Source organism: Adlercreutzia sp. CNCM I-6207 (assembly GCF_977072305.1).
The window spans coordinates 57,672-115,342 of sequence record NZ_CDRVLZ010000002.1; the positions used below are offsets into that span (position 1 = coordinate 57,672).

Genomic DNA, 57,671 nt, shown 5'->3' on the forward strand with positions numbered 1-57,671 from the left:
GATTTCGCTGAGCATCCACAGCAGAAACATGGCGTACACCTGGGGCGATGCCATGAGTTTCGCAGCGTTCAGAATGTTCACGGTGCCCTGACCCGCATCGTCGGTCACGAGCCAATCAGTGATATCCAGCGCCGGTTCGCCGAAGAAGATGTCGCCGCCCGCATCTTCCAGGGTGAGCAGCGCGCGTTGAATGGCGCCGACCGACTGCGACGACACGCGGCCGTACAAGGCTTCCACCTCACTGGCGTGTTCGGAGAGATACCCGAGCATGGCGCGCAGGTCCTTCAGATCGATGAGCAGCATGCCGTTATCGTCGGCCATGCGGAAGGCGATGGCCAGCACGCCGCGCTGCACGTCGGTCAGCCCCAGCAGCCGCGCCAACAAGTCGGGCCCCATGTCGGAAATGGTGATGCGCACGGGCACGCCGTCGCCGCCGAGCATATCCCACAGGCGCACGTCGCAACCCCGAGGCTCCCAGCCTGCGGCGCCCAGAGCGGCCGCGCGCTCGCGCACCTTCTCGGTGTCGTCGCCGGGTTGGGCCATACCAGTGACGTCGCCCTTCACGTCAGCCATGAACACAGGCACGCCGGCCTGGGCGAACCCTTCGGCCAGCACCTTCATGGTGACCGTCTTGCCCGTGCCCGAGGCTCCTGCAATGAGCCCGTGGCGGTTCGCCTGGTTCAGCAGCAGATAGCAGGGATTCTCGCCCTGCGCCACCTTGATCTTATCGCCTTCGAGCATGGGAGCCTCCTAACCGGTCGGGGCAAACGTCGCCTCCATGGTACGGGAACGCCCCGGCCGCCCGGCCGCCTCGCACCAACCCGTTGGCATACCGTAGGCTTGCCAGCTAGGCGGTCTCGCCCGGAAGGTCACGTCCGCTGCCAGGCTAGTTGGTCTCGCCCGTGAGGCCGCGCCGCCAGGCTAGGCCGCCCCGCCGGCATCGTCGCGCAGGGCCGGCGACAAGTAGTAGCCTTCGACGGAGAAGCGCTTCTTGTAAGCGAGAAAGCAGATGATCACAACGGAGAGCGTCGTGGCCGCCGAAATCATGAGCAGCACGACGATCTGGTACTTCGCCGCGATAACAGGATCGGCACCCGTCAGAATCTGGCCGGACATCATGCCGGGAATCTGCACGATGCCCGCCGCCGACAGCTGGGCCAAAAGCGGCGTCATGCCGGCGCCCACCGCCGCCTTGATGGAAGGAAACGCCGCCTCACGCGGAGTGGCGCCCAAAGCAACCATCATGTATATCTCGTTCGCACGGGAATCCATGCTAGCAAACAGGCGGTCGGTGGCCACCGCTGCCGCGGCCAGCGTGTTGCCGAGAATCATGCCCGAGATGGGCACGAGCTGCATGGCGTTGTACCACGGATCGGCGTGGATGATGCCTTCCACCACGATGAACGCGATGACCATGGACGACACGGTAATAGAAAGGAAGATGTCGGCCCAAAGCCCCCGCACGACCTTGTTCGTGCGGCCCGTGGCGATCTGCGTCGCCGCGATGCACATGCCCAGCAGCACCAGACACACGAGCCACCACGTCTGGTACTTGAAAAGGTAGCCCAGAAGCAAGCCCATGGCGAGCAGCTGCAGAAACGCCCGCACGGTAGAGACGGCGATGCGGCGGGTCTGCCCGAGTCCCATGCGCCACGACACGATGCCCGCCACCAACATGAGCAGACTCGCGCCCACCAGTTCCACATATCCGATGTTCACCACGCCGCCGGTCATCGGGAGCCCCCCTTCGCAGAGGGCTCGACCGGCTTTCGGTCGGCCGGCGCAGGTCGCAAAGACGGCGAGTCGCTCCTTGGCGATGCGACTGGGTCGAATGCGGAACCAACAAGAGGGGAAACACCGGAAGGCGCACTGGGCACCGCCTTCAGCTTCGCAAGCACTTCATCGGCTCGCGAGTCGCATCCTTTCCCCGCGCTTGTAGCGGGTGCGTTGTCGGCCGTGATCTCGTTTTGATGGTAGGTCATCTTCCCATCGGCCAGCGTGAACACCCCGTACGCGTAGCCATCCTCGGCCCGATGGCGGATGCGCAAGCAGGCGGCCCCGCCCGCGAGCATCGCCCGCGTAAGCCGACTGACGGCCACGGCCGACTCCTCATCAAGCGCCGCTTCCACCTCATCGAGCAGCAGCACGGTCGGTCGTGTGGCGAAGGCCCGCAGCAACGCCACCCGAGCAAGCTGGCCGCCCGAGAGCTGAGCCGCCGCGTGATCGAGCGTCACGCCATCGAGCATCGCCAGGGAAAGCATCTCGTTCAGCACGTCGTCATCGGGCTTCGGCGAGCCGGCATTCACCTTCAGCGTCCAGGGAAACAGCAGGTTGTCCCGCACCGTGCCGGGCACCAACGACGCAGCCTGAGGCACCAGGCACACGCGCCGGCGCCATTCCATCGGCTTGAACCGATCAACGGGAACACCCTCGAGCGTCAGCGTGCCGCCCGAGCGCGGCAGCATGAGCGCGCACGCGTTCAACAGAGTGGACTTTCCCGATCCGGAAGGCCCCGTGAGGTTGTACAAGCAGCCCGCCTCCAGCGAGAAACCCACATCCGCAAAGGGCGCGAACGGCTGCCCGTCGCGACGAAACTGCACCCCGATATGTCCTGCCTCGAATAACGCCATGCGAGCATGATACCCGACCCCGCGATCTCCGCAACAAGTGCCCACCGTTTGTGATCCAGTCGCTATGCGAGCGCCTGCACGCGCTCGACCATACGAGGCGATTGCCGTAGTAAGATGGAACCAGAAACGCACGACAAGCGCGAAAGCGACGAAAGCGAGGCGGCATGGTTTACGACGAGAGGGACATTCGAAAGGCGCAGGCGCTGGACATCGCGCAGAAGATGGTGGTGGCAGCGCGGACGGCGCCCAAGGGCAAAGGCGTCGATGTCGTGGAATGCGCCGTGGTGGACGGCGACGATTTGGAAGCGCTCGCCTGCACCATGGAGGCCGTCGGCGAGGATCGCGGGTTCGCATTCTTCCTGCGCGACGCCAACTGTGTGCGCAAAAGCCTCTGCGTGGCGCTCGTGGGCACGCGCGAAAAAGCCCAGGGGCTCAACTGCGGCCACTGCGGTTTCGCCACCTGCGGCGAGCGCACGCCAGGCGTTCCCTGCGAGGTGAACTCCGTAGACGTGGGCATCGCCCTCGGCGCCGCCGTGTCGCGCGCCCAGGCCTTCGGCGTCGACACCCGCATCATGTTCTCCGCCGGCCTAGCCGCCCAACAGCTGAGCCTGCTCGGCGAAGGCGTGGGGCAGGTGTACGCTATCCCGGTAAGCATCAGCTCCAAAAGCCCGTTCTTCGACCGCGGGTAGGTCAGCTGCGGTCGCATCCGCTCCAGCATGTTCCAGAAATCGCGCCATAATCGCGCCAATCGCGCCATAATCGCGCCAATCGCGCCATAATCGCGCCATAATCGCGCCAATCGCGCCATAATCGCGCCATGGCACGATTCCGAAGGGGTGGTCACCGTGAACGCGCATCAACTGCGAGACATTATCGAAGAGGGCGAGAACGACCGCATCGAATTCAAGCGTTGCGGCAACCAGCCTGAAAAGGATCTCTTCGAAACCATCTGCGCGTTCGCCAACACGTTCGGCGGCACTATCCTGCTCGGCGTAGAGGACGACGGCTCTCTCACGGGCATCGATCCAGCCCAGGTGCTTCCCATCACGAGAAACGTCCTCAATGTCGTCAACAACCCCAACGCCTTCGACGTGCCCGTCTCCATGGAATTCGAGCATATCGAGATCGGTGACCGCCAAATCATCAAGATCGACGTTCCCAACAGCCCGCAGATGCACAGCTACAAGGGCAAAGTATACGAACGGCGCGGGGATGCCGATGTCGTTGTGCGCGGAAGCGCTCCTCTCGCCGAGCTCTGCATTCGCAAGCAGGGAATCTATACCGAACAGCGCATTTTCGAGCATGTATCCCTGAGCGACCTGAGAGAAGACCTCATTGACGAGGCCCGGCGACTCGCTCTCGCGAAGAGAAAAGACCATCCGTGGGGAGCCATGACGAACGCGCAGCTCGTCGAATCGGCCGGGCTCTTCGGCAAAGACTACTCAACGGGAAAGCAGGGCTATAACTTGGCAGCCGTCGTTCTTCTCGGCAAGGACGAGGTTATTCGATCGCTGTGCCCCACCTACAAAACCGATGCACTTGTGCGCCAGCACGACACGAACCGCCACGACGATCGGCTCGTGGCTACCACCAACCTCATAGACGCCTATGCCCAGATCGCCGGGTTCTGCAGGAAACATCTTCCAGACCGCTTTCTTATGGAAGGAGACTTCGCCCTCAGCCCCCGCGATACCATCGTGCGCGAGCTGGTCGTCAACTGTCTCATTCATCGCGAGTTCACCAGCCCCTTCCCGGCAAAAGTCATCATTGACAATGAGGGCATTCGAACCGAGAACGCCAGCCGGGCTTCTTTCGAAGGGCCCTTGGAGCCTGACACCTTCAGCCCCCTCCCGAAGAACCCTCTCATCGCTTCGTTCTTCGTGCACATCGGTCTGGCCGAAGAGCTGGGCAGCGGCACGCGCGAGCTGTTCAAGAATTCTCGTCTCTACACGGGCCGCGACCCCGAGTTGGAGGAGGGTCTGATTTTCAGAGCATTCGTACCGACCATTCCCGCAATCCAGGCGGTGAGCAATTCGCCCGACAAACAGAGCGCCCAAAAGGACGGCATTGACGAGGTTGCCTCTCTCGCCTTAAAGCTGGCCGAGAGCAATGGCGGGGTGCGAACTGCTGACCTGGTTGATGCGGGAATTTCCCGCCGTACAGCCCAGCGCACCCTAAGCGAGCTTGTCGAACGGGATCGGCTCACTCCGCAGGGCAACGGCCCGAGTCGCATTTATCGCCCGAATCGCAGATAAAACGATCCGGGGAGCCGAAACGTCACGACCGCAACAGCCGATTTAACTACGCAAGCACGAGAAACCAGGAGAGCCACCATGACAGACCACGCACTCGCGAGCTTTGAAGCGAAGGACGGCACGGGCCGGTGGGAGGTTTTCACCTGGGGCATTATCGCCAACGGCCAGCGCTACCACTTCACGAAGCAGTCCCATATCGTGTGCGCCGGCCTGCCGGGGCGCACCGAGAAGCACGTCTACCAGACCGAGGAAGATGACGGCTTCGGGCTGTGGGCGGCGCTTGCCGTCTACCAAGAGACCGGCAGCCTTACCGACGCGGGGCTCGCTGCCTGGGCTTTGGGCGGTCCGAGCATTGAAACACACATCGACACGCGGGAGATCCCCGGCAACGTGACGCTCTCCATCGGACACTTGCGCCGCGGCCGCGACGCCAACCTCTCCCTGCGCTACCGCGAGGACGGCCGCTGGGTTCAAGTCGGTGCCATCCAACACTTCGCCGACATCACCCTTGCCGCCATCAACGCCTACCGCGCAGGCGCGCTATAGGAGCGCTGCTGTCCAAGGCCTTCGGATCTTTACAAAAATGCAGGGCGAAGAATCGAAGAAGTGTAGAAATCGGCGATGTGAAGATGTCAAAAAGTGCAACGGAGTGTTTGAACTGCAAGCCACAGCATCCTACCAGTCAATCTCCTCGTACACGAGACCATGAGCGTCCTTGAGGCGGGCGAAGAACTCGGCGCAGTCGTAGACGGGAATGGTCGAGCGCTCGAAGTCGGCTTGGTTGCGCGTGATGATGGCCTCGACGCGCAGCCTCTTGGCACACTGGTAGAGACAGGCGTCTTCGAAATCGGACCACGGCGATTCCAGAGTGTTCTCGATGTCGTACTCCCCCAGCGTGCAGATGCGCGCCAGCCGCTTCACTTTCAGCAAGCGAAACTTCACCGCCTCCGCAAGGCACGGCTTGCCACCCTCCGTCAGCAAGTAGAACGCGTCCGCGAACTGCGATGGGCTCATCCACAGATCGACCTCGCCGAGCGCGCCCAAGATGAGCAGCTTGCGGACATCGGCAGCGAAAGGTTGCCGGTCCATCATGCAATCCAGCAAGATGTTGGTATCGAGCAGCAGCTTCATCGGCGACCCTCCCCTGCGGCACCAGAAACGCCCAGCCGAGCCAGCCGCGCATCTTTCGTCGACATGCTCCGATAGGGCTCGGCCACCGGGGCCACCAAGCTGTCCACCAAGCCCACCGCGGCTTCAACCTCGGCCCGACTGTGCGGCCGCCTCTCTTCCGCCCGAGCATCGAAGGGAAGAGCACCCCTCTCGATCACGTAATCGTAAAGCTGGTTGACCGCCTTCGACGCATTGGTCCCCAAAGAGGCCAAAACGCGATTGCCCTCCTCCTTCTTCCCAACCCCCATCCGAGCCGTAACCATAGCCTCCGCATTGCCCATAACCCGCTCCTAGCTTTTCAATGTTGTACGTTGTACATTATAACATGGGAACAGGGCAACGGGACGTACAGCCATCTCTCCGAACGCAATTAATATGCTGCGATCTCAGAAACGACGGGGAGCACGTAACCATTCCGAAGAACTAACCTACAGAACCGGCTACGATAGAAAGGAATGTGAAAATCCCCATCACTATAAACAGACCAATTACCAACGATGAAGCTTTATCGTCCTCGGTTTTCCTGGCATATCGCGTCTTGCCGCCACAATGTGGGCACACCTTGGCAGTCGCAGAAATTTCACGGCCGCAATCGGGACAATTATCGAGAGCCATAACAAATTCCTTTCATCTAAAGGCACTCTCCACACCAGCAGAGAGCATCTGCTTTATGCAAAGCAAAGCGAGAAGAGCAAACTGACTCTACTCATAAAACAAATGCGTCTTTTGCCTACAAGACATCCTGCATTTTCCGAGCTAAACTTGCCGCTCCAAATATCTGTCTGGTCACAAAGGACGCCTTTATATGAGCCATCAAATGAGTTTCACTTACGTCATAAGGCAAAGGTCCAACCTCGCCCCGCACCAACGGGTTGGAGATAAACTGATATTTATAGAACGCCATGCCATCACCCGCACCCCTTAGTTCCCATACTACGTCATTCGAAGTTAAGCCCCATATGTAGTTGGGGACTGGCACAAAATCCGTCCCGTCTTTTCGAGCCGCGAGACAATCCGACAGCAGCCCAACCTCAAGCTCGTCGCGCTCCGAAGAAAGTGCCCATTGCTTGAGAATGCTTATGGCCTGCGCCTCGCTTTCAAATGCCTCTTCGCTGGTATGCATACCCTTGCATCCTTTCTTCGCATCGTGCATACGCTACTGAATTGCACCGTGCGATTGAAGATAATTCGCCACGTGAAGGTGTCCGCTTTTAATTGCGCTCCCCAATGCTGTTGTGCCTAATTTGTTCCTTCGATTTACATCTGCGCCCGCTTCGACAAGAGCCTGAACAGCCCCCAGCATTCCTTCTTCAGATGCATTAATTAATGGCGTCGCCTGATATCCTCGTGTAGTGAAATTAACATCTGCGCCCGCTCTTATGAGAGCACGCATGCATTTACTATTGCCCTGCTGCGCAGCTACATAAAGAGGACTTAGCCCCTCATGTGTGAGCCCATTAGGCCTTGCGCCCCCATTTAGAAGAACCTGTACAACTTCTGCATGATCTCCTGGCATTGTTGCCGCGACATAAAGCATAGAGAACCCTGTGGAGGGAAGCGGTTTGTTGGGATCAACGCCTCCACTCAACACAGCCTCAATGGCCTTCACGTCATCCTGTTCTATTGACTTGAGAATCATTTCACAAATCATGGCCTCAGCAATATCAATTCGCATTACTGCCCTCTCTTCTTACTGTGCGATCTAACATAATTTACGAAGCTGGTATTTAATTCGATCGCCATTTAGTTTCATGCGTAGTTGATCTCTGTAAGACAGCCTACACTGTCCCCAATTACTCCATTGCCCAATGACGTTACTCACTTCCAACAGCAACATGTCCCTTATAATTCCCCTCATGCGAAACGCGGCAACACATACTTCATCCCCCGGTTATGCAGCCTTTATTAGCTATCGGCATTTGCCTCGGGACGCGGAGGTGGCTTGTGAGGTGCAGCGGGCGATTGAGGAATACCGGCTACCACGGCATGTTGCGCAGGCGCACCAAGCCTTTCGTCCCCCTAAACTCGGCAAATGCTTTCGCGACGAGGACGAGCTTGCGGCTTCGCACTCGCTGCCCGACAGCATTCGGGAGGCATTGGCGGCTTCGCGCGCACTAATTGTCATTTGCTCGCCGGAAACGCAGGAAAGCCCCTGGGTGCGACGAGAAATCGAGATGTTCGAGCAGCTCCACGGGCGCGAGCGCATCATTTGCGTGCTGGCCGCAGGCAGTCCCGAGGAAAGCATTCCGCCCATTCTGAAGACGCGCCTGATACCCGACGCCAGCGGCGTTTTGCGGGAAATGCCGGCCGAGCCCCTCGCCGCCGATCTGCGTCCGGAGGCTAAGGCCAAGCGCAAGGCCGAACTGCTGCGCATCATCGCCGCCGTCGCCGGCTGCAGCTACGACGATCTCCGCCAACGCGAGCGAGCCCGCAAGCGCAAGCGCATTGCCCTCGCGTCCGTGGCAGCGGCCCTCACCATCGCCGCCGTCGGCGTCTTCGCCTTCCAATTTCACCAAACCAGCGAGGCGGCGCTCATCGCGGAATCGAAGAGCCTCGCCGCCCAGGCGCTCGACCAGTACGCCCAGGGGGAGACCGCGCAGGCCATCGAGACTGCGCTTCAAGCCCTCCCCTCTTCCGAGAGCGACACTAGCCGGCCGCTCGTTCCCGAAGCCCAAGCCGCCCTCGAAAAGATTCTAGCGCTCAATCCCGATCCGGAGCAGCCCTGGACGCCGTTCTATCTGTTCGAAACGGACGGGGAAATCGTAGATGTCACCTACAGCCAGGAAGGTACCTGGGCCGCCGTCCTCGACGCCACAGGAACCGTGTCCCTCTACAACGCCGACAACGGAACGCTTACGGGCACGGCAACACCCCACGTCTTTGAGCTGAGGGATGACACAGTTCCTGCGAGAGACTGGTTTATCAAGGCCATATCCCCTTCGTGCCTCGTTATGGGCAATGTAACGGGGCCAGGCGGCGTTGTGGTCATTGATCCCCTCACTAATGAAGTCCTCTTGGATCTGGATGACATCTACCCGCTTACGGCAATACCGCTCGAGAACGAGACGGGCTCCTCCGACTTCGGGCTGCTCACGTATGGCACTCGTTCCATAGCGGCTTTTCTCGTTGACGCGCAAGCGAAGAATCTCCTCGCAGGCGCCGAGATGCCCGTCGACCAGTTCCCGCGTATGGCGAACCTCGACACCTTCTGCATTCAGAAAGCGCCTGCAAGGGCCTATTATGCGCTCGATACGGCGCTCGTCACCTTCAATCTCGCCGATGAAACCGCACGCCAAGACACCGTTTCCGATGCCACGATCCAATCGGTGCACTGCAAAGACGACCTCGTCGCCTTTGCAGCGGCAAATATCGAGAACAGCAGCGACGGCATCAACAACTACCCCTTCTCCATCACCGTCGCCAGAAACACGGGCGACGGCTTCGAGACCCTTTGGACCTACGAGGACACCTTCGCTGTCACCGTCAGCACTAGGAACGATACCCCGCAGCCCTTCGCTAGCGTCCCGAAAATAGTCGACATTCTCCACTGCGGAGAAGATCTGGTCCTTGCCGCGGCCGGGAAGAAGCTCTACGCCTTCAGCCTTACAACAGGCGAGGTCGTCTACGAGCAGGAATTCGCCGCCTCCATCGTCGCAGCCCAACCCTGCTTCGTCGAAGAAGACCGCTACGCCATCTCGCTGGCCCTTAGCGATGCCACGCTCAACGTGATCAGTCCGTTGTTCGACGTCACAACCAGCACCGATTCCAGCACGACCGCAGTTCCGTTTACCCTCAATGGCGCATGGCTGGGTGCGGACAATTACGGCAATCTTGTAGCCTACCTGCACACCGCCGACCGGCTGAACCGCATCTACTGTTATCTGTTCCGGCCTTTCTGCGACAGCACCGTTGCCGAGGAGTTCACCCTCGACGAGCTTCTGGCCTATGCGCGCCAGGCCGTCGGCCAATCGTAGCGCATGCCCCTTCATTGCCCAATGTCGGTGCTTACGGCAGGTATGATAGGCACGTTATCATGCGGAATGCGCCATAGCGCACGCGGAAAGAAGGGAGGGATTGGCCAACCAATGACGAAAGTCAGACAGCGCGCGTCCCTTCCCGTTGACGCCGTCAAGCTCGCGCTTGAGCGGGAGCACCAAAAGCGTGAGGACATCAAGCCCATCGAGCTTCTGAAAGTGGCCCTGTCCGCCTATCTTGCCTTCACGTTCAACGAGGACGAAGCGAACGCAAAGGCGACGGCCAAGACGCCTCTCGAGTCAACGGACAGCGCCGCCCTTCGCCGCGGAACCCAGGCGGCCGTCGACCGGCTGCTCTTCAACGCTAATTACTGGCGTGCCGCCTACGAATCGCGCGTTTTCGAAGCCTGCGAGCGGCCAGAGAACGCCCGGCAGTGCCTGCAGGCCCTCTCGGTTTGGACGGCGCACACCCTCAAGCTGAACACGCTGTCGCCCAACGAGGCCGTGGCCACCTTCGAGCGCTTCTGCCCGCCTTTCGCCCTGAACCGACGGCGGGGATCCCACGATCGGGATCGCGCGGGAAAAGGCCCTCTTCCCGATTTCAAGCGCGCCATCAGCCAGATCGCCGCAAGCGGAAGCGAGTCCGAAGCCTCCCTTGAGGCACTGCGCGCTCTGCTAGACACCATGGAGGCCGAGGCCGTCGGCTACGAGGGCCTAGGAACTGAAAGCTCCCTCACCGCCCTGTTCGACATCCTGCCCGCCTGGTGCCTGCAGAACCGCATCGAGCTGGTCAGCGGCCCGTGGTGGGACGACTGCGCCGTCATGAACGCCATCATCGACACGCTGCACGCCCGTTTCGTCGAGCTCGACTTCGGTGGAGCGGTCTGCGATTACTTCCTCGAATCATGCTACGAGGCGCTGGACGCCTACCACCGCGACCTTTCCAGCGAGCCCTGCCCTTGGAGCGAGTTCTCCGTCCCGGAGCTGATCGCCGTCATCCGCGAAGAGCGCGAGCGCCAACCCAGTTTCGAAACCGACGGATACGGCAGCAACCTTCCCGCGTGGCTCATCAGCAAAGAGCAGCTCGTCTGGAACATCTGGGTCTGCGCCCTTTACGGCCCGGCGAGCGCGCGGCCGCTGCTGGTCGATTCGCCCGACTTGCTGGCCAGCCAGGGGTACGCCGGAAAGACCGACGTCATCACCGAGCTGGCCCAGACGTCGTTTCTGCGCTACACGACCGACCGCATCGCGTCGCAGACCGACCAGGAGTACGCCTCCTTCGCGAGCCTGCCGCCCGATTTGCGCGACTCCTCCATCGCCTACATCAGCAGCATTCACAGCAAGCTGGAAACGCTCGGCTACGAGGTGCTGCCCGCGGGCAGCTGCTACCCCGAGCGCTGCGTGACCGCCTTTACCGCAAGCGAGGTGGAATGCCTGGCCATTCTGGAGCACCGCCGTTGGCTGCGCGAGCGGCAGCGCGCCGGCTGGCGCTACGGCACCGCCAAGGACGTGGAGCGCCGGCGCAGCCCCTACATGGTGCCGTGGGAGGAGCTGCCCGACCGCGCCAAGGAATGGAACCGCTCGGCCGTGCGCAGCATTCCCAGCCTGCTGGCCAGCGTGAACCTGGCCGTGGTGAAGTAGCGGCGCCTTTCCCGCGCAATAGCGCCGTGGTGAAGCAGCAACGGGTCGGTAATGGTTGGCGGCTGCTTCTGGCGCGGCGACGTCGGGGGCTTCTAAGATGGAGGTCGCGCCTGCCCCTGCGGGCGTCCATCGACGAAAGAAGGCTCATCATGATTGAATCGACTCAGGTTCTGCATCAACTGAAAGTGGCGACCAACTACAGCAAGCTGGCCATGCACAAGTGCGGCCCGCGCAGCTTCAAAAGCGGGCAGGGCGCCATGTGTAAGGTGCTCTACAAGTTCGGCGACGGGAAACTGTCGCTGAAGAAGCTGGAGGAGCGTCTCGGCTGGGACGGCCACGAGGTCGTTCGCGTGGCCGAGAAGGCCCAGGAGAACGGCTACGTGCGCTTTGCCACCAGCAAGAAGGGCAAGCTGTCCGTAGCGCTGACCGACAAGGGCACCATGGTCGTCGAGAAGCGCCTGGCCGCCGAGGACCGCGCGGCCGACGAGGTGCTGGAGGGCCTGTCCGACAAGGAGCGCGAGTGCCTGCTGAAGCTGACCGGAAAGGTGATCGATAACTGCAAGGCCATGGGCGTCGATTACCGCACCATCGCCGTCAAGGGCTGTCGCGACCGCAAACCCGGCCACCATCACAACCACGGCTGCTGCCGACGCTAAAACAGAGCGAAAGAGCCGCCGATCGAATGAGCTCGGCGGCTCTTTTATGGTCGCAAGGAAAGTAGGACGACGAAGGCTCTCGTTGACGCCGCGGGCGTTACCTGCAAAACCGCTTTCGCCACCCTTCAAAAACTCTGCCGTGACGGGTTGTTGGATGGAGGGGGTCAAAGCTCTCGCGACCCACAACAGTGTTACATATTGCGTAATGATTGATTACTCAGTATTGCGCAGTAGCTACTCAGCAAAGCACGCCTGCCAGTCAATGGCCTCCATGATCGCTACAACCGTCTCGCATGTCCCGGCGAGGGTCATGTCGCCCACGTACGGATACTTGCGGGCGTACGCCGCCCATCGATCCCGCATGACGGCGTCGGAGGCCACCTCGGCCATCACCGCGCGGTAGCTGCCCATCGCGGCAAGCGTGCCGCGCTTCCCGGATGTAGCCGCAAGGGCGTCCCGGAGCACGTCTGGCTCCACCTCCGCCCTCCTTGTGAGCCAGAGCATGCGCAGGTCGTAGTAGTCGCGCGGGCGTGTGTTCGCGATGCCGCGGCTCACGACCGTCTCCAACTTTTCCGCCAGCGTGGTGGGGAGCGGGTAAGCCATTAGCGAGAGTGAGCGGTTGTCGAACATGAGAGGATAGCTGTACTCGACAGCGTCGGGCGTGATCTTGTCGCCCGTGGTCACATCGACGGTGACAGGCGAGCGCATCTTCTCATAACTGGCCAACAGGTGCACGCGTATGCCCGGGTAGTCATCTGTCTCGCGTATGTCCTCCGTGCGGACGAACTCGAACGAGAAGTCGTCATCGGCCTCCACGGCCGCGATCTCGCGGAACGCCCTCTCTGCATTCTCGTGGGTAAGCGGGAAGCCGCGAACCGTCGCGTCGAGGTCCTTGGTGCTCCGCCTGTCAACGCCCATCAGCGAGCTGATGAGCACGCCTCCCTTGACGACAACGCTGTCACGCCAGGGCGAGAGGGATATCCGCTCGAGCAACCGTTCAAGCAGGTAACTCTGCATCACGAGCTGCGGGGGCACCCCTCCTTCCTTGGCGCGATTGCTGATGATGGCCTTGAGCTGCATCGCATTTTTAGTTCTCACAGCAGCACCTCCAGGTAGTTTCGTATCTTTTTCTCCACACCAAGCGCCCGCGCGTAGCCCAGCAGCTTCTGGACGTCCTTCTCGCGGCTGCGGACGTACTGCTTCATCGCCGGGTTGACCACCTGCACGTCAACGGCGCGATGCCCCCGGACGATGTCGCAGAGCGTGCGCTCCAGGTCATAGGCGCTCACTTCGTTGCCGTACGGGGTTCTGACCGTCGTAAGCCCCAGGCCGAGCACCTCATCCGCGCACGTGCGCACCTCGATGCCCGCCTCACGCACCTTGGTAGCTCCGTACGAGCGCGGGAAGGTCATCGTAAGCTGAAACGGCACGCGGTCAGCGTAGCCATGAAGGTAGAGAGCAGTTCCATCCGAGAGAATGCCCTTGGGGAAGCGGAGCTGTGCGGCAAGAAATTCGTCCTCCCATGCGTCCGCCATGCGGTAGACGCCACGCTGCACACGCTCAAGCTTGCCCGCCTTCACCATGTCCGAAATTCGCGCACGGGGAATCCCGGCGTCCACAACCTGCGCCGTCGTCACCAGGCCGCTGCTCGATTCCGCCAAGTCAATGATAGCCTGCACCCCCACCACCTTCTCATTGTCCGTTTACACTGAATATTTTCTCATATTCAGTTAATACGGACAACGGAAAAATCGGAAGAACGCACCCGCCTTCCTTCCATCCATCCAGTAGGCACCACTATGAGCGTCACGCCATCTACCAAGATTCAGTGGAACTCTCTTCGCTGGCACTGTCCAACCTCTTGCTTAAATTCCAATAGGCGGCTACCGGCCGTAACGCACGAGAACGGGCAATCCTTGAGGTCGCCGCAGAGCTTGAAATCAGTGAACGGACACCACGACACTTGATCCCTCAATTTGCTGATGGCAGGTTGCTCGTCGCTGAAGGCTCAACCACTAATCGTATCTACTACACGCCAAGCAAGCCCTGAGAAGAACGTCTCCTTGCGCAGTTCGTTCAGGGTCCATCCGCCACCCAAGCTGCACGGGAGGAACCATGGCTACGGCGACAAAGAGCCTACTACCTCTCGATCTCCCATCGTTGTGCAAAGCTCTCAGCGCGCGCAACCCTTTCCTCAGGGCGCATGCGCGTTATAAAACGATCGACATCAACAGCACTTATAGCGCCAGACTTGCGGGCACCTTTATCGCGGAGCATCTCATACATCATCTGAACCGACAGCGTTGGTAAGCTTCGAACTCCTTCTCGGCTTTCTCGATAGCCTGCTTGTGGGAGATGGCTCTATGCCCTTCGAGCAGCGCTCGACGCGAGTTGACGATTTCCCGATCAAGCTCTTCAACCCATTCGGCCATGGTCATCGCTCGCTCTTCTAGAGCCTGCAATTCGGCATAATCGAGAAAACGAGCGACCAGCAGATTGAGCGTTTGCAACTCTTTTTCGGTGAGATAGTTTTTCGCAATGCATACGTCAGCTTTAGTGAGGTAGTCGCCATCGAACGTCGTCATACCCACAAGCGGCTTGTCGCGGTCGACGCGGTCGTAGATGACCTCAGCCGCCGTGCGCTCGTGAACAGCGTAATGAAGTTTGTTCTGCACGGTAGCGAAGAACGTGCGCATCATAGAGGATTTCGGATCATAGTCGATGGCCGTCGCATAAATGTCCGTTACCTGCTGATAGAGGTTGCGTTCGCTAGAACGAATATCGCGAACCCGCTGCAGCAGCTCGCGGAAATAGCGGCTGCGACCGTCCTTGAGCCGGCGATCATCGAGCGCGAAACCTTTGACAGCGTACTCCTTGAGAACGCACGTAGCCCATTGCCGAAAACGAACGCCCTGCTGGGACTTCACGCGATAACCTACAGAGATGATGACATCGAGGTTGTAGTGCTCGACCAGACGCTCAACCTCGCGCCCTCCCTCGACTTGAACTGTTGCAAAATTTGCAACAGTTGAGCATTCTTCGAGTTCTCCCTCATCGAAAACATTTTGGATGTGCCGAGAGATCGTCGACTTATCGCGTCCAAAAAGGCATCCCCAAGAACGTCTTCCCCAAGCCCATCGCACTTCTCATGCTAAACAAAAAAGCCGCCGAGCGAACTCAGCGGCTGACAATTCTTGGTCGCGGGGGGCGGATTTGAACCACCGACCTTCGGGTTATGAGCCCGACGAGCTGACCAGACTGCTCCACCCCGCAATGGGTTACCTCAAAGGGCAAGGATATATATTACTCGCCTGAGCGCGAATTGCAAGTCTTCGATCACACTTCACCTCATTCGGCACAATTCCTGCACATGTTCGCCGTCCCAATAGCCTCCAACACGATTTGTCGCATCGTACACGGACGACCACCCTACTCCGTGCTATGATGCCGCCTATGCTTTCCCAGATCAGACAAAACGGACTGCCCTCGTGGGCCTACAAGGCGGCGCTGCTTTTGGCGGCCGCCATTTGGGGCATGGGCACGGTGGTCATCAAGTCCACCGTCGACGAGTTCCCGCCCGCGTGGATCGTAGGCGTCCGCTTCACCCTGGCCGGCATCATCCTCGGCATTGCCACGGCACCGCGCATCTCCCGCGCCTTCGCCCGCAACAAGCGCGGACATCTGCGCGACGGCGCGGTGCTGGGCGTCTTTCTGTTCCTCTCCTACTGGTTCAACTCCACGGGACTCACGGACACCACCGCCTCCAACAGCTCGTTTCTCACCACGCTGTACTGCGTGATCATCCCCTTCCTCGGATGGATCATCATTCGGAAGCGCCCGACCCGCTACAACATTGCGGCGGCTATCCTGTGCGTCACCGGCGTGGGCTGCGTGGCCTATGCCGGCATCGGCGAGTTCTCGCTGCGCTTCGGCGACTTCATCACGCTGGCCTCGGCTCTCTGGCTCAGCTTCCACGTGCTGTACACGGCGAAGTACGCGCCGGGACGCTCTATGATGCTGCTCACGGTCATTCAGTTCATCGTGGCGGGCCTGCTGGGCCTCATCACCGGGCTTATCACCGAGCCCATGCCTGACTTCAGCCAGCTGGGCGCCGACACTTGGATGAGCCTCATCTACATCACCGTGTTCGCCTCTTGCGTGGCCCTAGGATTGCAAAACGCCGCCGTGGCCCGCGTTGATCCGGCCCAGGCAGCGCTGTTTCTGGCCACCGAATCGGTGTTCGGCGTGACGTTCTCCATCCTGCTCTTGGGCGAGGCGCCGGCGATTTCCGCCTACCTGGGATTCGCCCTCATCTTCGTCGGCATCGTCGTCAGCGAGTATTTGCCCCTGCGCGCTGAAAAGATCGCAGCCCAAAAAGCAAGGGCGACAGCCGAAGCCGCCGCCCTCGATTGCAAACAAGTCGAAACCCAGGCAACCGACCTCGAAGAGGCCGATGCGTTCATGCGCTAGCTATTCCCGGCCATCCCAGCAGTAGGTGCAGATTTTCTCTGGGTCGATGCCGATGGCCTCTATCATGCCCTGGAGGCTCTGGTAGCTCAGGGAATCGAAGCCCATGTCCTCGCAGATGGTCTTCAGCAGGCACTGGCCGCGCTCGGTGCGGGCGTCGGCGTACTCGGACAGGTGCGCCACGCCCTCCTCGCCTTCCAGCTGGTCGACCACCCGGCGTGCGATGAGATCCATGTCCGACTTGCTAGACGAGAAGCTCAGATACTTGCAGCTGTACATGATGGGCGGGCACGCGCTGCGCATGTGTACCTCAGCGGCACCGGAGTCGTACAGAAAGTTCACCGTCTCGCGCAGCTGGGTGCCGCGCACGATGGAGTCATCCACGAACAAGAGCTTCTTGTCGCGGATGAGCTCGGGCACCGGCACCTGCTTCATGTTGGCGATCTTGTTGCGCAGATCCTGGTTCGCCGGCATGAACGACCGCGGCCAGGTGGGTGTGTACTTGATAAACGGACGACCGAAGGGCATCTTGCTCTCGGTCGAATAGCCGATGGCATGGGGGATGCCGGAATCGGGCACGCCGGCCACGAAGTCCACCTCGGGGCACGCGCCGCGCGCTGCCTCGTCGCGAGCCATGATGGCACCGTTGCGGTAGCGCATCACTTCCACGTTCATACCCTCGTAGTTGGAGTTCGGGTAGCCGTAGTACACCCACATGAACGCGCACATCTTCATCTCGTCGCGCGCCGGCGAGAGTACCTCAACCGCATCGGGCGTAAGCCGCACGATCTCCGCCGGGCCCAGCTCGTACTCGTCGTGATAGCCCAGCTTGTGATAGGCAAAGCTCTCGAAGGCAACGCAGTGGCCGTCATCGTCGGCGCCCACAAGCACCGGCAAGCGACCCATGAAGTCGCGGGCCGCAATGATGTCGCCGTCCTCGGTCATAATGAGCAGCGTGAGCGAACCGTCAATCTTCGATTGGGCATACTGGATGCCGGCGACCAGGTCATCCTTCTGGTTGATGAGCGCCGCCACCAGCTCGGTTGAGTTCACCGCGCCAGAGCTGAGCGCCATAAACTGCGCATCGTGATCCTCGAAATACTCTTCCACCAAGGCCTCGGCATTGTTGATGGCACCGATGGTCGTGATAGCGAAGGTGCCCAAATGCGAGCGCACGAGCAGCGGCTGCGGGTCGGCGTCCGAGATGCATCCGATGGCGCTCGTGCCGTGGAAGCGCACGATGTCGTCCTCGAATTTCGTGCGGAACGGCGTGTTCTCGATAGAGTGAATCTGACGCTGGTAGCCATCCTCGTGGTCAAGCACGATCATGCCCGCTCGACGCGTGCCGAGATGCGAGTGGTAATCGACGCCGAAGAAAACATCCATCACCACGTCGCGCTTGGAAACCGCTCCGAAAAAGCCGCCCATGAAATCCTCCGTCTTAGTGTTTCAACGATAGATCAAAGTATAAATGGTGCGCCTGAACGATTGTTGCCTTGCGGTTAATTGGCTCAAAATTCACGATTTTAGGGAGAAGGCCTGCCAGATGAGCCAGGTGCGTCCGCGCCTACTCGATGACATAGCGATGCTGCCGAACGGCGGCCACCGCTGCGGCATTCAGCGAGCAGCCGATGCCCGTCTCGTGGCCCGGGGCGTTCAGCGTGATGATGCCGTCGGGGGCGGTATAGGCAGGCACCGTGAGGTCGGCGTCGAAGTAGCGCGCCGTGGCGCCCAGATCGCCGGGGATGACCACTCCGGGCAGCGTTTGGAAGGCCGCGTGGGCAAACCGCGACACGCCGGTATCGTACATGCCGCTCATGCAAACCTCGCGGCCCTCGGCCAGCGCTCGGTGCACGAAGGCGAGCGACCGCTCGATGCCGCCGAACTTCCCGATCTTCACCATGGCGCAGCGCAACTCGGGATGCTCGAACAAGCCGGCGGCCTCTTCGGCGTTCACGAAGGATTCGTCCACGCAGATGGGCATGGCCAGCGTATGCTGGAACGACGCGAGTCGGGTGAAAGGGTCTCGCAAAGCCCGCTCGCCCCCGGCGGCGGCCAGGTTCAGTGGCTCTTCGATCCAGCCGATATCCAGCTCGTCGTAGGAGCGCAGCTCGGCCAGGTTGTGCAGGCCGAAGCTCTGGTTCGCGTCCAGGGTGATAAGCAGATGCGGGAACGCCCGACGCACCGCGCGTACCGCCGGAAGCCCCCGACCGGGAGCCACCTTCAACTTAATGCGCTGGTAGCCCGCGTCCACGCACTCGCGCACTTCGGCCACCGTTTGGGCGGGCGTGCCCAGGCCCACCACCGCGCCGCTGTACACCTTGCGCGTCGCCCCGCGTCGATCCCCGGAGTGCGCCAAAGCCACAGCGGCGTCGTCTCCCTCGAGGGCCGCAGCGACCCGGTTCATACGGTCGAACTCCTCGCCGAGCAGCTTCCACAGGGGTTTTTCCGTAACCTTGCCGTACAAGTCCCAGCAGGCCATCTCCAAAGCGCTCACCGCCATGGGGAACGCCTCCGCACCTTCCAGCGAGAACAGGTCGGCCGCCACCTCGCGCGGGTGCAGGTACGTGCCGGCGATGACCCGGGGCGCCAGCACGTCGCGCAGCACGCGCAGATCGTCGCCGAGGGTCTCGGGCAGATACCAATCAGTGTCGAAGGCCGTGCATTCCCCCAGCCCTACGCGGCTCTTGCGATCGATCACCTCGACAATCACCGTGTCGCGGTAGGTCAGCGTCTCCTTCGGCGTTTTGAAGGGCTTGGAAAACGGCAGGCGCCCATGATGCAGCACCACGCGCCGAATGTCGATGTTCTCGTGGAACAGCGCCTCGCAAGCGGCGCGATCGATCTTACCGATGCCCGAGCGAGGCAGCTCGTCCACAATGGAGATCTGCTCGGGCACGTACAACTTCGACAGCCGCTGGGAAAGGGCCTCCCGCAGCGTGCGCGTGCTGATGAGCGGGGCGTCCGGCGTCAGCTCTACCACCGCTGCCGGGCGCCGGCCCCAGCGCGCGTCGGGCAGGCCGAACACGTAGGCGTCGGCCACGCCGGGAATGCGCACCAGGGCATCGACGATCTCGGCCGGGTACACGTTCTCACCGCCGGAAATGAACATGTCGCCGGTGCGCTCGCGCACGTAAAGGCAGCCGTCGTGCAGCGCCGCCGTATCGCCCGTGAGGAAGAAACCGTCCACGGTGAAGGGCGCCCGAGCGTTGGCGTAGCCGCCGAACACCCCCGGCCCGCGCAGGGCCAAACGGCCGAAGCCGGCTGCGTCCGGTTCCACAATACGGGCCGAATAACCTGGCAGAAGCCGCATACCTCCCGTGAACTGGGGCGTGATCAGCGTGTTCGCCACTTGGCTCGACGTCTCGGTCATGCCGTAGCTGGCATACACGCGCCCGCCGGCCTCCAGAGCCCGGGCCACGGTCTTCGCGTTCAGCGGGCCGCCGCCGAGCAGCACGCACTCGTACTGGGCCAGCGCGCTCGGCCGCGCATTCAGCATGTCCTGCAGCATCTTGTCCACCACCGAGATATGGGTGGCGTGCATCACCTCGGCGTCACGCAGCACCGCCGCCGCGTCGAAGCGCTCGTAAATACGCAGAGGCCAGCGGCTGCAGACGCTGCGCACAAGCACCTGAAAACCGCCCACGTGGAAAAACGGCAGCACCGCTTGCCACAGGCCGCGCCCCCGAACGCGCCCAGAAAGCACCCGGTTCGACGCCTTCGACGCCTCCACGAGGTTGCCCCAGGTGAGCTCGGCCGCCTTGGGCTTGCCCGTCGTGCCGGAGGTGAACATGATGAGGGCCCGATGGCTGGAATCGAAGACATGGGCGGCTCGTTCGGCGAAGTGGATGGCATCCTCGACTGAGCCGCCGAGAGAGTCGTCCACCCGTCCCGCCCGCTCGTTGCGCAGAAGCGAGTTGCACACCGCCTCGAAGAGCTTGGGCTCGCCGGCCGCGTCCACCGTGTAGGCCACGCGCAGCCCCGCCCGTTCCAGCTCCAGCACGCGCGTGAGCTTCTCGGCGTCGGTCAGCCGGTGGTTCAGCGCCACCAGGGCGAACCCCCCGTAGGCCGCCGCCAAGGCAAGGAACACGTACATGGGGCCGTTCGGCAGATCCACCGCCACCGCATCGCCTGGGAAGACGCCCTTATCCCGCAGCCGCCGCGCGAGCTGAGAGGCGATGAGCCTCGCCTGGCGATAGGTGTAGGCCGTCTCGTTGCCGCGCCGATCGACCGCCGTGAAGAACACGGCCTCAGGGCGCAACTGCGCGGTGCTTTCGAAGATATCGATCATGAACGGCTCGTGGAACTCCTTGGGCGCGATAAGCTGAACAGGGCACAGGAAGCCCCCCGCCGGCTGCGGCAGGGGGGCGAAGCATCCTACGGAAACTTCGGGAACTGGGTGAAGTCGGGGGCGCGCTTCTCCTTGAAGGCGTCGCGGCCCTCTTTGGCCTCGTCGGTGGTGTAGTACAGAAGTGTGGCGTCGCCGGCCAGCTGCTGCAGACCCGCAAGGCCGTCGGTGGCGGCGTTGAACGATGCCTTCATGAAGCGCAGGGCTGTGGGGGAAAACTGCATCATCTCGGCGGCCCAGGCCATGCACTCGTCTTCCAAATCGTCGAAGGGCACGACCTTGTTCACGAGGCCCATTTCCAACGCCTCGTCGGCCGTGTACTGGCGGCAGAGGTACCAGATCTCGCGAGCCTTTTTCTGACCCACGATGGCGGCCAGATACCCCGCGCCGTAGCCGGCATCGAAAGAGCCCACCTTAGGCCCGGTCTGGCCAAACTTCGCCGTATCGGCCGCAATGGTGAGGTCGCACAGAATAGAGAGCACATGCCCTCCGCCGATGGCGTAGCCGTTCACCATGGCGATGACGGGCTTAGGCACTACGCGGATGAGCCGCTGCAAATCGAGCACATTCAGGCGCGGGATGTTGTCCTCGCCCACGTACCCTCCGTTGCCGCGCTTCTTCTGGTCGCCGCCGGAGCAGAACGCCTCGTCCTCGTGGCGGCCGCCGTGGTTCACGCCGGTCAGCAGAATGACGCCCACGGACGCATCATCGCGCGCCTCGGAGAAGGCGTCGTACATCTCCATCACCGTCAGCGGGGTGAACGCGTTGCGCCGCTCGGGCCGATTGATGGAGATCTTCGCCACCCCATCGCACAACTCGTAGCGAATCTCGCGGTACTCTTTACCGCACTTCCAATCGTAGTTGCTCAACTTACATCCCTTCTGTTTCGAAGCGCTTCTTCAGGGCTTCCTGGTGGATGGCGTGCTGCAAGGCCACTTCCTTGGAAATCGTGCCCTCTTTCACCAGGCGGTGCAGGCTCTGGTCCATGGTGCGCATGCCGGCGCCGGACGACGAGGCGATAACCGAGTCGATCTGATGGGTCTTCTCCTCGCGGATGAGGTTGCGGATGGCCGGCGTGGCGGTCATGATCTCGAAGACGGGTACGATACCCCCGTCCACCGTGGGCACGAGCTGCTGGCTCACCACGGCCTGCAGCACAAGCGACAGCTGCATGCGAATCTGGCGCTGCTGGTTGGCCGGGAAGGCGTCGATGATGCGGTCCACCGTGGAGGAGGCGCCCGTGGTGTGCAGGGTGGAGAATAGAAGCTGGGCCATCTCGGCGGCGGTCATAGCGGTGCCGATGGTCTCCTGGTCGCGCATCTCGCCGAGCAGGATGACGTCCGGCGCCTCGCGCATCGCGCTGCGCAGCGCCTCGGCGTAGGTGGCGACATCGGAGGGAATCTCGCGCTGGGTGACGATGCAGCCCTCGTGGCGATGCACGTACTCGATGGGGTCTTCCATGGTGATGATGTGCCCCGTGCGCGCCTTGTTCAGCTTGTCGATGATGCAGGCCAGCGTCGTGGACTTGCCGGCGCCCGCAGGACCGGTGACCAGCACGAGGCCCTTCTGGAAGTCGGCGCAGGCCATGACGTCGTCGGGGATGTGGTAGTCGGCGGGGTTGGGCAGCGTGAAGGGGATGACGCGAATGACGGCGCCCAAAGACCCGCGCTGGCGGAACACGTTCACACGGAAGCGCCCCATGCCCGGCACGGCGAAGGAGAAGTCGTCGTCATGGTTGTGGCCGTCCGTGAAGATCTGCTCGTCGCGGCCGGACAGCTCGTAGATGGCGTCCACCAGCTCCTTAGTATCGGCGGGCATGAGCGGCGCCATGTCCATGCGCACCTGACGGCCATCGGCGGTGTAGGTCAGCGGCAGGCCCGCGACGATGAAGACATCCGAGGCCTTCTTGTCGATCATTTCCTGCAGCAGTGCCTTCAGTTCCATAGAAGCTCTCCTTATCTTTCTAGCCGAGCCACAGGTTCTCGCCTGTGCCGTCGTCGATCCATTCCGCTGTGACTTTCCATTGCTCAATGGTGTAGGTATTGTTTTGAATCCGCAGCACGATGGCCAGCGTGCGACCGCTTTCCATCGAGAACGTAGCCGAGATGAGCTCGCCGTCGCGGACAGTCGAATCGCTGTAGCGCTGCAGAACGTCCTCCAATGTGCCTTCAGCCAACGCGGCGTCCACGTCGGCGACGAACTGCTGGCCGACGGATTCTAGCTGATAGGTCTCTGTGGTCGTGGCCGCTTGGCGCTCGGTGGTGGAAAGCTCCGCCAGCGATGTCGTGACGGAAAGCACCGTGAGCACGGCCAGGCACAGCACGATGATGAGGGTGAACAGGCTGATAGGACCGATGCGCACCGAACCGTGGGGCTTAGCCATGGGACACCTCCCCTTCGGTTGGAGCCGCGTCCGCGCCATCGGCGGCCGGACCGCCGGTCGCGCCCACCACGGGCGGCGCCGCAGGATCATCCAGCACGACCGACCGCGTCGCATCGTCGGCCGCACCGGTAGCCGAACGGGCGGTACGGGCACCGTCGGCGGGCACATAGCGCGACGTCTCCAGCGCGTACACGGGGCTCTCTTCCCACTTCTCGAAGCAAAGACCGCCAGGGGCAAATCCAATGCCTTCCTCGGCTGCCTTGGCCGAGTCATTAAGAACCCGCACCTTCCACACCTCAAGCGTCAGGTAGTGCATCGTCCCGGCTTCGGTGTCCTCGGTGCGAAACGTGCACTCGGCAGACAAGAGGTCGGAGCCGTTCTCTACCTCGTGCGCCGGCTGCGACAACCAGCGATCGGCCATGGGGTCGGCCTCGTAGGCTTCCTTGAAGGCAATCGGATCGGCGGCGAACTCCTCGGCCACATTCGAGGCCAGCACGAGCCCGTCCATCAGATCGGCGCTCTCGCGACCTATGCGGTCGGCCTCGGCGTTCAGGTTCATGAGCACCGCCAGCGAGCCCGTCAGAAACACGAGCAGAAGCAGCGCCTCCACGATGAAGGCGGCGCCGGGCCACACGGCCCGCTCCTTGCGTACGCGTCCGATGCGGTCGTTGTAACGGGCCAGGCGCGCGTCGGCGACATTCGCCTCGGCCCTATGGGCGGCCACAGAAGCGGACGCCATGGAGCGACGACTCTCGGATCCTCCGGCCATCACGCATCACCTCCCGCCGCGCGCAGAGCCACCGACGTCTGTCCGGCATCGGTGACGATGGTCAGCAATCCTCCCCCGTAGGAGAAGTCGAAGACGGACGACCGCACGATGGCCGTGGCCTTCGACGGGTCGTAGGGGGCATCGGCCAGGGCGTACTCCTCCATGATGACGCCGTCGTAGCGGTACAGGCGCGTCTCGTACACCCCGGAGGGCAGCGTCTCGCGCAGCACCAGGGCCGGGCCGTCCAAAAGGCAGCGCGTGTCGCTGGCGCCGGCTGCTTCGGGCAGCCCCAGCTCCTCGCGGCCTTGGGCGACGACCATGTCGACTCCCTCTTCGGTCACCCAAGCGCAGGCCACCGCATCAATCTGGTCGTTGGCCCGCACATCGTTGGCAAGCAGCGTAAGCGAGAGCCGCTGGTTGTCGGCCGCGTCTCCCTCGCGGTTCAGCCCGCGATACACGTCGGTGCCGGCCAGGATGGCCATCAGCAGCGTCGCCACGAACAGCGCGAACAGAAGCCCTGTGAACACGCGCCCGAAATCGCGCTCGCGCTGACGCCGCACACCGCCGGCCCCGTAGGTCTTGCTCGACGAGGCGAGCCGGGTCGCCCCTTTCAGCTTCTCGGTCATCGCGGCACCACCACCACGCTGGGCGGCACGTTGGAGGCGAAGGCCTCATAGGTGACCGCGTAATCCTGGTGGTTCACAATGAGCCCGTAATGCTCTTCCAAATAGCTGAGGCGCGCCGGATAGGCCCCTTCCACCGCCGCGCACTGCATGGCCGCATCCAGCACCGCCGTGCGCACCGAAGCCGCCGATTGGGCCTCGGTCTGGGCGCTCGTCATATCCCAGGCAAACCACAGCAGCACGGCCAGCACCACGGCCGCGATGACGGCAACCACCCGCCGGGTGCGCCGCTGCTGCATCTGGGCTGTCTTACCGTGAATCATGATGGCTAGCCGATCGAACCCATGATGCCGATCAGCGGCAGCATGACCGAGATGAGCGTGGCCCCCACGGCAATGGTGAGAAAGGCGGCCAAAGCCGGCTCGATGTTGTCAATGGCGGCATCAATCTGCAGAATGGCGTCGTCGAAGAAGTTGGCCGACAGGCGATCGAGCGCCGCGTCCAGCGAGCCGGAGCGCGTGCCGATGGTGAGCAGGCGCGCGTGAATTTGCTCGAACACCTCGGCTTCGCTGATGGCCTGAGCGAGCGAGCGCGGGCTTTCCGCGTCAATCATCAGCCCGTAGGCGGCCGTGGCCTTCACCTTAAGCCCCTCGTGCTCCACCACCTCGATGGCGCGCCGCATGGCCTCGTCGGTGTTGATGCCCGAGGCGGTGTAGGCGGCCAGCGCCGAGGCGAACCGGGACACGGCCAGCTGCTCCATAGCGGGACGGGTGGCCGGGAACTTCTCCATAAGGTGCATCACCGCGATGCGCCCCGCTTCCGAGCGGCAGGCGATGGCAGCGCCCACAGCCACGATAGCGCAGATGAGCGTGATGCCGAGGGCCACCCAGCCGATAGCCACCGACACGCCCACGGCCCCCGAGGAGCCGTCGGTGAGCGAGCCAGCCATGGAAACGTACACGTCCTCGAACACCGGCAGAATGATGATAACCGTGAAGGCCAAGATGATGCTCATGATGCACAGCAGCGCCGCCGGATAGCCCACCGACGAGCGAATCTTCGCGAAGAGGCGGTCCTCCTCGTCGTAGTAGACGCCGAGGGAGCGCAGCACTTCCTCCAGGCGGCCCGAGGCCTCGCCCACGCCCACCATATCCACGGCGTAGCGGGGGAAGGCGCCGGACGCCTTCATGGCGACCGCCAGCGTATCCCCGGCGCACAGGCGCCCGTAAACGCTCTCGCAGGTCGCCTGCAGAGCCACATCCCCAATGTCCTCGGAGAGCATTCCCACGGCCTCGTCAGTCTGGATGCCCGCCGCCAGCATCATGGCAACGCTCTCGCAGAAGAGGCTGATGCCTGCGCTATCGAGTTTTGGTTTGGCCATGGCGTCCCCTGCCCTTCTTCTAGTAGGTGTAACGATCGGTATAGCTCGTGCCGTCGCCAATGGTGCTTGCGGCGCCACTGGCGGCAAAGGTCAAATCTACGCGCGTCCAGCTGTTCGGCTTAATGCTTATCTCGACGCTTATCCATTCTCCGTCAATATATACCATGTTCCATGCATGGTACACATCATCAGGAGAAACGTAGCCGGTAATCACTTGGCAGGGAATGCCAAGGCTGCGCAGCATGGCCGCGCCCAGCGATGCGTAGTCGAAGCAGATGCCCGTCCCCGAGGCCAACGTTGCGTCCGGATCGGGCACGTATCCTGTGGCCGAGGCCAACTGGGCGGCCTTGTCGTGATCGTAGGTGATGTTGTCCACCACCCACTGGTAGATGTTGCGCACGACATCGCCCTGATTGGCAGCGCCCTGGGCCAGCTCGCGCGCCTTCGCCACCACGGCGGAGGACTCGTTGTAATTCACGAACATGTTCGGCACGAGGAAGGGCGCCGTCTCACTGGAAAGGTTCACGTTCTCGATGACGCTGAACAGCTCCACGTAGTTGTTACCTGAGGTGTTCTGCATAACGCGAAAGGTGTAGGGGCCATCGCCCATGTTGATGGGCACGATGATGGGCGTGCCGTCGCCGGGCAAATCGTAGTTGTAGCTCATCTCGCCCTTGACCACCTGGAACTTCAGGCGCGCATCGTTTCTCGCGGAAGCGCCCACGACGCCCTGGGCCAGCTGCGAGGTGTCGATGGCGCACTCGTTGCCGGTCTGGGCGGCGCCCTCGTTGAAGGCGACCAGAGCCACCGAACCGGGCACGGAGTAGGCCGGGCCCGAAGTAGTGCTCTCGCCATTGTTCGGGTCGCCCGAGCCTCCGGGAATGCCGGATCCGCCCGTGCCCCCCGAGCCTCCCGACGAGCCGCCGCACGCCACCAGCAAAGCCGCGCACGCCAGCATCAGGGCCACGGCAACGACGGTCGCCGCGCGGCGGTATGTCAGTCTGCGCGCCAAACCGCTACAGCCACTCCTTCAGGGTCTTCACCAGAAGCTCGATTTCCATAGGCTTGGACATATGGGCGTTCATGCCGGCGGCACGAGCACGGGCCACATCATCGGCGAAGGCATCGGCCGTCAGCGCCACGATGGGAATCTCGCCCAAATCGGGGCGCGGCGTAATCGTCGTATCATCAAGGCCCTTGCCCTCGGCGGCGGCGCGAATAGCGCTTGCCGACTCATAGCCGTTCATCACGGGCATCTGAATGTCCATGAACACCAAGTCGTAGTAGCCCGGCTCCGCATCGAGCAGCTTCTCCACCGCGATGCGGCCGTTCTCGGCATGATCCACTTCCAAGCCCGTCATGCCCATGATGTCCAGGGCAATGGCGGCGGCGATGGAATTGTCCTCGGTCAAAAGCACACGATGCCCGCTGAAGTCGCTCTGCTTGAGCACCTCGTACTCGCTGGTCGGCTCGCTCTCCTCTTCGGACGTGAGCAGGCCCTTCATCACATGCACGAGACGGCTCTTGAACAGCGGCTTGGCAATGAAGGCGTCCACACCCACCGAACGGGCCTCCTGCTCGACGGCCGTCCAGTCGTAGGCCGACAGGATGATGATGGGCATGTCGTCGGAGACAATCTCGCGAATCTCGCGGGCCGCCTCGATGCCGCTTTTGCCCGGCATCTTCCAATCAAGAATAACGGCTACGTAGCTGCGCTCATCCTCGACCGAATGGCGCACCGCCTCAACGGCGTCCTCGCCCGACAACACGTAGTCGGGCTCCATGCCGATGGACTTCAGCACCTCGCAAGCGCTTTCAGCGGCAGCCTCCTCGTCGTCGGCCACCAGCACCCGCAGACCCTCCAGAGGCGTCAGATCCTGGTCGTCGCCGTCGCGCAGCTTCATGTACACCGTCACCGTGAAGGTGGTGCCCTCGCCGAGCTTGCTCTTCACGTCGATGGTGCCGTTCATCAGGTTCACCACCGAGCGCACGATGGACATGCCAAGGCCGGTGCCCTCCACCTTCGTGACGCGCGAATCGTTGGCGCGCGTAAACGGCTCGAACACCGTCTTCACGAAGTCCTCGGACATGCCGCAGCCTGTGTCGGAGAACGTGAACTCGTAGCAGCCCGAGCCCTTCACGCGGCTCGGCAGCTCCTTGATGCGCAGGCTCACGGTACCGCCTTCGGGCGTGAACTTCACCGAGTTGCCCATGATGTTCACGAACACCTGCTGCAGGCGCATGGGATCGCCCACCACGTGCTCGTGCTGAATGTCGGCGATTTCCACCTTCAGGTTCAGCTTCTTGTCGTTGATCTGGGGCGTCATGATGGACATGAGGCTTTCCACCGTCTCCGGCAGGTCGAAGTCCTCTTCCGACAGCCCCAAGTTCCCGCTCTCGATCTTCGCCATGTCGAGCACCTCGTTGATGAGCCCGAGCAAGTGACGACTCGAGGTGGTGATCTTCGTGAGGCAGTCCTTCACGCGCTCCGGATCGTCCAGATACATCGAGGCGATGGCCGTCAGTCCCATGATGGAGTTCATGGGCGTGCGAATGTCGTGGCTCATGGAATTGAGGAAGTCGGTCTTGGCACGGCTGGCGCGCTCGGCCTCGCGGAACGCGTCTTCCAGCGCGTTGTGGTTCGCAATCTCGCGCTCTTTCACGTCGGTGACATCCTGCACCGAAAGCAGCACGCTCGTCACCTGGTCGGAGGCGTCGCGCTGCAGCGGCAGCATGGAGGCCTGCAACCAGCGAACCTCGCCCGTGTCGGGATCCTTCAGGCGATACTCGAAGTGCAGATACGTCGTGTCCGGCGTCAGATGCTCGCGAATGTGCTCCGGCGTGAGCTCGGTCTTCATGCGCTCGGCTTCCTCGTCGTCGCAGAAGCGCGTCTGCCAGTAGTAGCGGAACATATGGTACTCGCCGTTGCGCGGCAGGTCGTCCTTAATGCCCTCGTCCTTCAGATACTCGTAGGTGTTAGCGACCAGATCGATCACCGCGAAGCGCTGGAAGAGCGCCAGCGAAGAGTTCACGATGCTCGTCACATGGGCGCTCTCGCTTAAGAGCTTACGGCGCTGGCGCATGGTCTGCACGAGCAGGAAGCCCGCCACCAGGGCCAACGCGCCACCAACGAGGGCCACCAACATGAGACCGGCCGCATTCGCCCTGCTCTGCATGCCGTCGGTGATAGAGCTGGGGAAGGTGCGCATGATGAGCCAGTCGTAGTTCTCGATGGGCATGACGTACGCCGTGCCCGCGCCCGAATCCCCCTTGTAGTTGAAGGTGACGGACACGCCGCTTTCCAAAGACGCCTCCAGCTCGGTGCGCGAGATATTGCCCGAGGATTCGTCCTCGAGATACAGATCGACGGCGTTTTTCACCCCGCTGGTATAGGTGATGGACGAGTGGGCCATAACGTCGCCGTTGCGATCGAGCAAGTAGGTGTTGGTCTGCTCGTTGAAAATATAGGTGCGCAGGAACTTCTCCATGGAATCTTCCCGATACGCGCCGCAAATGACGCCAACCACTTCGTCCTTAAAGTAAAGCGGCGTGTAGAAAATGACAGAGAGGTCGTTGTAGAACAGCGAATTCTCGACCGCGCAGACGCCCGACTCGCCTTCCATGCCCCGCGCGAAGTATTCGCGATCGCTCGCGTCGGCCTCCTGGCCCTTGTCATCGACGGTGAGGCCATCGCTGAGAGAAATCGTCGTGTAATCGAACTTCGTGTAGTTCGCCAACTGCTCGATACCGGCAGCGCTAATCTCGTCCACGCTCGCAAGCGTGCTCTCGTACATGGAGGACAGGAGCTTGATCTCAGTCTGAGAGTCGGTCATCCACTCGCTGATGCGCCGCGCCGACTGCTCGGTGGAGCCCTGAAGGTACTTCGTGTTCTGCTCGTAGATGCGTTCGTTGTTCATCGCGATAAACGAAACGAGCGCGGCGATGACTATGGCCAGCGCGATAAGAATCACGGCAATGCGGCCGTACCTCGTTTTGTTGTCTGTTTCAGTCATTCGCTGGGTTCCTTTGTTAGATGATGGCGATGGAGTCGACCACCAGGGCATAGGCGTCGCGCACGGCCGGCATGAGCTCAGGAACCGCTTCCATGTTGGCCGGCACGCCGGCGTCATCCAAACGCAGCGCATCGGACAGGGCGGCGGCGGCTTCGAACAGCGGCGTGAAGCCCAAATCGCGGCTCACGCCCTTCAGCGTATGGGCACCGCGATAGGCCTCGGGGAGGTCGCCCGCCTCAAGAGCGCTTTCCAACGTCTGCATCGATGTGTCCTGCAAAAAGATCTTCGCGAACTTCTCGATGCGCTCGTCGGTAAGCAAGCGTCCGCGCACGGTTTCCAAATCGCCGCCCATGGCAGCGTAAGCAATCTCCAACGACATCTCGGTCTCCTTTTATCCCTTGGGTGACAGTCTACTGGTCAGATTCGTCTCTGTCGATGCCCGAAAGCGCCGTATGCGCCTCTTCAAGCAGCAAATCCCGTTCTTTCTCGTCCAAATCGCTGTAAAACACGTACCCGCTGCGGCCACCGCGCTTCTTGTGATACAGCGCTACATCGGCCCGGCGGAACAGCTCATCGTAGTCGCGCACATCGCTACCGGCAATGGCCACACCCATGGAAACCGACAGCGGGAAGCCTTCGAAGTCACCCTCAAGCGACCGATGGATGCGGTCGATCAGCGGACGCGGGTCGACGGGGCATTCCATGCACAAGAGGAACTCGTCGCCGCCCACGCGAGCCACGACGTCCTCACCGCGCACGCTTTCCTGCAGGCGCTCCGCGAAGTGCTTCAGCACGCGATCGCCGAACTGGTGGCCGTAGGTGTCGTTGGCCTGCTTGAAGAAATCCAGATCGCACAACGCCAGCACATGACGGTCGCGATGACGGTCGCACGCCTCCCCCGAGCCCAAGCGCTCGGCGATGACCTTGCGGGCGAAGGCGCCGTTGACCACTTCCGTCAGCGGATCGTGGTAGGCCTTGAACTGCAGGTCGATCAGCTCAGCCTGGCGATCGTCGATATCGATGAGCTTACCGATAGAGCCCAGGTAAACCGGATCGGACGGCCCCGACCACAGCGCGCGGGCCAGCACATGGAACCAACGCAGCTCGTCGCCCACGGTGGCTTCCATCTCCATATCGATCACCGGATCATCAATGGTGGTGGTGCGCAGAAGACGGCTGAGCTTCTCCAGGTTCTCCTTGCCGAACGTCGCGCAGAAAGCCTCATCGTTGTAGGGATCCATGATAATTTCGGGCAGATCGAGCTTGTGGTCGCTCCAGTCGGACAGCACGATCATCGGCGGCTCTTCGGTGAACTCGAACTGCACCTCGTTGCTCATGGAAGCGAAGAAGTGGTACTTCATGCGCTCGTAGTCGAGCAGCTCGAGGGTGCGGCTCGAGGCCTCGGCGTCGCCGTTATCCAGCGTCGCCTCGGACAAATGCAGCGAGTCAATCGAAATCTCGCGGCCCGTGATGCCGTGGTTCAGGCGCTTCTCCAAATCACCCGCCACCGCCGTCAGGCATTCCAGAATAAGCGGGTTGAACGCGCCGCACTCCCCTTCGCGAATCATGCGCAGGGCCTCTTCGTGGCTGAACGGCGGCTTGTAAACGCGGCGACTCGTAAGGGCGTCGTACACATCGGCCAGGGCAACTACCTGGGCCGATATGGGAATGTCGTCGCCCACAAGGCCATCGGGGTACCCCCGGCCGTCCCAGCGCTCATGGTGCCAGCGGCAGATGTCCCGCGCGACCTTCACTAGCTTCTCGTCCTTGTACAGCTCCAGATCGTCCAGCATATCGGAGCCCACGGCGGAGTGGGTCTTCATGATGGCGAACTCTTCGTCGGTGAAACGGCCCGGCTTGTTCAGGATCTCCTCGGGGATGGCGATCTTGCCGATGTCGTGCAAGCTGGAGGCCATCGTGATAAGCGAGATGTCCTCGGTGGTCAGCGGATACTGATCGGTCAGGCGCATGAGCTGCGTCAAGATCATCTCGGTCATGGCCTGCACATTCAGCACGTGCATGCCGCTTTCGCCGTTGCGGAACTCCACGATGTGCGACAAGATGTACACCATGAGGTTGTTGGACTTCTCGCGCTCGTACACCTGGTCGGCCACCATGCCCATGAGCGTGCGCTGCTTCTGGTACAGCATGAGCGTGTTCATGACGCGGCGGCGGACGATGTTCACGTCGTAGGGGCGGTTGATGAAGTCGGTCACGCCCAGCTCGTAGGCGCGTTCGATATAGGCGGCGTCGGACTCGGCGGACACCATGATGACCGGGATGTCCTTGATCCAGCCGTTTTTGTTCATGACCTCCAGCACGTCGAAGCCGTTCATCTGCGGCATGACGTAGTCGAGCAGCACGAGCGATATGCCCGCGCCCTCTTTCTGCAACGCCGCCACGGCCTGCTTGCCGTCCTCCGCCTCGATGATGCGGTAGGCATCGCCGATCATGTCGGCAAGCAATGCGCGATTCAGCATCGAGTCATCAACGATGAGGATCGTCTGCTTCTCACTCAAGCTCGTAATGATGGCTCTCGCCCCCTTTCGAATGCGGCGCGCTTAGTAGCGGCTGTCGAAGATGCGCTTGGTCTTCTTTTCGGAACGCGGCAGCTCGCCCATGGGCACGCCCTTCGCCTCCGGCGTGCAGCCGAGCTTCGCCTTGAAGATGAGCGCGAGCTCCTCCTCGCAGCGCGCCAGCGCCTCGCCTTCAAGCGGCGTCTCGAACAGCACGGTGAGCACGTCGTGGCCATCGACGGCCTCGATCATCACCTGGTATTCGGAGCTGGTGCCGTCGGTGGCCTTGATGACCTCCTCCACCTGGGCCGGGAACATGTTGCAGCCCTTCACCTTGAACATATCGTCGGTGCGCCCGGTGAGCGTGGCGATGCGCGGATGGCGGCTGCCGCAGGCGCAGGTGCCGGGCACGATGCGCGTGAGGTCGTGGGTGCGGTAGCGAATGAGCGGCGCGCCCTGCTTGCGCAGCGTGGTGAGCACGAGCTCGCCCTCCTGGCCGTCGGGCAGCACCTCGCCGGTTTCGGGATCGACGATCTCGATGTAGACAAAGTCGTCCCAGATGTGCATGCCGTCGTGAGCGTCGCAGGAAATGCCGATGCCCGGGCCGTACACCTCGGTGAGGCCGTAAATGTCGTAAATCTCGATGCCCAGCTCGTCCTGAATGCGGTTGCGCATCTTCTCGCCCCAGCGCTCGGAGCCGATGACGCCCTTCTTCAGGTGAATCTTGTCGCGCAGGTTGCGCTTGGTGATCTCCTCGGCGAGAAGCAGCGCGTAGGAGCTGGTGGCGCAGATGACCGTGGACTTCAGATCCTGCATCATCTTCAGCTGCTTCTCGGTGTTGCCCGGCCCCATGGGAATGGCCATGGCGCCCAGGCGCTCGGCGCCCAGCTGGAAACCGATGCCGGCCGTCCACAGGCCGTAGCCCGGGGTGATTTGGATGCGGTCGAGCGGGGTGATGCCCGCCATCTCGTAGCAGCGGGCGAACTGCGTGGCCCAGTCGATGACGTCCTGCTGGGTGTAGGGGATGATAACCGGCGTGCCCGTGGTGCCCGAGGAGCTGTGGATGCGCACGACTTCCTCGTCGGGCACCGCCTGCAACCCCAGCGGATACACCGCGCGCAGGTCATCTTTCTCGGAAAAGGGCAGCTTTTCGAAGTCGGCCTGGGTGCGCACGTCCGCGACATCGATACCTTCGAACTTCTTCGCGTAGAACGGCGACCGCTCCTTAATGGTGGCCAGCTGATTGGCGATAAGCTCAAGCTGCTCTTTCGTCATTTCCATGGGCGCGCATCTCTCCTTCGGACACATTTGTTGCGAGTATGCCCCATTCTAACAAACTGGCAACAACTCGCACTCGTGAATCACGATAATCGCGCAGGGAAAAGGCGAGGTGATGGCTGGAAAGATGACGGATTAACCCATAGATGGCGGATCGAATCGGTAGCCGAATTTGCGGATGGCCTTGATCTCCGCGTCCCAGCCCATCTTTTTCCGTAAACGCGCAACGGCTATATCGACAGCCTTCGACTTCGAAGGGTAATAACCGTGCCATACGCGCTCATAAATATCTTCTCGGCTAAAAGCGCGATGGGGATTCCTCACGAACAGCATGAGCAGATCGTACTCTTTGGGGGAAAGAACCACTTCGCATCCGGCTATGCGCACCTGCCGCGCCGTCGTATCGATCTCCGTCGTGCCCATGCGCAGCGTCTCGCGGAGCGCGCCGCGTTCGAGAAACTTATTGGCGCACGACAGCAGCTCCCGAACCGAAAAAGGCTTGATGATGCAGGCGCTTGCCCCGATTTCCATGCAGTGCAGGCACTCTTTCTCTTGAGAGGCGTCAAGCACCATGATCGTAGGGATATCGAGCGTGCGAATGTACTCGAGTAATTGAATACTGTCGATGCCCGTCAGACCAAGGCCCAGAACGGCAAGATCGAAATCCGCTTCTACAATGGCGTCAACGGCATCAAGCCCGTCACACACCGTGACGCAATAATGGCCCTCGCGCTCGAAGGCGGCTTTCACGACATCAGCCACGCATTGCTCGCCTTCAACAATAACGATGTTCGCCACGACTATCTGCCCCCTCTCCCGTTCGAAGGGGCGGCCGCAAGGACGGTCGGCGCGGTCGGCGCGGTCGCAACAGAGGGGTCAGCGCCCCTTGCGGCGCCTATTGTTTTCTGGGAGCCCCCCCCCCGAGCTGTTTTTTGCCCTGAGGATTAAAAGGGCAGCTGCAGCCGGCCGCACCAGCAGCAGTTCTCTTTAATTCCCTCGGAAAACCCATCGGTTCACCTTTCTCATGCTTTACGGTGCGCAAAGCGAAGCGACTCGCCTCGCGCATCGCCGGATCCGCACCATCCGAAGCGAATCCCGTATCGCCCTTTTGCGATGTTACGATTTTACGCGAATCATACGATGCCCGACGGCTGCTTGGCGTCACCCTGCCCTACTTTCCTGCTAAACACGAGAGCTTGTCCTCTCGTAGCTCCATCCGATGATCCTTCCCGCTATTTGGCGTGTCGACCCCTCGCAAGACGGCGCATGCGCCCGAAGGCTACTACCGAAATGCCCGCCCCAAGTGCTGTTGCCACCAAAAGGACGACCACCCACCAACCCTGCGGATCGCCCGTCTGCGGAAGATGGATTAGCGTTTGGAACCAACTGGAACCGCCTCTGCCATTGGCCGCACTCGCGCCATCCGTCGCGGGGAGAATAGCCTGCTTCTCGCGATCGTAACCGCAAACCGAGCACACCTCGTGACGACGCCCATCATCGGCCATCACCTCGCGGAACTCATGAGCCCCCGCAGCCGCCTTGACGTTGCAGACAGTGCACTCGCGCCAGTGCCCCGCCGCATCGGCCTTCCAACCGCCGAACACGTGCCCCACCGACGGGATGGGCGTCGCATATCTCGTTGCGCCGCAATGCTTGCAATGATTCGATTTCAGACCGTCCTCAACGCAGGTAACGGGCTTGTCTACCGTGAAATTCGCCTCCCACTCGTGGGGAAGAACATCGAGCGGCCGTCTTTCAACGGCGTCACACGTAGTGCAGGTGCGCTTTTCGGTTCCTTGCTGAACGCAGGTCGAAGGAGTTTCGACAGCCCAGTCGCCCCAAACATGCTCCTGATACCCCCATGCCGCGTACACCGTTACATCGGCATCGACAAGCTCCACGCTATTAACATAGGCGTGGGAGGCCGCTCCATCGCGAGCCATGCCCTCATCGGCAGAGGTGGGCGCCGCCTCATGATCGAAGATGCCGTCGACACGACTGAGCGTCCAGCCGAGGAACACCACTTCCTTGCCGTTCAGGCCGCTGTGAGTGGGCCGAGCACTGCCGAGAGATACCGTGTCGCCGGCAAGATGAAGCCCCTCATCAACGGGAAGCCCCTTAACTGTACCATTTTCCTGAGCGTTTCCGTCGTAGATGATCTTGTATGACGTTTCGGAGAAATCAGGTACTCCGCTATTGTTGCGGTCCTGTGCCCATACGGCATAGAGAGTAAGGTCTTCCGTTCCCATGATAATTTTGCCCGAGACCAGCGCCTTCTTTGCTTCATCTCGCTGCTCCGCTGTAAAGGCATCTTCGTGCTTAGCCCGACTCCAACCTGCGAAGATTTCTGTGATGCCGTCGGGATTTCTGGGCTGCCGGCTGAAGCCCGTATCCGACGTCAACGGAACCGGCGTGCCCTTCCTGATGTCGGTCTGGCCTGCCGGGGCAGAGCCAACGCCGCCATTCAAATCGTAGGAAAGCGAGTAGGTCTCCAATACGTCGGCGACATTGTTCCTGTTGTCGTCATAGCCCCAAGCGGCATAGACGGTTTTATCGGCATCGTCGAACGCAACGCTCGTTACCAAGGTCGGCTCGTCATCGCTGCGGCTCAGGATCTTGGCGGGCCGCTCCGTCCAACCAAGGAAAGCGATGCTCTTGCCGTCGGCAGAGTGATAGATTGGCGTAGCGGTGCTGAGCGTGACGGTTTCACTCGTCAGATGGATTTCGCTATCGCTGGGCAAGCCTTCGATCGACCCTCCCGACTGCGCGTTGCCGTCATAATTGATCTTGTACTGCGGCTCTTGATAGTCCGCCACGTGGTTGCCGTTGCGGTCGGCAGCCCAAACGGCATACAACGTTCTGTCCGCCGTATCGAAAATGACGCTCGTGCCTGTGATGAGAGCCTGCTTGAGCTCCTCCTTCTGGGCCGCCGTGAAGGCATCCTCGTGTTCCGTGGCGCTCCATCCGACGAAAAGCTCATTGGCGTTGCGACGGAAACCTGCCTCCGTGGTCAGCTTGACTTCACTGCCTTTCGCGATATTGCTCACTTGCGCTGGAGGCGTTCCGCTGCCTCCGTTAAGATCGTAGATGAGAGAGTACGTTTCCAGCGCATCGGCCACGCCATCGTCGTCTTCGTCATAGCCCCAGGCAGCGTAGACTGTCTTGTCAGCAGCTCCAAAGGTGACTTCGGTAACCGTAGCCGGCGCCTCATCGGCACGGCCGAAAATTGAATTCGTTTGCGTTTCGGTCCAACCGATGAAAACCACTTTCTTGCCATCTACATCGCTATGCGTGGGCTTGGCGTCGCTCAAGGTCACCTTGTCGGAGGGGATGTGCGCTCCGCTGATCGTGGGCATCGCGCCAACCGTGTCACCGTCTCTAGCGTTGGCTTCATAGGTCAGCTGATATTCTTCTGTGTAGTCAGCTACTTTGTTCCCGTTGCGATCGGCGGCCCAGACGGCGTAGACGTTGGTATTGCCATCTGCATCGGCGTACTTGCTCGTATCTTTAGCGTCATCCGCAGAAACGTCGGCGCCTGGCTTTGACAGCATCGTCACCTCTGTCACGATGCTGTCTTTCAAGTCATCGTGATCCGCCTTGGTTTTTATCACACGGTCAAGGATCGGCGTAGTGCTCCAGCCGACAAAGATGTTGGTACCGTAAGTAAAGGTATGGTTTTTTACCTCAGCGGCAGCACTCGATGCGTCGTCATCATGCCCCAGGCTTTTACCGGAAACCGCACCGTTGGTGGAGAGCTGTTCCTTTGCCCCTATCACATGATGGTGGGGACAGATGATGTCGGTATAGTCACCATTGTTGCCGTGATAACGGACATGGACGGCATCGTCGTTGTAATCCGGATTGCTGTTACCATTGGCATCCATCGCATAGACGGCATAAAGGTGGACGTCATGATCGGGCATGTCATGCTGATCCGTAGAGATGATCTTGCCGATGGTTTCTTGAGTCGCATCCTCCTGAAGAACGTCCGCGATTTTCTCCAGGCTCCAGCCGACAAAGATCGTCTTCTCTCCCTTGTTCAGACTGCTGGTGCCCGTATAATTTGGCGAAACCTTCTCGCCTTCAACATGCTGCGTGGTTTCCGGAGCACCCGCTCCGGTTCCGCCGTTCAAGTCATAGGTCACCGAGTAGAGCTTCTTCACCTCGGCAGCAAAGGTCTTGTCATCCGCATTGATTACCTGCTCCTTCAACTGGTCAGTGGTATACGTGGTGGCTTCGTCTGTCCAGTTCCCCGTGAATCTCCAGCCACTCGAGGCCGTAACCGTCGGAATGCCCTCCTTCAGCGCATCGTTGTGCCACACCTTGGTTGAAGAGGCGCTCAGCGTTGCGTTTTCTGCACTAAAGGAAACAGTATGGGGTTGCTGAAGACCAATCGCCAGATCGGCGGTGCCTTTGCCTGTTCCTTTTTCAAGCGTCACCGTGGCCGTAGCGGTCGTCTCGTCATCACCCAGACCAAACGCCCCTCCACTTTCTGGTAGAGAAAACTTCAGCGGATTATCGCCGTTGGCATCGCTGCTGCCGGGGTTGGCAACAATCACATGGTAGGTATCTGCCCGCCGGCCCGTGAATTTAAACACACCCGTTTCGGTAATTGTCTCGTGGCTTTCGGTGTCGTCGGCGCCAACTCCATTCTGATGAGGTGCACTTACTTTAATCTTACCGGTATAGAGATCATCCGCGTCTTCCGTATAGACGCCATCGAAGTCTTTATCAATAAAGACCTTCCCTTCAATAACGCCCGTCTGGAACTCAACTTGAATGCGTGACAAGGGGTTGTGCCCCTGATTGAGCGTGCTGCCCACGGAATAGGGAGACACGCCGCAAGGCCCAAAGTTGACCACGCTGCCCACAAGATCGGCGCTGCTGTCAAACTTTGGACTCAGACGCAGGTTAACTTTTAGATCCGCATCCTCCGGAATGCTTTCGGTATCACTCGTAGCCGCGATGCGAATCATTTTCACATCGCCCCAATTGGTAATTTTTTCTGCCGTAACATAGTTATCATTCGTAACAGTACTATAGTGAAAAGAATCTCCAGGGGCTGCGCTTGCATCAACCTTGGTGCTGTACGTTACCTGAATATGATTGCGGACTGCAGATGCACCGCTGAGCGTCGGTTCTCCCGTCAGCATCATGTCAAAGTCAAATGCCTTATCTTGCATATGACTATCCCAGAAATCCCCCTCTTTGGGCACCGGAATAAAGTAATAAAAGGCCTGCGCGTCGTCCTTGGAAAAAACTCGTCCAGTTTCATTCTTGAGGGTAAAAAGCATGTCCACAACATGATCCGCATCTTTGAGATAGACCTTGTCGCCCTTTTCCTCGAAGTTTGAGTAGTCGCCTGCGTCATAGTCTGGTTCCGTGTTTGACTTGTCCAGCATTCTTGCGCCGAAGGTGAAGGTCAAGCCCAGCCGGGCCGCCACCACCGAGAGCTTCGCGCCCTTTGCGTTGACGTTGAAGGTGCTGTACCGCACCCTATCATCCATAACCTGATATTGGGCCAGGGTGCCGTTGTTGGATGTGGAGGTCAGGGATGCGCTCTTGAACCGTACGCAGTCCCGCATATCCAAGGTCATGGCATCGGCGTCCTTGGCGATCTCCATATCAAAGGAAATCCCGATCTGGTACTGCCCCAGCCCGTCGGTGAACCAGCCAACCTTTGCGGGGTTATCCGCGTCCATAAAGGTGATCTTGTACAGCTTATAGCCGGTTTCGGCAGCAGATGTTACCTCCACAAAGCTGTATGAGTCTTTGGCAATCTCGGTCCTTTGGGGACTCGTTACCGTCTCCGTAACCGCGTCGAGGAGGAAAACCTTATCCGCCATTCTTCCAACCTCTTGGTATAGCTTGAGGTTTTTGACCGTGATCTTTTCCGGCAGACGGATATAGATTTCCTGATCCGTTGTAATATTGTTGGAAGAATAAGGATAAGCGGACGAGCTGAGCAGACCGTTGAAGGTAATGGTCTCTCCCGCTGTTGCGGAGGTCTTGCTCAGGATCGGCACCCGCTCCAAGGAATTCTCCTCGTACGCCTGCTCCATGGCCAAGGGGATCTCGCCCCTTGTGTTTGTGACCTTTACGGTATAGTTGCCCGATTTGGCCGTGCTATCACCTGAACCGGTATCGTACATTTTCATGGAAGCAAAGTTGGAATACGTAGCCTCGTCTGCGGTCAGCAGCTTGCCGAAGGTGGTAGCATATCCCGACGTGGGATCCTGATCACGGGAGGACACATAGCCCACGTAGTCCTTCTCATAGCTGCCTACGTTGGCCTTGATCTTGGTGAAATACTCGCCCTTGCCAAGTCCTGCCATCTGGGTGGTAAAGGCGACAAAGCCGCCGCTGCTGATGAGGGTGCCGTTGTACTTTTGTTCGGTTGGGTTCGTTGTCGTCGTGTACCAGACTTCCACAACATTGCCCGTGGTTGCAGGAATCTTCTGGGCGGTGACGCCGATTTTATCATTGTTTCCATAGGTGAATTCCACCGTCTTATTGGCGCTCACGGCGCCGCCCTGGTTGACCACATGGAACTGTCCCAGATAATAGATAATATTGGAATCGCTTGCGTAATTATTATAGATTGGCTGATTGTTGGCTTTTCCATTCACGCTCATGCTCTCTCCTGCTTGAGCAGTGAAGCTGAGCGTAGTGCAGTCGCCATTATAGAGATACCACGTACTGTCATCCTGCCAGGTGATCGTTCCGCCCACTGCGGAGGCATCGCCAGTAGTGGGCGTCTTCCCCTCGTAGCATCCGGGGGCTGTCTTACCGGTGTTGAGAATCGAATCGCTGCCCCACCTGACGGCATTTGTAGTTGTGATGTCACAATCGGACGTCCACTTAAAATAGGGGGTAAAGTAATCCTGCGCATACTCCAGGTACAAGTTTTCCCAGGTCAGTTTAACAGTGTGATTGGCATCGTCTACCGTCTTTGTGAAGTTAAAGCCGTCCTTATAGCTATCGTCACCACCCTTGTGGTTTTCCGGATCCAGCAGGTTGAGCCTGGTAGACTCTCCCGCAGGATCCCAGGTGATATGATCGAGTTTCGCATAAATATTGTTGCCATTTTCTGTGTAGTATGGCAAGGCAATGGTGAGCTCCAGCTTCTTAAAGAACTGGGGCATATCGATGTAGTCCTTGTCCGGGTTTATCCAGATTTGCCGCAGGGCAAAGGGCTGATTCGCCGCCGTGGGTACACCAGTCTTCACGCCAATCCGGGACAGTCTGGGGCCGGTCTGGATCGCTCTGTTGTCACTAGGCGTATCATTGTATTTGCCCGTAATCTTTGGAGTGGCAGAGATTGTCTGATATGTTCGATCGCCTGTGTAGACTTCGATTTTGAGCGAATCCTTAAGCTCCTGCTCCTTTGTTCTGTTCCAGAGAACGGTGTCCGGGGCCAGAACGACATTAAAGCTGTTCTTTTCCGCCGTATTTTTGAGAGAATAGGTGATGGTGCCATTTGTGGGGTGGTAGCCGCCGTAGTTGTTCACACTGTGCAGCTGGTCAATGCTTTCAGGCGTTACGCTCTCCGCCATGTCACCCCGCTCGGGGATGGGGTACTCCACCACGGTCAGCCCGTCGGGCACGGTGATCTCCACCTTTTTATTCGCCAGATTCAACTCGCTTTCCACCTCAATGTGCAGGGTGAATTGCTTGTTGAAGTCGACGGAGAAGGAGCTATCATTTGCCAAATTTTGATCGAGTACACCTTCTACCTTAATCAGGGCAGTCGTAATTCGCATTCCCTCAACCGCTCTCTGACCTCCAGATCGGGCGGCTAGGAGATTGGCACCCCGGCTCGCAATCTCCTTCAGGGCGGCATCGCTCCCACCTTCGGCAGCCACCTGCCAGAGCGCGTCGTCCTCAGCAGGAACAAGGCTGGAAGGCGCGGCGCTCAACGAGGCGGTATCCTGCAGGACGTCCACCACATCGAACCCGTCCGAACCCCCAGTAGCCGCAAGGGCGCTCGACACACCGCAAACACCCGCCAGCAACAAGCCCGCCGCCAGGGCCACCGTCCGATTCCTCAGCTGCTCTTTGCGCCTTTGGCGGCGCTTTTCCATCAAGCTTTCCTTGCCATGATATTCGAAACGAGAAACCATAAGACCGTTCCTTCTCGCACGTATTTCGCTCTCTCAAAAACCCTTCGATTTTATCAAGAACAGATTCGGCATAAGTGGAGGTTAAGCCTGATAAAACACTCATATTGGTTTCAAAACGGACACAAAAATGAATCCCTTTTCCAGGGGCTCGAAAGCCGTCTCATGCCGCGGCCTCTTTCTTGACAAAAAAACTTCCAACGGATAGGCTCGGCCCCAGGTTTGCTACATTGTCTTCCACGAGCAAATTGCAGAGCCCGAGACCAAACCCGCAGGAAGCATATCCAGCGGGCCAGAAAATGCCCGTCTAACAAAAACGGATACTTGGGCTTTTCTCGACCAAAAGACATGGTTTGCTTATTTCAAGGGAGGGGATCGTGCAAATCAATCTGAAGGCCCATAGGGTCAACCGGAAACAGGCAGCGCAGATAGCCCTACTCGATGCCATCATCTGGCTCTGGCTGCATCAAATTAATTACGACAGCCTTTTCACCGTATCCTTTATCGACTCTGTTGCAACGCCCGCCATACCAGGCCCACTCATCGGCATCGCCTTGGTCATAGGCATAGGCCGGGCGCGATGGGATCGCATCCCCAAAGCCATTCGCATCGGCGGCGCCCTTGCGGCCACGTTCACGACCCTCGGCTTGGCCCTAGAGCCCCACATGCCCATCTCCAGTGCCACACTGCATGCGACGCTCATTCTTTCCTTGACCGTGGCTTGCACTTTCGCCGCATTGCTTCGACTGGAGACCTTGGCGAAATGCGATGACTTTTCCACGCTATCGGTGGCGCTGTCCGGCTCGCTGCTGCTTTTCTACCTGTTAAACCTGGGGCTCTTGCTCGTGCCGCGAGCCGTATACGACGCTTGCATCATAGCCGCACCCCTCGTCATGCTCGCAGGCGCAAACAACCCCGCACCAAGTTCCACACGCCTGGGGCCTCTGCCCAAGAAGGTACGCCTGTCCTCGCCTATCGTCGTACCGTGCCTCGTCGGTCTCGCAACCGGTTTGGTGGTGGCACTCGGCACGGTATCCATGGCCACCTCCCCCTCGGAGCTGTTCACTCGCCCCGCACCGCTGTTCCTCATCTCGCAGCTGCTCTTCCTGCTGCTCGGCATTATCACGGCGTTCGGCCTCGATTTGCGGAAGGCCACCTACTTCGCCCTCATTAACCTATGCTGGGGCCTCGGCATTGCGATCGGGCTGATCGGCCGTGAGCATTTCATCCCGCTGCCAGACCCTATTCTCGTTGATCTGTCTTCCTTCGTGTGCCTTCTCACCCTTGTGGGGTTCTTCGCCTTCTCGGGGATATGGGTGAACACTCTGGGACGCGCGGCAAGCATGAGTCGCGAATCGGCCGTAGAGGACGTAGCTCGAAAGGCAGGCCTCACCAAAAGGGAGACCGAAGTGGCGTCCCTTCTCCTAGAGGGACGAAGCCTGCGCATTGTGCAGCAAGAGCTGTTCATCTCGGAGGGCACGGCCCGCACCCACGCGAAGCGCATCTACGCGAAACTCGGCATCCACTCCAAACAGGAGCTTATCGACTACTTCAAGCAGAACCTCCCTCATTAGCAAAAGGAATGCTCCCCATTAAAGCGCCTTCCTTCCGTTGATAAAGGAGGCGGCTTCGCCGAAGCGAAGCCGCCAAAGGGAAGGGTATGGGCTGGCAGCGTAGGGAGGGATCCGCTGCCAGCAGAAGTTGGCTTAAGCCTTGGCGGCCAGGACGTGGTTCACGGCCACCCAGCTCATGACGGCGCCCGAACCCAGGCTGATGCCGCCGTGCACGTACGTTCCACCCGATACGCCGGAGGAGCAGTTGCCCACGGCGTACAGGTGCTCGATGGGCTCGCCGTTCACGTTCACGACCTGAGCGTTCTCGTTAATGGTGAGACCGCCGGCGGTGCCGCAGGTGCCGGGCACATACACGGCGCCGTAGAACGGGCCCGTGGCCAGCGGCGCGAGCACCGGGTTCGCCAGATCGGTTCGGCTACCGGCCATAACGCCGGTGGTGTTGATGTCCAGGTGCTTCTCGCCGCGATGGTACACCGGGTCAACGCCCTTGGCAGCGTTCTCGTTGAAGGTCGCAATCTCGGCAGCGAGGCCAGCCGCGTCGATACCCAGCTTCTCGGCGAGCTCTTCCAGAGTGTCGGCCTTCACGAAATGCGCCGGCACCTCCGACGGGTCGGAAGCTTCTCCGCCGTAGGTCTCGTTGAAGTAGCTGTCCTCGCCATCGCCCACGGCGCCTACCGTGTGGCCGGGAAGCGAGTAGGTAGCCCAGCAGGCAGCATCGCAAATGAAGTAGGCGGGGATGTTCACATGGCCCGGCTCGCCCGTGTCATAGTAGGCGAACGCCTGGTTGAACAGGTCGTAGGGACATCTGATCCCACATCTGAGCAGCCGAGAGCGAACCGCTGGCGTCGGCGGCGCCGAGGCTGCCGCGACCCATGGGAATCCAGCCATCCATGGGCTCGTAGTAATCGCCGAATAGCGGCGAGGCTGCGAACTTCCAGCCCATCTCCTCAGAAATCCAGTCGATGAAGGTGCTGCCGTTATCGATGAACGAGTTGAGCACAGCCTGATCGACGCGACCGTCGGTGGCGTTGGTGAAGTACTTGACCACCTCTTCCTTGCTGTCGGTGATGCCGGCGTCGGTGGCGGCGTAGGTCAGCGGCACAGCCAGGCCGCCGCCCGAGGTAGCGGCAGTGCCGCCCCACATGGTTCCCTTCTCGACAAGGCACACCGATTCGGCGCCCTTGGCCGCGGCGACCAGAGCCGCGAACGCACCGGTGCCCGAGCCGATGACGAGCACGTCTACTTCCTTATCCCAAGCAACATCGGCGCCGGCGCTCGCCTTCGCGCTCGCGCCCTTTTCCGCGCCCGTCGAGGGGGCACAACCCGTCAGTGCAGCAGCACCTCCCAGCGCCAGACCAGAGAGAGCAGCCGTCTTCAAGAAGTCGCGACGACCCATTCCCTTGATTTCTCCCATTACTTCCTCCTTTCGGCGAACCAGCGTCCCTGCCGGTTCGGTCACCCCTGCATCGTAAGGACATTGGCGCCTCGCCGTCAGTCTCACGAAAGCGGCGATATGTCCTAAAGCACTCATCCGAAAGGTATGATTTTAGGGAAAATGGCCGATCAGAACCAAAAATGAGAAACGCAGCGACAGCCTATCCCGTCACTCGCTACTCTGCCGCCAGCTTATAGCCAACGCGCCAGACAGTGAGCAGATATCGCGGCTCGCTGGGATTGTTCTCAATCTTTTCGCGGATCTTGCGCATGAACACCGTGATGGAGTTCTCATCCACCTCCGCCGTCTCGCCCCACAGGTGCTCGTAGATGCGGCGTCGCGTGAACACCTCTCCGGGGCTTTCGGCCAAAAGCGCAAGTATTTCAAATTCCTTAGCCGTCAGAGGAACTGTCTCGCCGTGCAAATGCACTTCGTAGCGATCGAAGAACACTTCCAGATCTCCTATGCGGCACGGTTCGCGGCGCGCCAGCTCGCTGGCATCGGTTGAATTTTTGCGCGCATGTTCGATGTCGCCGCGGTGACGCCGCACGTGAGCGTCGATGCGCAGCAGCAGCTCATCGGCGATGAAGGGCTTGGTCACGTAGTCATCGGCACCGGCCTTGAAACCCGTGCTCTTGTCTACGATGTCGTTTTTCGCCGTGAGAAAGATAACGGGAATGCGACGTCCCTCCTCGCGCATTTGCTGGCAGACGTCGAAGCCATTCATGCCGGGCATCATCACGTCGAGAAGCAACAGATCGGGGTGCTCGTCATCCAACAGCCGAAGCCCCTCTCGCCCGCCAAGAGCCCCGCAGAACTCGTAGCCCGCTTCTTCTACGACGGCTCGAAGACTTTCGTGAATGCCCGGATCGTCGTCGATAAGCATCACTTTGATGGGTCGATTCATGATTGTTCCCCCTTCGGAAGGTCTTCGCCACTAGGCCCGCTACCAGATTTCTCGTCCTTCTCTGCCGTTTCTCGCGAAACCGGGCCAGACACAGGGATGCGCACGACAAAGGAAGCTCCCTGGCCCAGCTCGCTTTCCACGCTCACAGAGCCCCCGTGCATCTCGGCGTACTCGCGCACGATGGCGAGTCCCAATCCCGTACCGTTGTAGCGCCGGGTGGATGAGGAATCCACCTGCACGAACTTCTCGAAGATACGTTCCTGATCTGCGGCATCTATGCCGATGCCGCTATCAGCCACCGTAAGCCATACCTCATCGACAGCGTCTTTTGAGCTGGCAGGGTGGAAAGCGGCCCCAAGATGCACGGTACCCCCGTCAGGCGTAAATTTCACCGCGTTGCCGCACAAATTCTGTAGCACGTGGACGAGCTTGTCGAAATCGCCCTGCACGAGCGGCACGTCCGGAGCCACCTCGTTCGTGAACTCCAAATGCTCCTTAGCCGCCAGGGGCCCTACCGTGGCGCGCACGATGCCCACCACATCGCCGACGTCCACCACTTCCAGACTCAGCTTCACGCGACCGGCATCAAGACGACTCATCTCCAGGATGTCGTTGATCATCAGCATGAGCGCCTGGGAGTTAGCTTCGATGCCCGCCAAGGCCTTAGCCTCGTTCTCGTCAGCTCCTGCACGATGCTTGCTCAGCAGATCGGCAAAGGCCACGATGGAAGTGAGCGGCGTGCGCAGCTCATGGCTCACCATAGAGAGGAAGTCGCTCTTGTACTGATTCTCATCCACCAGCTGAGCGTTGACCGCTTCCAGCTGGCGGCGCTGCTGCTCGAGCACCTCGTTAGCCTGCTGCAGCTGAGCCGTCCGATCAGCCACCTCGTCTTCAAGTCCTGCGTAAACATCAGCAAGCTCGTGGGCCATGTCGTTGAAGGCCGTCGTGAGCGAACTCATTTCTTGGGACGATTCGCTATAGCTGAGACGCACATCAAGATTGCCTTCTGACACCTCGTCCACACCGGAACGAATTTTGCCCAAAGGCCGTGTGACCAAATAGGTCAGCGCCACATACACCACGACCAAGCACACCGCCAGCATGACGGCGAAGAACAGGACATCTTGAGCAATGGAATCGCGCTCATTGGCCTGGTACACGTCGAGCGGCATAATGATGCTGATGGCGCCACCGATATCCCCCATTTTCCACCCCTCTTTGGGAGTGCCGGTCACGTCCAGCTCCCCAGCCGGTTCGCCATGGCACTGCAGGCAGGCCTCATCTATGGTCATGGGAGCCACATATCGAAAGACTTGGTGTCCCTCATAGTCGGTAAAGCCGTAGTAGTCGGCACGACTTGCATCGTCGTGGAACGCGGAGAGCGCGGCCGCCTCGTAGCCATCGGGCTCACCAGCTTTATTGCGCGGATTGAAATTCACGAACCGCGTCGTGTAATCGGAATGCATCGTGAAAGACTGACCGATGATGCGACCAGCAATGGCGCAGTGAAGCCCTTGGTACACGCCATCTTCCGTGAAGGCCACTTGGGCCAGGCGGTCTTGATTGGCCACCATGAATTCCCAGACGGCATCCATTTGCTGAGCGAGGGCGCGCGCCTGCTCCCGCAACTCGTTTTCCATTTGGGCATGCTTGTTTGCGGAAGTCCAAACCAAGTTCGCACCGAGCGACACCGCCAGCAGCACGGCGATCAGGCAGAGAAATTTGGTTTTCAGCTTCACTTTCGCCCCCCTTCCACCTTCGACCAGTGTAGCGCGGAAAGCCGGACCGTACGACGGGAGGGAGGTCGCACGGCCCGGCTCGGCGGAAAGGTGGCTACAGAACGAGCTGCTTCAGCTCGCCGGCAAAGGCCGCCTGACGGGCATCGATAACCACCGAGGGATCGGTGGTGGGCTCGGGCAGCACCGAGATCTGGTTCACCCCGTCAGGATGAGCAGCGCGCAATTCCTCGATAGGCCCGAAATCGAGTGCGCGCATGGGGCAAGCCGCCACGCAAGCCGGCTTCTCCCCTGCCGAGCGAAGATCGATGCATCCGTCGCAACGATGCACGACGTTCAACTCCTCGATGAGCACCGGGTGTCCATAGGGGCAAGCCTTCACGCAGTAGCCGCAGCCGATGCACGCTTCATCGTCATGCTGCACCGTGCCGTCTTCCTCGTTGATGTAAGTGGCGCCAGCAGGACACACTTCCACACAGGCCGGAGTATGGCAGTGGTTGCAGGCCCCGGAGTAGTGGAAAGTGGCGGGAGCGGGGAATTCCCCCACTTCGAAGCTTTCCACCCGGCGAAAGAGGTAGCCTACTTCCAGGTCGTTCTTATCCTTGCAGGCCACCTGACACGTACGGCAGCCTATGCACATCTGCTGGTTGAAATAGAATCCCTGCGGGTTCTTGTTCTCTTTCACGTCGGCCATAGGTTACTCACCATCCTTGCAGACAATGCGAAGCGGCTGCTCGGCATCGGGAGCCAAAGCCTCGCCCGTGTACTTCTCAATCTTGCAGAGCGCGGAATTGTAGCCCGACACGCCCTGACCGTTGGGGGCGGGGCCCGTCAGGCAGTTGTCAGCGCCGGCCACATCGATACCAGTCTCTTCGTCCACGGCCACCCACGCGCCGTGAGGCAGAGCCACCACGCCGGGCATGAGGCCCGCATACACGCAGGCGTTGCGCACGCACTGGCCGTAGGGGCTCGAGACGAGCACCGTGTCGCCGTCGGACACCCCGGCCGCATCGGCGTCGGCAGTGCTGATGAACACCGGGTTCGTCCACGCCTCGCGCAACCAGCCGATATTGTCGAACACCGAGTGAGCACGACGCAGATAGTGGGGGTTCATCACCTGCAGGGGATACTCAGCCCCGGACGCGGAGGCGTCCTCGTAGCCGTTGGTCACCTTCACATAGGTGGGAATGGGGGTCACCGTGTCCCAACCCATGGCCGAGAACGTGTCCGCAAGCGTCTGGCTGTATATCTCCAGCTTACCGGAGGGCGTTTCCAGCGGATTAGCCTCGGGGTCTTCCACAAAGTCCTTGAAAGCAATATAGCCGTAGTTGTCGTCGGGAGTGCGCTTGACCTGATACACGCCGAGCTGCTTGAGCTCCTGATAGGCCAGCTTGCCCTCCTGGGGCTCGCCTTCCACGCCCAGCTCGTCGATGTCTTCCTGGGTGATGCCCACGGCCGGCACATAGGTTTTGCCGTCCTCGTCGCACACCTCCATGGAAGCCAGCTGATTGAAATACTGCTGCTTCACATCGAAGGGGTACACATCAGCGCGCGCGATGCCCAGCTTCTCGGCTAGCTCGCAGGCAATGTCCTGGTCGGACTTTGCCTCGTACAAGGGGTCGATGATCTGCTGATAGGCCACCATCATCTCGCGGTTCGACTTATGGCCGAGCGTGCCGCCGAACAGACCGTCGAAGCGCTCCCACTCGGTGGTGAGGGGCAGGATGATGTCGGCATAGCGGGCGGCCGAGGTAAAGAACTGGGCATGGGCCACCACCATGTCCACCTTGCGATGGGCCTCGATGGCGCGGGCCATGCCCACGTTGGTCTGCAGTTTGTTGCCGCTTGAATGGTAGATGACGTGGATGTCGATATCGCGCTTCTCGGCCGGGTCGTAGTGCTTCGTGCCCGTGAAAGTATAAGTGCCATCGATGACAGCATCCCACACCTCGTTGCCATTGATGTGGTCATCCACGGGGTTCTTGATCTCGGGCAGACCGTCCTTGCCGGCCTTAATGAGAGCCGGCCCGCCATTACCCGAAGTCACATGCATGGTGGAACCCGTCATGTGGCCCGACTTGCCCATGTGGCCGCCCATGGCGCCCACGGTCATGACGAGCTGGGGCAGGTTGTCGGTGTTGTTGACGCGGGCCGAGGCAGCCGACACGAGGAAGCCCACCTTGTGATCCTTGCCCATAGCGCGGGCCAGATTGCGGATGGCCTCGGGCGAGGCACCGCAGATTTCGCTGGCCCATTCCGGCGTTTTCGGCGTGTTGTCGTAGGCGCCCTGCACGTAGTCCTTGAAGTTCGTCTGCTGTTTAGCATCGGACGGCATATGCTCGGCATCGAAGCCCACGGTGCAGCGGTTCAGGAAGTCCCAGTCAATGAGGCCCTCAGCCTCGTCGGCCTCCAGCATGGCGTAGGCCACGCCGAGCAGGAAGGCCATGTCGGTGGCCGGGCGAATGGGAATCCACTCCGCATCCAAGGTGGCCGCCGTCTCGCTGTACATGGGATCAACGACGATGAACTTCGCGCCGGCGGCCTTGGCCTGCCAGTAGTTCCACATTTGGCTGCCCGCAGCGCTCCAGGCCGGGTTCATAGCCATCATGACGATGGTCTCGCAGTTGCGCAGGTCGTAACGGTCGTTGATAGTCTGGTCCTGCATGTTGTCGTGATGGAACCCGATGACGAACGGAGTCTTCGACCAGGAGCCATAGGAGTTGGTGTCCCAGAAGTTCGTGAAGCCGCCGAAGGCGCCCATGGTGCGGGTCATCTCGGGATTCCAACCCTTCAGGAGCAGGATGGAGCGGTTGCCATACTGCTCCTTGGCGCGAGTCAGGCCCTGAGCCACCAGATCGAGCGCCTCGTCCCAGCTCACACGCTCCCACTCGTCCTTGCCGCGCAACTCGCCATTGGGAGCGTCCAAGCTCCAGCCGGCGCGCTTGAGCGGATACTTGATGCGATCCTCGGCGAACACCTGCTTGCGCTGGCTGCGGCCGCGCAGGCACCCGCGCTGCTGCGGATAGTCCGGACTGTCCTCGTGGGTGTCGTCGGTCTTCTGGCGCACGACAACGCCGTCTTGCACAAGCACCTTGTTCAGGCAGCGACCACCGCAGTTGTGCCAGCAGGCCGCCGTCTTCCACTCGCCTGACACGATATCGCGACCGACCGGATGGGCAGCTTCAGCATCTTCACCCGTAGCGGCCAAATCGCTCGTAGCCGGAGCGCAAGCAGTCAGCGAGCTAGCCGCGGCCAAAGCCGTAGCAGCCGTAGTGGCTTTGATAAAGCTGCGGCGAGTCAGATGAGCAGCGTTCCGAGTCGTCGGGTGCGAATCAACGTGGAGCGTCTCTTCATTGCGAGCCATAGGTCCTCCTCTTCTCCCTTACTCAGAAGCACGTTCTCCTCAACGTGTCTACAAGAGTACGAGAACCAGACCCCAATAGCCATTACCGCCATCCGCAATCTTTCTTTCCGAATTATTAATTGCCCCGAGGCCAAGCGTTCTTCGAGCGAGTGCAGATAATCCTCTTTGCCGTAAAAATCTCCGCTGCGGGAGATTATTTCACGAATTTTTCTCCCAAATCAGAATTACCCGTACTCCTCCCCTCCGTAGTTCTAATAGGTCTTTGCAGGGAACCCCTTGCAAACTTAGAGGAACTTAGAAGCTATCATGGAAGAAAATTCTTTCACTCCAAGCGGTAAATCCCGCTGGAAGTCCTTTAATACTCGACCAGGCTGTAGGTGTCGATGGATTGGCGCTGGTGCATGATGCGGTACACCGTATCAGTCTGCCAGCGCCCTGAGGGGCACGACGTAAATGCCCTCTTCCACTTCTCTAGCATACGAGCCAATGCCGGTTATCACACAGAGGAACTCTGGAGGACGCCCCTGCGCTCGTGGGTTTTCTGCAACTTTCTTCCGCAGCCGCCTGAGAGATTTCACCGCATCGGGAACCTTCTCTTCGCTGAGCTTGAACTCGAAGGCGGCCCATCTACCATCCAGGGTCTCTATGACAGCATCGGCCTCTAACCCCGAATCGTCCCGATAGTAGTAAACAGCCGCCGGCATCGAAGGATCCATCGCCTGGGCGTATACCTTGAGATCGCGAATGCAAAGATTCTCGAAAACAAGACCGAAGGTCTGCCCATCCGCGAGGAGGGAATCCGGCGAAAGCAATAGCAGGGCGGCGGCCAACGACGGATCGGCGAAGTAGCGCTTCGGCTTCGTCGCTAGGCGCTTTTTTGAGCGCTTTGGCGGCACCCAGCCCGGCACCTCCTCGACAAGGTAGATCGAGCGAAGAAACTCCAGATACGAGGCGAGCGTCTGCTCGGTTACGAGGGATGATGGATTGTCCTCTCCGCCGTACATATCGCTGATGATGGTCTTGTAGGTTGGAGACTGTCCCAAATTGCGGGCAATCGACAAGCACAACCGACGGGCCACCTCTCCACTCTTGCCATGTTTAGGAGCACTCTTTTCGAAAACAAGACGCAGATATTCTCTTGCAACGAGCTGACCGTTTTCAGCGGAAAGATCGAGGGCTTCGGGCCATCCCCCACGGCAGATCAACTCAGCTAGCTGACGCGTATCGTTTTCAACTTTCGCTGGCTGAAACCGGTGAGCGAATAGACCGCGGAGCGAGACAGAACGTTCAGACTCCCCAGACTCGGCCAAGCTGAAGGGATACATCCTCACAGAGCCAATCCGACCCGCACCACTATGCCTGCTCTGGCCCTCTTGGTCATCGGACGAGATCGGGGTGGACGACCCAGTCAGCAGCCACGCTCCCCTTAACCCCCGCTCGTCATCTATGGCATGACGAACTGCATTCCAAATCGCAGGCGCAAGCTGCCATTCGTCTATAACGTGGGGGCGATCGCCTATGAGCATGAGTTTTGGGTCGGCACGAGCCATGTCCAACTCTTCATCCACATAGCTGACGCTTTGCGCGTGGGCCAAAGCCGTCCACGTCTTTCCGCACCACTTCGTACCAGCCACCTCTACGGCCCCGAAGACCTCGAGATAGCGCTCTATTTGCTCGTCCACAAGACGCGGCAGATATCCATTCTTTACAAGCGTTTTCCGAGGCATGGCCCACGCAACCTTTTCTCTACGAGCGGCTTCTTTGCATCGACCCTATACTATCAAACTATTCATGGTTTTCCGAGTTTTTGATTCATGGTTTTCCGAGTTTTTGATTCATGTTTTTCCGAGTTTGATCGGTTGAGGGTTGATTGAGATCAACTGTTTTCGAATTGTACCTTGGCAACCTATACTGATTCTGGATTGAGTGTTAATACTCAATCAGGCTGTAGGTGTCGATGGATTGGCGCTGATGCATGATGCGGTACACCGTAAGCGTAGTGGCATTGTAACGGTAGTAGATGATGTAGGGGCCCGCAAGCGTCGTGCGGTACTCGTGCTCGAGATGGTCGTCGGTAAAGTGGCCGCCGGCGTCCGGAAAGGTTCGTACGGTTTCCAAAGCCGCATCGATACCCTTTATCGCATCGAGGGCCGCCTGGGGCATTCCCCGCTCGAGGCCGAGGTAAATGGCGATGGACTCCCGATCGAGCTGCGCCCGCGGACGCCATGCAAGATCAAGCATAGTCGAGCCCCCATACCTTGAAGATTTCGGCCATGCGCGCGTCGGATTCCTCCGCTGTGAGCGCCTCCGGGCGGTAGCGCTCTTCAATTTCCGCCTCACGCAAGGCGAGGAACATGCGGTTGCGCTGAGCGGCGGCCTCATAAGCGGCGCAGTCTTCCAGCACATAGGCCGGTACGCCGTTTTTCGTGAGGATGATGGGTTCCTGGCTCTCCGTCGCCTGAGCGCACACGTCATTGAACTGCGTGCGCAAATCAGTGATAGGTCGAATAAGCGGAAGCGCTGCCACAGCGGCTGTCATAAGGCACCTACTTTCATTACCATAATTATGGTATTAATTATAGATGCTTTAATTGACAAATCAAGCAACACGTCTATGAGAACTCTTGCATGTTATTCAGCTAGAGCAAATTATCCGAGGCCCTCTGTTATCCGAAGTTGGCGACGGCGGTGTCAATGGCGGCGAGGTTCATGGCGACGAACTGGGGCTTCACGCGGGCGCGCACCGCATCTTTCAGCTCGTCGACGGTGAGCGGCACACGGCCCTGGGCCACGGCCACGGCGAGCAGCATCATGTTGAGGGACTTGCGGGAGCTCGCACCGGCCTCGCGCACGAGGGCCTCGTCGTCCACGGGGATGAACAGGGGCACCGGGTAGCCTTCCGCGCCATCGGCGCTGGCGTCCTGGTCAGCAGTCACGGTGTTCGGCGCAACGATCGTTTCGGCTGCTTGCTCGTGGGACGCCTCCGCCTGCAGGGAGTTCGCCAAAGCTGCCACAACGTCGCCGGCACGATAAGGCCGGCTCGCCAGGGCCGCCGTCACCGGCTGGATGGCCGTCGTGGCCGTCACCAGCACACCGCCCGGCGCCAGATAGGGCAGCGCGCGGGCCGCCTCGCCCGGCTCCAGAGCGATGACCATGTCGGCCGTACCCGGCGTGATGAGCGGAGAGTACACCGCCTCCCCGTTCGACCCCATGCGCACGTGGCTCGTTACATTGCCGCCGCGCTGGGCCATGCCGATGGTCTCGGCCGTGCGCACCTGCCAGCCCTTGTTCTGCGCCGCCTGGGCCAGCACCTTCGCGGCCAGCACCGTGCCCTGGCCGCCCACGCCCGCAAGCAGAATGTCAATCATCGCACGCCTCCTTCCTCCGACAGCGGCAATCCCGCCAAGGGGCCAGTCGGCCCTTCGGAATGCACGATGCGTTCTGCCACTGACACCCCTTCGGCTGCCCCCAACACCTCACCAGGCGTCTCGTTCGGCTCGCCTGCTATCTCCGTTTCCTGGAAGTCGTTCATCTCATCAGTCAGTACACGAGGGATCGGCCCCGTTTGGAACGGGTCGGGGTTCGGAGCGTAGATGGCCGGCTCGGCCGGAACCGCACCGCCAAAACCCACGGCACCCTGGATGGCGTTAAAGGAGCACACCTGAGTACACAGGCCGCAGCCGTCGCACAGGCTCGTGTCCACGAACGCCTGGCCGCGTCCGCCGGATTTCGGGCCGCGCAGCCCTTCGTCGAAGCCGATGCCGGGGCACCCGATGGAGGTGATGCACTTCTTGCAGCCCGTGCACGTATCGGCGTCGATAGTCACCGGCGCATCGGGCTTCTTCAGCTGGATGCACGGGGCGCGGAAGATGATCGCCGACGGGCCTTCGAAGTCGATGGCCGCGCGGGCCGCCGCCACGGAGCTTTCCAGGCTGTGCGGATTCGCGAACCCGATGTGCTGGATGCCGAGGCCGTGCAGCACTTCCTCAATCACAATGGGACGCCGCCGCTCGCCCATGAGCGTGACGCCCGTGCCGGGGTGCGGCTGGCTGCCGGTCATGGCCGTGGTGGCGTTGTCCAGAATGGCGAAGGTGACGTCGTGGCCGTTGTACACGGCATTGGCGATGCCGGTCATGGCGCTGGCGAAGAACGTGGAGTCGCCCACGAAGGCCACCTGCTTCTTGTGCGGCTCGGCCACCGCGAAGCCCTGAGCCATGGTGATGCCCGCGCCCATGCACAGGCAGGTGTCCACGGCATCAAGTGGCTGGGCGTTGCCGAGCGTGTAGCAGCCGATATCGCCGCACAGCACCGCCTCGCGTCCGCGGAGCGCCTGCTTCACGGCATAGAAGCTGCCGCGATGGGGACAACCCGCGCACAGCACCGGCGGACGGACCGGCAAGGGGCCGTCGTAGCCGAGGTTGTTGGCGCCGATGATGGACGCCACCAGGGCGGCAAGGGAACCAGCCTGTCCGCACCCGGCGTCGGGGGAGGCCCCGTGCTCAGTCTCGGAAGAGCAGCGCGAGGGCGGCGGTACCTCCTCGCTCGCAGGTTGCGCAGCGAACGGAACAGCCCAGTGGGCTGTTCCGCCGAGCGAGCCATTGCTTGAGCACGTGGAGGTGCCGCCGCCCTCGCGCGGAGAGTCAGCAGACGCGCTCGTGCGGTCGAAGAACCTGCCCAGACGACCGGCGATGTTCTCGGTCGTGTTCTCGCCGCGATCGTTAGCCTCGCCGGTCAGCTTGCCGTGCACCCGCAGCGGCAGATGGCGCGCGCCGGTCAGCTTCAGCATTTCCTCTTCCAGCACGGAATCGAGTTCTTCGAAGACGATCACATCGGTCAGCTCCTCGGCGAAGGCCGCCGCCGTCTCGGCCGGGAAAGGGTAGGGCGTGCCTACGGCCATGAAACGGTAGCGGGGCACAGGAATTCCGGCGCGGGAGGCCTGGGCCTCAATAAGCGATAACGCCTCGCGGGCGTAGGCTGCCGATACGCCGCCAGCCACAATGCCCACCGCAGGAGCGGACGCTCCAGCACCTTCGACGCCATTCTGCACGCAAGCGCCCTCACCTTCCCCGCCCCCTTCGAACACTTCGTTGAACCGCGCGAATGCCGGATCGTAAGCGTAGTCCCAGGCAATCTGGGCCAGGCGACGGTTGATCTCGCCGTGGGCCTCAAAGGCGCGCTTGGGGAAGATGACCCACTTCGGATCCTTCTGGAAACCTTCTTCAGGCAGCGGACGACCGTGAGTTTCCTCGGCCACCTCGAAGAACGTGGAAGCATGGTTGATACGCGTCGTGGGACGCACGATGACCGGCGTGTGGTAGCGCTCGGACAGATCGAAGGCGGCCCGCATCATGGCGAAGCCCTGCTCGGGCGTGGCCGGATCGAGCACCGGCACCTTCGCGAAGGCGCCGAACCGACGCGTGTCCTGCTCGGTTTGGGAGGAGATGGGGCCCGGATCGTCGGCCACGAACAGCACGCAGCCGCCGCCCGTGCCCACGTAGTTCAGCGACATGAGCGCATCGGAAGCGACGTTCAGCCCCACCTGCTTGCAGGTGAACAGCACCCGCGCGCCGCAGTAGGACGCGCCGGCCAGCATCTCGAGCGCCGCCTTCTCGTTGGTGGACCATTCCACATGCACGTCCTGGGCCGCGCCCGCCGCGTGCAGCTTCGCCACAGTTTCCACCAGCTCCGACGACGGCGTGCCCGGATAGCCTGCCACCACGTTCACCCCGGCTTCCAGAGCCGCGTGGGCAAACGCCTCATTGCCCATCAAAAGTTTCTTCACCATGTTCGTTCCGCCACTCTCGTCAACCTGTTGGAACAACCTATCCGCTGGCGTCAACCTAACGGACGCTCTTTCTGTCGGTATCAACTTACTGTCTACCCGCCGACTCAATCTACTGGGACAATTTGCCTATCGGCTTTTCGCCAAAAATTGCGGTTGTTAGCATTTTCTGCAGACATTCGAGACGGAAGACCTCGCCTCATGTCCACTTTCTGCCCCGAAATTGAACCATTTGCCCTCATTAGCGTCATTTTCGTCCCTTAGATTTCCCGCGGCTCCACTGCGGATGCTAACAAACGCAATTTTTTGGGAAAAATCGGAGTCCAAACTGCCTGCAACCACGAACAAGGCCGCCTCTGCCACGTAAACCGTCGAGCAAATTGCGTGGCGTAGACCGCACCCATCACAAGACGAGAACGGCTTACGACGCCATCTCTGCCTTCAGGTCGGCCACCTTTTGCAGCATGGTCGCATCGCCCGTGCCCATCATCTGCACGGCCAGAATGGCGGCGTTCTTCGCGCCGTTGATGGCCACGCAGGCCACCGGCACGCCCGAGGGCATCTGCACCATGGACAGCAGCGAGTCCAGGCCGCCCAAATCGCTCGTCTTCATGGGCACGGCGATGACCGGCAGCGGCGTGAAGGCGGC

Annotated in this window: 47 protein-coding genes and 1 tRNA gene (2 of these 48 cut by a window edge); 8 read left to right on the top strand and 40 right to left on the bottom strand. The window is 60.6% G+C overall.

Annotation, left to right across the window (positions count from 1 at the left end):
* The 3 genes from ACW4QM_RS01620 to ACW4QM_RS01630 all read right to left on the bottom strand — a co-directional run.
* Positions 1–741, bottom strand: partial view of a helicase HerA-like domain-containing protein gene (locus ACW4QM_RS01620; protein WP_417179501.1) — the beginning only. It extends 864 nt beyond the left edge of the window; 741 of the gene's 1,605 nt are visible here — the first part of the coding sequence; its start codon is at positions 739–741; its stop codon lies off the left edge, out of view.
* Between the two features lie 180 nt (positions 742–921).
* Positions 922–1,734, bottom strand: coding sequence for an ABC transporter permease (locus tag ACW4QM_RS01625; RefSeq protein ID WP_302222718.1), 813 nt, complete (start codon positions 1,732–1,734; stop codon positions 922–924).
* Entirely contained in the window at positions 1,731–2,600 is an 870-nt protein-coding gene (locus tag ACW4QM_RS01630; RefSeq protein ID WP_181869646.1) for an ABC transporter ATP-binding protein, read from the bottom strand. The genes ACW4QM_RS01625 and ACW4QM_RS01630 overlap by 4 nt, the downstream gene beginning before the upstream one ends.
* Positions 2,601–2,794: 194 nt before the next feature.
* Here ACW4QM_RS01630 and ACW4QM_RS01635 point away from each other — a divergent pair, with 194 nt between their 5' ends.
* From ACW4QM_RS01635 to ACW4QM_RS01645, 3 genes are all read left to right on the top strand, one after another.
* Complete coding sequence (locus ACW4QM_RS01635) at positions 2,795–3,319, top strand: ferredoxin domain-containing protein (RefSeq protein ID WP_117283575.1); 525 nt, start codon at positions 2,795–2,797, stop codon at positions 3,317–3,319.
* Between the two features lie 156 nt (positions 3,320–3,475).
* A complete protein-coding gene (locus ACW4QM_RS01640; RefSeq protein WP_455798141.1) occupies positions 3,476–4,885 on the top strand; it encodes an RNA-binding domain-containing protein in 1,410 nt (469 codons plus the stop codon).
* A gap of 78 nt (positions 4,886–4,963) precedes the next feature.
* On the top strand, positions 4,964–5,431 hold the full coding sequence (locus ACW4QM_RS01645) for a hypothetical protein (RefSeq protein WP_161128137.1): 468 nt from the start codon (positions 4,964–4,966) through the stop codon (positions 5,429–5,431).
* Positions 5,432–5,560: 129 nt separating this feature from the next.
* On the opposite strand, the gene ACW4QM_RS01650 is transcribed toward ACW4QM_RS01645, so the two are convergent.
* From ACW4QM_RS01650 to ACW4QM_RS01670, 5 genes are all read right to left on the bottom strand, one after another.
* Entirely contained in the window at positions 5,561–6,016 is a 456-nt protein-coding gene (locus tag ACW4QM_RS01650; protein ID WP_161128136.1) for a PIN domain-containing protein, read from the bottom strand.
* Positions 6,013–6,336 carry a type II toxin-antitoxin system RelB/DinJ family antitoxin gene (locus ACW4QM_RS01655; protein WP_117283579.1) on the bottom strand — a complete coding sequence of 108 codons (324 nt, stop codon included), beginning with the start codon at positions 6,334–6,336 and terminating at the stop codon, positions 6,013–6,015. The genes ACW4QM_RS01650 and ACW4QM_RS01655 overlap by 4 nt, the downstream gene beginning before the upstream one ends.
* Positions 6,337–6,478: 142 nt before the next feature.
* Entirely contained in the window at positions 6,479–6,670 is a 192-nt protein-coding gene (locus tag ACW4QM_RS01660) for a zinc-ribbon domain-containing protein (protein ID WP_117283580.1), read from the bottom strand.
* Between the two features lie 115 nt (positions 6,671–6,785).
* A complete protein-coding gene (locus ACW4QM_RS01665) occupies positions 6,786–7,178 on the bottom strand; it encodes a hypothetical protein (protein ID WP_117283581.1) in 393 nt (130 codons plus the stop codon).
* A 33-nt stretch (positions 7,179–7,211) separates the two neighbouring features.
* Entirely contained in the window at positions 7,212–7,730 is a 519-nt protein-coding gene (locus ACW4QM_RS01670) for an ankyrin repeat domain-containing protein (RefSeq protein ID WP_161128135.1), read from the bottom strand.
* Positions 7,731–7,911: 181 nt separating this feature from the next.
* Here ACW4QM_RS01670 and ACW4QM_RS01675 point away from each other — a divergent pair, with 181 nt between their 5' ends.
* The 3 genes from ACW4QM_RS01675 (at position 7,912) to ACW4QM_RS01685 (ending at position 12,326) form a co-directional block, all read left to right on the top strand.
* Positions 7,912–10,029, top strand: a complete 2,118-nt coding sequence (locus tag ACW4QM_RS01675; protein WP_227069493.1) for a toll/interleukin-1 receptor domain-containing protein — start codon at positions 7,912–7,914, stop codon at positions 10,027–10,029.
* A gap of 111 nt (positions 10,030–10,140) precedes the next feature.
* Entirely contained in the window at positions 10,141–11,670 is a 1,530-nt protein-coding gene (locus ACW4QM_RS01680) for a RyR domain-containing protein (RefSeq protein ID WP_181869643.1), read from the top strand.
* A gap of 149 nt (positions 11,671–11,819) precedes the next feature.
* Positions 11,820–12,326: a MarR family winged helix-turn-helix transcriptional regulator gene (locus ACW4QM_RS01685; RefSeq protein ID WP_114538956.1), complete on the top strand. Its 507-nt coding sequence runs from the start codon at positions 11,820–11,822 to the stop codon at positions 12,324–12,326.
* A 234-nt stretch (positions 12,327–12,560) separates the two neighbouring features.
* Here ACW4QM_RS01685 and ACW4QM_RS01690 read toward each other — a convergent pair whose 3' ends face one another.
* From ACW4QM_RS01690 to ACW4QM_RS01705, 4 genes are all read right to left on the bottom strand, one after another.
* Positions 12,561–13,424, bottom strand: a complete 864-nt coding sequence (locus tag ACW4QM_RS01690) for a nucleotidyl transferase AbiEii/AbiGii toxin family protein (protein ID WP_114538955.1) — start codon at positions 13,422–13,424, stop codon at positions 12,561–12,563.
* Positions 13,421–14,005 carry a type IV toxin-antitoxin system AbiEi family antitoxin domain-containing protein gene (locus ACW4QM_RS01695; protein WP_302011579.1) on the bottom strand — a complete coding sequence of 195 codons (585 nt, stop codon included), beginning with the start codon at positions 14,003–14,005 and terminating at the stop codon, positions 13,421–13,423. The genes ACW4QM_RS01690 and ACW4QM_RS01695 overlap by 4 nt, the downstream gene beginning before the upstream one ends.
* A 606-nt stretch (positions 14,006–14,611) precedes the next feature.
* Positions 14,612–15,469, bottom strand: coding sequence for a virulence RhuM family protein (locus ACW4QM_RS01700; protein WP_114538954.1), 858 nt, complete (start codon positions 15,467–15,469; stop codon positions 14,612–14,614).
* A 52-nt stretch (positions 15,470–15,521) separates the two neighbouring features.
* Positions 15,522–15,599 (bottom strand) — tRNA-Met (locus ACW4QM_RS01705).
* 180 nt (positions 15,600–15,779) lie between these two features.
* Between ACW4QM_RS01705 and ACW4QM_RS01710 the strand changes: the two genes are divergently transcribed.
* On the top strand, positions 15,780–16,796 hold the full coding sequence (locus tag ACW4QM_RS01710) for a DMT family transporter (protein ID WP_114538953.1): 1,017 nt from the start codon (positions 15,780–15,782) through the stop codon (positions 16,794–16,796).
* Here ACW4QM_RS01710 and ACW4QM_RS01715 read toward each other — a convergent pair whose 3' ends face one another.
* The 16 genes from ACW4QM_RS01715 to ACW4QM_RS01790 all read right to left on the bottom strand — a co-directional run bounded on the left by ACW4QM_RS01715 (position 16,797) and on the right by ACW4QM_RS01790 (position 42,227).
* Positions 16,797–18,221, bottom strand: a complete 1,425-nt coding sequence (locus tag ACW4QM_RS01715) for an amidophosphoribosyltransferase (protein WP_157011884.1) — start codon at positions 18,219–18,221, stop codon at positions 16,797–16,799. It abuts the gene before it with no gap.
* Positions 18,222–18,360: 139 nt separating this feature from the next.
* Positions 18,361–21,084, bottom strand: a complete 2,724-nt coding sequence (locus tag ACW4QM_RS01720; RefSeq protein WP_455798142.1) for an AMP-binding protein — start codon at positions 21,082–21,084, stop codon at positions 18,361–18,363.
* A gap of 86 nt (positions 21,085–21,170) precedes the next feature.
* On the bottom strand, positions 21,171–22,010 hold the full coding sequence (menB, locus tag ACW4QM_RS01725; protein WP_114538950.1) for a 1,4-dihydroxy-2-naphthoyl-CoA synthase: 840 nt from the start codon (positions 22,008–22,010) through the stop codon (positions 21,171–21,173).
* A 1-nt stretch (position 22,011) separates the two neighbouring features.
* Positions 22,012–23,085: a type IV pilus twitching motility protein PilT gene (locus tag ACW4QM_RS01730; protein ID WP_114549372.1), complete on the bottom strand. Its 1,074-nt coding sequence runs from the start codon at positions 23,083–23,085 to the stop codon at positions 22,012–22,014.
* Between the two features lie 19 nt (positions 23,086–23,104).
* Positions 23,105–23,524 carry a S4A5 electrogenic sodium bicarbonate cotransporter 4 gene (locus tag ACW4QM_RS01735; RefSeq protein ID WP_114538948.1) on the bottom strand — a complete coding sequence of 140 codons (420 nt, stop codon included), beginning with the start codon at positions 23,522–23,524 and terminating at the stop codon, positions 23,105–23,107.
* On the bottom strand, positions 23,517–24,293 hold the full coding sequence (locus tag ACW4QM_RS01740; RefSeq protein WP_114538947.1) for a hypothetical protein: 777 nt from the start codon (positions 24,291–24,293) through the stop codon (positions 23,517–23,519). Before ACW4QM_RS01740 ends, ACW4QM_RS01735 begins: the two co-directional genes overlap by 8 nt.
* Positions 24,293–24,919 (bottom strand): DUF4860 domain-containing protein, encoded by a 627-nt coding sequence (locus ACW4QM_RS01745; protein ID WP_022741577.1) that lies wholly within the window; start codon positions 24,917–24,919, stop codon positions 24,293–24,295. Before ACW4QM_RS01745 ends, ACW4QM_RS01740 begins: the two co-directional genes overlap by 1 nt.
* A complete protein-coding gene (locus ACW4QM_RS01750; RefSeq protein ID WP_041714710.1) occupies positions 24,916–25,239 on the bottom strand; it encodes a hypothetical protein in 324 nt (107 codons plus the stop codon). The genes ACW4QM_RS01745 and ACW4QM_RS01750 overlap by 4 nt, the downstream gene beginning before the upstream one ends.
* Positions 25,240–25,244: 5 nt before the next feature.
* Positions 25,245–26,297, bottom strand: coding sequence for a type II secretion system F family protein (locus ACW4QM_RS01755; protein WP_114538946.1), 1,053 nt, complete (start codon positions 26,295–26,297; stop codon positions 25,245–25,247).
* Between the two features lie 19 nt (positions 26,298–26,316).
* Positions 26,317–27,309, bottom strand: a complete 993-nt coding sequence (locus tag ACW4QM_RS01760; protein ID WP_114538945.1) for a transglutaminase-like domain-containing protein — start codon at positions 27,307–27,309, stop codon at positions 26,317–26,319.
* Between the two features lie 4 nt (positions 27,310–27,313).
* On the bottom strand, positions 27,314–30,310 hold the full coding sequence (locus tag ACW4QM_RS01765; RefSeq protein WP_181869642.1) for a response regulator: 2,997 nt from the start codon (positions 30,308–30,310) through the stop codon (positions 27,314–27,316).
* A 16-nt stretch (positions 30,311–30,326) separates the two neighbouring features.
* On the bottom strand, positions 30,327–30,689 hold the full coding sequence (locus ACW4QM_RS01770) for an Hpt domain-containing protein (RefSeq protein ID WP_114538943.1): 363 nt from the start codon (positions 30,687–30,689) through the stop codon (positions 30,327–30,329).
* A 31-nt stretch (positions 30,690–30,720) separates the two neighbouring features.
* A complete protein-coding gene (locus ACW4QM_RS01775; protein WP_198160985.1) occupies positions 30,721–32,829 on the bottom strand; it encodes a bifunctional diguanylate cyclase/phosphohydrolase in 2,109 nt (702 codons plus the stop codon).
* Between the two features lie 42 nt (positions 32,830–32,871).
* A complete protein-coding gene (locus ACW4QM_RS01780) occupies positions 32,872–34,107 on the bottom strand; it encodes a phenylacetate--CoA ligase family protein (protein ID WP_114548457.1) in 1,236 nt (411 codons plus the stop codon).
* Between the two features lie 132 nt (positions 34,108–34,239).
* On the bottom strand, positions 34,240–34,902 hold the full coding sequence (locus ACW4QM_RS01785; protein ID WP_114548458.1) for a response regulator transcription factor: 663 nt from the start codon (positions 34,900–34,902) through the stop codon (positions 34,240–34,242).
* A gap of 434 nt (positions 34,903–35,336) precedes the next feature.
* Positions 35,337–42,227: a hypothetical protein gene (locus ACW4QM_RS01790; RefSeq protein WP_455798143.1), complete on the bottom strand. Its 6,891-nt coding sequence runs from the start codon at positions 42,225–42,227 to the stop codon at positions 35,337–35,339.
* 374 nt (positions 42,228–42,601) lie between these two features.
* Here ACW4QM_RS01790 and ACW4QM_RS01795 point away from each other — a divergent pair, with 374 nt between their 5' ends.
* On the top strand, positions 42,602–43,798 hold the full coding sequence (locus ACW4QM_RS01795; protein ID WP_114548461.1) for a helix-turn-helix transcriptional regulator: 1,197 nt from the start codon (positions 42,602–42,604) through the stop codon (positions 43,796–43,798).
* Between the two features lie 132 nt (positions 43,799–43,930).
* On the opposite strand, the gene ACW4QM_RS01800 is transcribed toward ACW4QM_RS01795, so the two are convergent.
* The 12 genes from ACW4QM_RS01800 to purE form a co-directional block, all read right to left on the bottom strand.
* Complete coding sequence (locus ACW4QM_RS01800) at positions 43,931–44,542, bottom strand: FAD-binding protein (protein ID WP_198160984.1); 612 nt, start codon at positions 44,540–44,542, stop codon at positions 43,931–43,933.
* Between the two features lie 19 nt (positions 44,543–44,561).
* Positions 44,562–45,212 carry an FAD-binding protein gene (locus tag ACW4QM_RS01805; RefSeq protein ID WP_198160983.1) on the bottom strand — a complete coding sequence of 217 codons (651 nt, stop codon included), beginning with the start codon at positions 45,210–45,212 and terminating at the stop codon, positions 44,562–44,564.
* A 196-nt stretch (positions 45,213–45,408) separates the two neighbouring features.
* Positions 45,409–46,140 (bottom strand): response regulator transcription factor, encoded by a 732-nt coding sequence (locus ACW4QM_RS01810; RefSeq protein WP_231699539.1) that lies wholly within the window; start codon positions 46,138–46,140, stop codon positions 45,409–45,411.
* A complete protein-coding gene (locus tag ACW4QM_RS01815; protein WP_114548464.1) occupies positions 46,137–47,879 on the bottom strand; it encodes an ATP-binding protein in 1,743 nt (580 codons plus the stop codon). Before ACW4QM_RS01815 ends, ACW4QM_RS01810 begins: the two co-directional genes overlap by 4 nt.
* Before the next feature lie 94 nt (positions 47,880–47,973).
* Positions 47,974–48,570: a 4Fe-4S dicluster domain-containing protein gene (locus tag ACW4QM_RS01820; RefSeq protein WP_114548465.1), complete on the bottom strand. Its 597-nt coding sequence runs from the start codon at positions 48,568–48,570 to the stop codon at positions 47,974–47,976.
* A 3-nt stretch (positions 48,571–48,573) separates the two neighbouring features.
* A complete protein-coding gene (locus tag ACW4QM_RS01825) occupies positions 48,574–51,240 on the bottom strand; it encodes a molybdopterin-dependent oxidoreductase (protein ID WP_114548466.1) in 2,667 nt (888 codons plus the stop codon).
* 419 nt (positions 51,241–51,659) lie between these two features.
* On the bottom strand, positions 51,660–52,967 hold the full coding sequence (locus ACW4QM_RS01830; RefSeq protein ID WP_022741614.1) for an ATP-binding protein: 1,308 nt from the start codon (positions 52,965–52,967) through the stop codon (positions 51,660–51,662).
* A gap of 202 nt (positions 52,968–53,169) precedes the next feature.
* The gene (locus ACW4QM_RS01835) at positions 53,170–53,481 is read right to left on the bottom strand and encodes a type II toxin-antitoxin system RelE/ParE family toxin (protein ID WP_114538936.1); all 312 of its coding nucleotides are present in this window, start codon (positions 53,479–53,481) and stop codon (positions 53,170–53,172) included.
* Entirely contained in the window at positions 53,474–53,779 is a 306-nt protein-coding gene (locus ACW4QM_RS01840; protein WP_022741620.1) for a type II toxin-antitoxin system prevent-host-death family antitoxin, read from the bottom strand. The genes ACW4QM_RS01835 and ACW4QM_RS01840 overlap by 8 nt, the downstream gene beginning before the upstream one ends.
* A gap of 127 nt (positions 53,780–53,906) precedes the next feature.
* Complete coding sequence (locus tag ACW4QM_RS01845) at positions 53,907–54,608, bottom strand: indolepyruvate oxidoreductase subunit beta (protein ID WP_455798144.1); 702 nt, start codon at positions 54,606–54,608, stop codon at positions 53,907–53,909.
* On the bottom strand, positions 54,605–57,025 hold the full coding sequence (locus ACW4QM_RS01850; RefSeq protein WP_302011553.1) for a thiamine pyrophosphate-dependent enzyme: 2,421 nt from the start codon (positions 57,023–57,025) through the stop codon (positions 54,605–54,607). The genes ACW4QM_RS01845 and ACW4QM_RS01850 overlap by 4 nt, the downstream gene beginning before the upstream one ends.
* 418 nt (positions 57,026–57,443) lie before the next feature.
* Positions 57,444–57,671: the final stretch of a 5-(carboxyamino)imidazole ribonucleotide mutase gene (purE, locus tag ACW4QM_RS01855; protein WP_114538933.1), read on the bottom strand. 234 nt of this gene lie beyond the right edge of the window; 228 of the gene's 462 nt are visible here — the last part of the coding sequence; its start codon lies off the right edge, out of view; it ends in the stop codon at positions 57,444–57,446.

Bases quoted from the DNA above. Each gene is read 5' to 3' on its own strand.
- ACW4QM_RS01625 (WP_302222718.1), bottom strand. From the start codon at position 1,734: ATGACCGGCGGCGTGGTGAACATCGGATATGTGGAACTGGTGGGCGCG.
- ACW4QM_RS01635 (WP_117283575.1), top strand. From the start codon at position 2,795: ATGGTTTACGACGAGAGGGACATTCGAAAGGCGCAGGCGCTGGACATC.
- ACW4QM_RS01645 (WP_161128137.1), top strand. From the start codon at position 4,964: ATGACAGACCACGCACTCGCGAGCTTTGAAGCGAAGGACGGCACGGGC.
- ACW4QM_RS01650 (WP_161128136.1), bottom strand. From the start codon at position 6,016: ATGAAGCTGCTGCTCGATACCAACATCTTGCTGGATTGCATGATGGAC.
- ACW4QM_RS01655 (WP_117283579.1), bottom strand. From the start codon at position 6,336: ATGGGCAATGCGGAGGCTATGGTTACGGCTCGGATGGGGGTTGGGAAG.
- ACW4QM_RS01660 (WP_117283580.1), bottom strand. From the start codon at position 6,670: ATGGCTCTCGATAATTGTCCCGATTGCGGCCGTGAAATTTCTGCGACT.
- ACW4QM_RS01665 (WP_117283581.1), bottom strand. From the start codon at position 7,178: ATGCATACCAGCGAAGAGGCATTTGAAAGCGAGGCGCAGGCCATAAGC.
- ACW4QM_RS01670 (WP_161128135.1), bottom strand. From the start codon at position 7,730: ATGCGAATTGATATTGCTGAGGCCATGATTTGTGAAATGATTCTCAAG.
- ACW4QM_RS01675 (WP_227069493.1), top strand. From the start codon at position 7,912: ATGCGAAACGCGGCAACACATACTTCATCCCCCGGTTATGCAGCCTTT.
- ACW4QM_RS01680 (WP_181869643.1), top strand. From the start codon at position 10,141: ATGACGAAAGTCAGACAGCGCGCGTCCCTTCCCGTTGACGCCGTCAAG.
- ACW4QM_RS01685 (WP_114538956.1), top strand. From the start codon at position 11,820: ATGATTGAATCGACTCAGGTTCTGCATCAACTGAAAGTGGCGACCAAC.
- ACW4QM_RS01710 (WP_114538953.1), top strand. From the start codon at position 15,780: ATGCTTTCCCAGATCAGACAAAACGGACTGCCCTCGTGGGCCTACAAG.
- ACW4QM_RS01715 (WP_157011884.1), bottom strand. From the start codon at position 18,221: ATGGGCGGCTTTTTCGGAGCGGTTTCCAAGCGCGACGTGGTGATGGAT.
- ACW4QM_RS01720 (WP_455798142.1), bottom strand. From the start codon at position 21,084: ATGATCGATATCTTCGAAAGCACCGCGCAGTTGCGCCCTGAGGCCGTG.
- ACW4QM_RS01730 (WP_114549372.1), bottom strand. From the start codon at position 23,085: ATGGAACTGAAGGCACTGCTGCAGGAAATGATCGACAAGAAGGCCTCG.
- ACW4QM_RS01735 (WP_114538948.1), bottom strand. From the start codon at position 23,524: ATGGCTAAGCCCCACGGTTCGGTGCGCATCGGTCCTATCAGCCTGTTC.
- ACW4QM_RS01740 (WP_114538947.1), bottom strand. From the start codon at position 24,293: ATGGCCGGAGGATCCGAGAGTCGTCGCTCCATGGCGTCCGCTTCTGTG.
- ACW4QM_RS01745 (WP_022741577.1), bottom strand. From the start codon at position 24,919: ATGACCGAGAAGCTGAAAGGGGCGACCCGGCTCGCCTCGTCGAGCAAG.
- ACW4QM_RS01750 (WP_041714710.1), bottom strand. From the start codon at position 25,239: ATGATTCACGGTAAGACAGCCCAGATGCAGCAGCGGCGCACCCGGCGG.
- ACW4QM_RS01755 (WP_114538946.1), bottom strand. From the start codon at position 26,297: ATGGCCAAACCAAAACTCGATAGCGCAGGCATCAGCCTCTTCTGCGAG.
- ACW4QM_RS01765 (WP_181869642.1), bottom strand. From the start codon at position 30,310: ATGACTGAAACAGACAACAAAACGAGGTACGGCCGCATTGCCGTGATT.
- ACW4QM_RS01770 (WP_114538943.1), bottom strand. From the start codon at position 30,689: ATGTCGTTGGAGATTGCTTACGCTGCCATGGGCGGCGATTTGGAAACC.
- ACW4QM_RS01780 (WP_114548457.1), bottom strand. From the start codon at position 34,107: ATGGAAATGACGAAAGAGCAGCTTGAGCTTATCGCCAATCAGCTGGCC.
- ACW4QM_RS01790 (WP_455798143.1), bottom strand. From the start codon at position 42,227: ATGGTTTCTCGTTTCGAATATCATGGCAAGGAAAGCTTGATGGAAAAG.
- ACW4QM_RS01805 (WP_198160983.1), bottom strand. From the start codon at position 45,212: ATGGGAGAAATCAAGGGAATGGGTCGTCGCGACTTCTTGAAGACGGCT.
- ACW4QM_RS01810 (WP_231699539.1), bottom strand. From the start codon at position 46,140: ATGAATCGACCCATCAAAGTGATGCTTATCGACGACGATCCGGGCATT.
- ACW4QM_RS01820 (WP_114548465.1), bottom strand. From the start codon at position 48,570: ATGGCCGACGTGAAAGAGAACAAGAACCCGCAGGGATTCTATTTCAAC.
- ACW4QM_RS01825 (WP_114548466.1), bottom strand. From the start codon at position 51,240: ATGGCTCGCAATGAAGAGACGCTCCACGTTGATTCGCACCCGACGACT.
- ACW4QM_RS01830 (WP_022741614.1), bottom strand. From the start codon at position 52,967: ATGCCTCGGAAAACGCTTGTAAAGAATGGATATCTGCCGCGTCTTGTG.
- ACW4QM_RS01835 (WP_114538936.1), bottom strand. From the start codon at position 53,481: ATGCTTGATCTTGCATGGCGTCCGCGGGCGCAGCTCGATCGGGAGTCC.
- ACW4QM_RS01840 (WP_022741620.1), bottom strand. From the start codon at position 53,779: ATGACAGCCGCTGTGGCAGCGCTTCCGCTTATTCGACCTATCACTGAT.
- ACW4QM_RS01845 (WP_455798144.1), bottom strand. From the start codon at position 54,608: ATGATTGACATTCTGCTTGCGGGCGTGGGCGGCCAGGGCACGGTGCTG.
- ACW4QM_RS01850 (WP_302011553.1), bottom strand. From the start codon at position 57,025: ATGGTGAAGAAACTTTTGATGGGCAATGAGGCGTTTGCCCACGCGGCT.